General features: G+C 31.6%; 54 protein-coding genes, 1 tRNA gene and 1 pseudogene (2 of these 56 only partly in view). 34 read left to right on the top strand and 22 right to left on the bottom strand.

Annotated elements, in window-relative coordinates:
• The 8 genes from uxuA to ACFQ1R_RS02030 all read left to right on the top strand — a co-directional run.
• Nucleotides 1-811 carry the 3' portion of a mannonate dehydratase gene (gene uxuA, locus ACFQ1R_RS02065; RefSeq protein WP_379924449.1) on the top strand. 353 nt of this gene lie to the left of the window's left edge, so 811 of the gene's 1,164 nt are visible here — the last part of the coding sequence; its start codon lies beyond the left edge, outside the window; the stop codon is at nucleotides 809-811.
• A 9-nt stretch (nucleotides 812-820) separates the two neighbouring features.
• Nucleotides 821-1,558 carry a (Fe-S)-binding protein gene (locus ACFQ1R_RS02060; protein ID WP_379924448.1) on the top strand — a complete coding sequence of 246 codons (738 nt, stop codon included), beginning with the start codon at nucleotides 821-823 and terminating at the stop codon, nucleotides 1,556-1,558.
• Nucleotides 1,559-1,561: 3 nt separating this feature from the next.
• Nucleotides 1,562-2,926 (top strand): lactate utilization protein B, encoded by a 1,365-nt coding sequence (locus ACFQ1R_RS02055; RefSeq protein ID WP_379924447.1) that lies wholly within the window; start codon nucleotides 1,562-1,564, stop codon nucleotides 2,924-2,926.
• A complete protein-coding gene (locus tag ACFQ1R_RS02050; RefSeq protein ID WP_379924446.1) occupies nucleotides 2,923-3,504 on the top strand; it encodes a LutC/YkgG family protein in 582 nt (193 codons plus the stop codon). The genes ACFQ1R_RS02055 and ACFQ1R_RS02050 overlap by 4 nt, the downstream gene beginning before the upstream one ends.
• A 44-nt stretch (nucleotides 3,505-3,548) precedes the next feature.
• Nucleotides 3,549-4,391 carry a 5-dehydro-4-deoxy-D-glucuronate isomerase gene (gene kduI, locus ACFQ1R_RS02045; RefSeq protein ID WP_379924445.1) on the top strand — a complete coding sequence of 281 codons (843 nt, stop codon included), beginning with the start codon at nucleotides 3,549-3,551 and terminating at the stop codon, nucleotides 4,389-4,391.
• Nucleotides 4,392-4,554: 163 nt separating this feature from the next.
• On the top strand, nucleotides 4,555-5,121 hold the full coding sequence (locus ACFQ1R_RS02040) for a GDSL-type esterase/lipase family protein (protein ID WP_379924444.1): 567 nt from the start codon (nucleotides 4,555-4,557) through the stop codon (nucleotides 5,119-5,121).
• Between the two features lie 494 nt (nucleotides 5,122-5,615).
• A complete protein-coding gene (locus ACFQ1R_RS02035; protein ID WP_379924443.1) occupies nucleotides 5,616-5,855 on the top strand; it encodes a hypothetical protein in 240 nt (79 codons plus the stop codon).
• A gap of 88 nt (nucleotides 5,856-5,943) precedes the next feature.
• The gene (locus ACFQ1R_RS02030) at nucleotides 5,944-6,138 is read left to right on the top strand and encodes a hypothetical protein (protein WP_379924442.1); all 195 of its coding nucleotides are present in this window, start codon (nucleotides 5,944-5,946) and stop codon (nucleotides 6,136-6,138) included.
• A 442-nt stretch (nucleotides 6,139-6,580) separates the two neighbouring features.
• On the opposite strand, the gene ACFQ1R_RS02025 is transcribed toward ACFQ1R_RS02030, so the two are convergent.
• The 3 genes from ACFQ1R_RS02025 to ACFQ1R_RS02015 form a co-directional block, all read right to left on the bottom strand.
• Nucleotides 6,581-7,348: an SDR family NAD(P)-dependent oxidoreductase gene (locus ACFQ1R_RS02025; protein WP_379924441.1), complete on the bottom strand. Its 768-nt coding sequence runs from the start codon at nucleotides 7,346-7,348 to the stop codon at nucleotides 6,581-6,583.
• 92 nt (nucleotides 7,349-7,440) lie between these two features.
• On the bottom strand, nucleotides 7,441-8,367 hold the full coding sequence (locus tag ACFQ1R_RS02020; protein WP_379924440.1) for a helix-turn-helix domain-containing protein: 927 nt from the start codon (nucleotides 8,365-8,367) through the stop codon (nucleotides 7,441-7,443).
• A gap of 195 nt (nucleotides 8,368-8,562) precedes the next feature.
• Nucleotides 8,563-8,647 (bottom strand) — tRNA-Ser (locus tag ACFQ1R_RS02015).
• 190 nt (nucleotides 8,648-8,837) lie between these two features.
• On the opposite strand from ACFQ1R_RS02015, the gene ACFQ1R_RS02010 reads away from it, so the two are divergent.
• The 3 genes from ACFQ1R_RS02010 (at nucleotide 8,838) to ACFQ1R_RS02000 (ending at nucleotide 12,218) form a co-directional block, all read left to right on the top strand.
• On the top strand, nucleotides 8,838-9,467 hold the full coding sequence (locus tag ACFQ1R_RS02010) for an NAD(P)H-dependent oxidoreductase (RefSeq protein WP_379924439.1): 630 nt from the start codon (nucleotides 8,838-8,840) through the stop codon (nucleotides 9,465-9,467).
• A gap of 150 nt (nucleotides 9,468-9,617) precedes the next feature.
• Nucleotides 9,618-10,811: a DegT/DnrJ/EryC1/StrS family aminotransferase gene (locus ACFQ1R_RS02005; protein ID WP_379924438.1), complete on the top strand. Its 1,194-nt coding sequence runs from the start codon at nucleotides 9,618-9,620 to the stop codon at nucleotides 10,809-10,811.
• 291 nt (nucleotides 10,812-11,102) lie between these two features.
• Nucleotides 11,103-12,218: a T9SS type A sorting domain-containing protein gene (locus ACFQ1R_RS02000; protein ID WP_379924437.1), complete on the top strand. Its 1,116-nt coding sequence runs from the start codon at nucleotides 11,103-11,105 to the stop codon at nucleotides 12,216-12,218.
• A gap of 53 nt (nucleotides 12,219-12,271) precedes the next feature.
• Here the strand turns inward: ACFQ1R_RS02000 and ribB are convergent, their stop codons facing one another.
• The 6 genes from ribB to tpx form a co-directional block, all read right to left on the bottom strand.
• Nucleotides 12,272-13,417, bottom strand: a complete 1,146-nt coding sequence (ribB, locus tag ACFQ1R_RS01995) for a 3,4-dihydroxy-2-butanone-4-phosphate synthase (protein WP_379924436.1) — start codon at nucleotides 13,415-13,417, stop codon at nucleotides 12,272-12,274.
• Nucleotides 13,418-13,448: 31 nt separating this feature from the next.
• Nucleotides 13,449-15,419 (bottom strand): LptF/LptG family permease, encoded by a 1,971-nt coding sequence (locus ACFQ1R_RS01990; protein ID WP_379924435.1) that lies wholly within the window; start codon nucleotides 15,417-15,419, stop codon nucleotides 13,449-13,451.
• 89 nt (nucleotides 15,420-15,508) lie between these two features.
• Entirely contained in the window at nucleotides 15,509-16,150 is a 642-nt protein-coding gene (locus ACFQ1R_RS01985) for a LolA family protein (RefSeq protein WP_379924434.1), read from the bottom strand.
• A gap of 10 nt (nucleotides 16,151-16,160) precedes the next feature.
• Complete coding sequence (locus tag ACFQ1R_RS01980) at nucleotides 16,161-18,572, bottom strand: DNA translocase FtsK (RefSeq protein ID WP_379924433.1); 2,412 nt, start codon at nucleotides 18,570-18,572, stop codon at nucleotides 16,161-16,163.
• Between the two features lie 111 nt (nucleotides 18,573-18,683).
• Nucleotides 18,684-19,052 (bottom strand): diacylglycerol kinase family protein, encoded by a 369-nt coding sequence (locus tag ACFQ1R_RS01975; RefSeq protein WP_379924432.1) that lies wholly within the window; start codon nucleotides 19,050-19,052, stop codon nucleotides 18,684-18,686.
• 16 nt (nucleotides 19,053-19,068) lie between these two features.
• The gene (gene tpx / locus ACFQ1R_RS01970) at nucleotides 19,069-19,572 is read right to left on the bottom strand and encodes a thiol peroxidase (protein WP_379924431.1); all 504 of its coding nucleotides are present in this window, start codon (nucleotides 19,570-19,572) and stop codon (nucleotides 19,069-19,071) included.
• Nucleotides 19,573-19,742: 170 nt separating this feature from the next.
• On the opposite strand from tpx, the gene ACFQ1R_RS01965 reads away from it, so the two are divergent.
• Together ACFQ1R_RS01965 and katG are read left to right on the top strand one after the other, a co-directional pair.
• Nucleotides 19,743-20,321: a fasciclin domain-containing protein gene (locus ACFQ1R_RS01965; protein ID WP_379924430.1), complete on the top strand. Its 579-nt coding sequence runs from the start codon at nucleotides 19,743-19,745 to the stop codon at nucleotides 20,319-20,321.
• Between the two features lie 215 nt (nucleotides 20,322-20,536).
• A complete protein-coding gene (gene katG / locus ACFQ1R_RS01960; protein ID WP_379924429.1) occupies nucleotides 20,537-22,702 on the top strand; it encodes a catalase/peroxidase HPI in 2,166 nt (721 codons plus the stop codon).
• Between the two features lie 119 nt (nucleotides 22,703-22,821).
• On the opposite strand, the gene ACFQ1R_RS01955 is transcribed toward katG, so the two are convergent.
• The 5 genes from ACFQ1R_RS01955 to ACFQ1R_RS01935 form a co-directional block, all read right to left on the bottom strand.
• Nucleotides 22,822-23,079 (bottom strand): DUF6952 family protein, encoded by a 258-nt coding sequence (locus ACFQ1R_RS01955; protein ID WP_379924428.1) that lies wholly within the window; start codon nucleotides 23,077-23,079, stop codon nucleotides 22,822-22,824.
• Nucleotides 23,060-23,374, bottom strand: coding sequence for a thioredoxin family protein (locus tag ACFQ1R_RS01950; protein ID WP_379924427.1), 315 nt, complete (start codon nucleotides 23,372-23,374; stop codon nucleotides 23,060-23,062). The genes ACFQ1R_RS01955 and ACFQ1R_RS01950 overlap by 20 nt, the downstream gene beginning before the upstream one ends.
• A 3-nt stretch (nucleotides 23,375-23,377) precedes the next feature.
• Nucleotides 23,378-24,022: a peroxiredoxin gene (locus ACFQ1R_RS01945; protein WP_379924426.1), complete on the bottom strand. Its 645-nt coding sequence runs from the start codon at nucleotides 24,020-24,022 to the stop codon at nucleotides 23,378-23,380.
• A 211-nt stretch (nucleotides 24,023-24,233) separates the two neighbouring features.
• Entirely contained in the window at nucleotides 24,234-25,703 is a 1,470-nt protein-coding gene (nhaC, locus tag ACFQ1R_RS01940) for a Na+/H+ antiporter NhaC (RefSeq protein WP_379924425.1), read from the bottom strand.
• 107 nt (nucleotides 25,704-25,810) lie between these two features.
• Nucleotides 25,811-27,013, bottom strand: coding sequence for an aminotransferase class I/II-fold pyridoxal phosphate-dependent enzyme (locus ACFQ1R_RS01935; protein ID WP_379924424.1), 1,203 nt, complete (start codon nucleotides 27,011-27,013; stop codon nucleotides 25,811-25,813).
• Between the two features lie 161 nt (nucleotides 27,014-27,174).
• On the opposite strand from ACFQ1R_RS01935, the gene ACFQ1R_RS01930 reads away from it, so the two are divergent.
• Genes ACFQ1R_RS01930 through ACFQ1R_RS01915 form a run of 4 tightly spaced genes read left to right on the top strand, consistent with a single transcriptional unit; the run spans nucleotide 27,175 to nucleotide 29,739 of the window.
• The gene (locus ACFQ1R_RS01930) at nucleotides 27,175-27,633 is read left to right on the top strand and encodes an Lrp/AsnC family transcriptional regulator (protein WP_379924423.1); all 459 of its coding nucleotides are present in this window, start codon (nucleotides 27,175-27,177) and stop codon (nucleotides 27,631-27,633) included.
• Between the two features lie 55 nt (nucleotides 27,634-27,688).
• The gene (locus ACFQ1R_RS01925) at nucleotides 27,689-28,198 is read left to right on the top strand and encodes a hypothetical protein (RefSeq protein WP_379924422.1); all 510 of its coding nucleotides are present in this window, start codon (nucleotides 27,689-27,691) and stop codon (nucleotides 28,196-28,198) included.
• Nucleotides 28,199-28,203: 5 nt separating this feature from the next.
• A complete protein-coding gene (locus ACFQ1R_RS01920; RefSeq protein ID WP_379924421.1) occupies nucleotides 28,204-28,920 on the top strand; it encodes a hypothetical protein in 717 nt (238 codons plus the stop codon).
• 3 nt (nucleotides 28,921-28,923) lie between these two features.
• Complete coding sequence (locus tag ACFQ1R_RS01915; protein ID WP_379924420.1) at nucleotides 28,924-29,739, top strand: sensor histidine kinase; 816 nt, start codon at nucleotides 28,924-28,926, stop codon at nucleotides 29,737-29,739.
• Between the two features lie 3 nt (nucleotides 29,740-29,742).
• Here the strand turns inward: ACFQ1R_RS01915 and ACFQ1R_RS01910 are convergent, their stop codons facing one another.
• The 4 genes from ACFQ1R_RS01910 to ACFQ1R_RS01895 form a co-directional block, all read right to left on the bottom strand.
• Nucleotides 29,743-31,113: an aldehyde dehydrogenase gene (locus ACFQ1R_RS01910; protein ID WP_379926293.1), complete on the bottom strand. Its 1,371-nt coding sequence runs from the start codon at nucleotides 31,111-31,113 to the stop codon at nucleotides 29,743-29,745.
• A 34-nt stretch (nucleotides 31,114-31,147) separates the two neighbouring features.
• Nucleotides 31,148-31,849, bottom strand: a complete 702-nt coding sequence (locus ACFQ1R_RS01905) for an RluA family pseudouridine synthase (RefSeq protein WP_379924419.1) — start codon at nucleotides 31,847-31,849, stop codon at nucleotides 31,148-31,150.
• Between the two features lie 63 nt (nucleotides 31,850-31,912).
• Nucleotides 31,913-32,731, bottom strand: coding sequence for a 3-methyl-2-oxobutanoate hydroxymethyltransferase (gene panB / locus ACFQ1R_RS01900; protein WP_379924418.1), 819 nt, complete (start codon nucleotides 32,729-32,731; stop codon nucleotides 31,913-31,915).
• 152 nt (nucleotides 32,732-32,883) lie between these two features.
• On the bottom strand, nucleotides 32,884-34,308 hold the full coding sequence (locus tag ACFQ1R_RS01895; RefSeq protein ID WP_379924417.1) for an L-serine ammonia-lyase: 1,425 nt from the start codon (nucleotides 34,306-34,308) through the stop codon (nucleotides 32,884-32,886).
• A 170-nt stretch (nucleotides 34,309-34,478) separates the two neighbouring features.
• On the opposite strand from ACFQ1R_RS01895, the gene dnaK reads away from it, so the two are divergent.
• Nucleotides 34,479-36,380: a molecular chaperone DnaK gene (gene dnaK / locus ACFQ1R_RS01890; protein WP_379924416.1), complete on the top strand. Its 1,902-nt coding sequence runs from the start codon at nucleotides 34,479-34,481 to the stop codon at nucleotides 36,378-36,380.
• Nucleotides 36,381-36,468: 88 nt separating this feature from the next.
• Here the strand turns inward: dnaK and ACFQ1R_RS01885 are convergent, their stop codons facing one another.
• Complete coding sequence (locus ACFQ1R_RS01885) at nucleotides 36,469-36,966, bottom strand: nicotinate-nucleotide adenylyltransferase (RefSeq protein ID WP_379924415.1); 498 nt, start codon at nucleotides 36,964-36,966, stop codon at nucleotides 36,469-36,471.
• 158 nt (nucleotides 36,967-37,124) lie between these two features.
• Here ACFQ1R_RS01885 and ACFQ1R_RS01880 point away from each other — a divergent pair, with 158 nt between their 5' ends.
• Nucleotides 37,125-38,087 carry an NAD(P)H-dependent flavin oxidoreductase gene (locus tag ACFQ1R_RS01880; RefSeq protein ID WP_379926292.1) on the top strand — a complete coding sequence of 321 codons (963 nt, stop codon included), beginning with the start codon at nucleotides 37,125-37,127 and terminating at the stop codon, nucleotides 38,085-38,087.
• Here ACFQ1R_RS01880 and ACFQ1R_RS01875 read toward each other — a convergent pair.
• Nucleotides 38,084-38,446, bottom strand: coding sequence for a hypothetical protein (locus tag ACFQ1R_RS01875; protein ID WP_379924414.1), 363 nt, complete (start codon nucleotides 38,444-38,446; stop codon nucleotides 38,084-38,086). The two genes, ACFQ1R_RS01880 and ACFQ1R_RS01875, sit on opposite strands and share 4 nt — an antisense overlap.
• A 129-nt stretch (nucleotides 38,447-38,575) precedes the next feature.
• Between ACFQ1R_RS01875 and ACFQ1R_RS01870 the strand changes: the two genes are divergently transcribed.
• The 3 genes from ACFQ1R_RS01870 to ACFQ1R_RS01860 are packed head-to-tail and all read left to right on the top strand — an operon-like array spanning nucleotide 38,576 to nucleotide 40,953.
• Nucleotides 38,576-39,562 (top strand): aldo/keto reductase, encoded by a 987-nt coding sequence (locus ACFQ1R_RS01870; protein WP_379924413.1) that lies wholly within the window; start codon nucleotides 38,576-38,578, stop codon nucleotides 39,560-39,562.
• 11 nt (nucleotides 39,563-39,573) lie between these two features.
• Nucleotides 39,574-40,512, top strand: a complete 939-nt coding sequence (locus tag ACFQ1R_RS01865) for a family 43 glycosylhydrolase (RefSeq protein ID WP_379924412.1) — start codon at nucleotides 39,574-39,576, stop codon at nucleotides 40,510-40,512.
• A 45-nt stretch (nucleotides 40,513-40,557) separates the two neighbouring features.
• The gene (locus ACFQ1R_RS01860) at nucleotides 40,558-40,953 is read left to right on the top strand and encodes a DUF1801 domain-containing protein (RefSeq protein WP_379924411.1); all 396 of its coding nucleotides are present in this window, start codon (nucleotides 40,558-40,560) and stop codon (nucleotides 40,951-40,953) included.
• A 15-nt stretch (nucleotides 40,954-40,968) separates the two neighbouring features.
• On the opposite strand, the gene ACFQ1R_RS01855 is transcribed toward ACFQ1R_RS01860, so the two are convergent.
• The gene (locus tag ACFQ1R_RS01855; protein ID WP_379924410.1) at nucleotides 40,969-41,541 is read right to left on the bottom strand and encodes a GNAT family N-acetyltransferase; all 573 of its coding nucleotides are present in this window, start codon (nucleotides 41,539-41,541) and stop codon (nucleotides 40,969-40,971) included.
• Between the two features lie 108 nt (nucleotides 41,542-41,649).
• Here ACFQ1R_RS01855 and ACFQ1R_RS01850 point away from each other — a divergent pair, with 108 nt between their 5' ends.
• The 5 genes from ACFQ1R_RS01850 (at nucleotide 41,650) to ACFQ1R_RS01830 (ending at nucleotide 46,481) form a co-directional block, all read left to right on the top strand.
• The gene (locus ACFQ1R_RS01850) at nucleotides 41,650-42,075 is read left to right on the top strand and encodes a PaaI family thioesterase (protein ID WP_379924409.1); all 426 of its coding nucleotides are present in this window, start codon (nucleotides 41,650-41,652) and stop codon (nucleotides 42,073-42,075) included.
• A gap of 3 nt (nucleotides 42,076-42,078) precedes the next feature.
• Nucleotides 42,079-43,200, top strand: coding sequence for a chorismate-binding protein (locus tag ACFQ1R_RS01845; RefSeq protein WP_379924408.1), 1,122 nt, complete (start codon nucleotides 42,079-42,081; stop codon nucleotides 43,198-43,200).
• A 50-nt stretch (nucleotides 43,201-43,250) separates the two neighbouring features.
• Nucleotides 43,251-45,011 (top strand): 2-succinyl-5-enolpyruvyl-6-hydroxy-3-cyclohexene-1-carboxylate synthase, encoded by a 1,761-nt coding sequence (gene menD, locus ACFQ1R_RS01840; protein WP_379924407.1) that lies wholly within the window; start codon nucleotides 43,251-43,253, stop codon nucleotides 45,009-45,011.
• Between the two features lie 101 nt (nucleotides 45,012-45,112).
• The gene (locus ACFQ1R_RS01835; protein WP_379924406.1) at nucleotides 45,113-45,451 is read left to right on the top strand and encodes a DUF2853 family protein; all 339 of its coding nucleotides are present in this window, start codon (nucleotides 45,113-45,115) and stop codon (nucleotides 45,449-45,451) included.
• A 199-nt stretch (nucleotides 45,452-45,650) separates the two neighbouring features.
• The gene (locus ACFQ1R_RS01830; RefSeq protein WP_379924405.1) at nucleotides 45,651-46,481 is read left to right on the top strand and encodes a CvfB family protein; all 831 of its coding nucleotides are present in this window, start codon (nucleotides 45,651-45,653) and stop codon (nucleotides 46,479-46,481) included.
• Here the strand turns inward: ACFQ1R_RS01830 and ACFQ1R_RS01825 are convergent.
• The gene (locus tag ACFQ1R_RS01825) at nucleotides 46,473-46,892 is read right to left on the bottom strand and encodes a hypothetical protein (protein ID WP_379924404.1); all 420 of its coding nucleotides are present in this window, start codon (nucleotides 46,890-46,892) and stop codon (nucleotides 46,473-46,475) included. The two genes, ACFQ1R_RS01830 and ACFQ1R_RS01825, sit on opposite strands and share 9 nt — an antisense overlap.
• Before the next feature lie 340 nt (nucleotides 46,893-47,232).
• Between ACFQ1R_RS01825 and mnmE the strand changes: the two genes are divergently transcribed.
• The 7 genes and pseudogenes from mnmE to ACFQ1R_RS01785 all read left to right on the top strand — a co-directional run.
• Nucleotides 47,233-48,648, top strand: a complete 1,416-nt coding sequence (mnmE, locus tag ACFQ1R_RS01820; RefSeq protein WP_379924403.1) for a tRNA uridine-5-carboxymethylaminomethyl(34) synthesis GTPase MnmE — start codon at nucleotides 47,233-47,235, stop codon at nucleotides 48,646-48,648.
• Between the two features lie 103 nt (nucleotides 48,649-48,751).
• Nucleotides 48,752-49,687 (top strand): annotated as a pseudogene (locus ACFQ1R_RS15845) (Fic family protein).
• Nucleotides 49,688-50,002: 315 nt separating this feature from the next.
• Nucleotides 50,003-50,449 (top strand): hypothetical protein, encoded by a 447-nt coding sequence (locus ACFQ1R_RS01805; protein ID WP_379924400.1) that lies wholly within the window; start codon nucleotides 50,003-50,005, stop codon nucleotides 50,447-50,449.
• Nucleotides 50,450-50,759: 310 nt separating this feature from the next.
• Nucleotides 50,760-52,097 carry a hypothetical protein gene (locus tag ACFQ1R_RS01800; protein WP_379924399.1) on the top strand — a complete coding sequence of 446 codons (1,338 nt, stop codon included), beginning with the start codon at nucleotides 50,760-50,762 and terminating at the stop codon, nucleotides 52,095-52,097.
• A gap of 161 nt (nucleotides 52,098-52,258) precedes the next feature.
• A complete protein-coding gene (locus ACFQ1R_RS01795) occupies nucleotides 52,259-53,695 on the top strand; it encodes a T9SS type B sorting domain-containing protein (protein WP_379924398.1) in 1,437 nt (478 codons plus the stop codon).
• A gap of 1 nt (nucleotide 53,696) precedes the next feature.
• Nucleotides 53,697-55,979, top strand: coding sequence for a PorP/SprF family type IX secretion system membrane protein (locus ACFQ1R_RS01790; RefSeq protein ID WP_379924397.1), 2,283 nt, complete (start codon nucleotides 53,697-53,699; stop codon nucleotides 55,977-55,979).
• A 394-nt stretch (nucleotides 55,980-56,373) separates the two neighbouring features.
• Nucleotides 56,374-57,671 carry the 5' end (the start) of a T9SS type B sorting domain-containing protein gene (locus tag ACFQ1R_RS01785; protein ID WP_379924396.1) on the top strand. The gene runs 6,937 nt beyond the window's last position, so only the first 1,298 of its 8,235 coding nucleotides appear in the window; its start codon is at nucleotides 56,374-56,376; its stop codon lies off the right edge, out of view.

Genomic DNA, 57,671 nt, shown 5'->3' with positions numbered 1-57,671 from the left:
GCTACCCGATGGCAGTACTGCATTACGTTTTGATAAAGTAGATATGGCTGTTTTTGAAAAATTCATCATGCAGCGCGAAGGTGTTGAAACTTCCTATACTCAAGAAATTTTAGAACAAGCTGAAGTGCGTTTTTCTAAAATGACCTCAGATGAAAAACAAGCCTTAGAAAATAACGTTTTAAAAGGACTTCCAGGAACGGTTGATGATTTAACCATACCTGTTTTTAAAGAAATGATTGCGCAATACGATAACTTATCGCATGCCGATTTAAAAGCTAATCTGTCTTATTTTTTAAATGAAGTTATTCCTGTTTGTGAAGAACATGGTATTGTGATGGCCATTCACCCAGACGATCCGCCAATGGATATTATGGGATTACCTAGAATTATAAAATCTGAAAAAGATTTAGAAGATTTGGTTGGTTTTATTGATAGTCCATCAAACGGTATCACATTTTGTACTGGTTCTTTAGGAGCAAATCCAGATAACGATTTACCTAAAATGATTCGAAAATTTGCAGATCGTATTCACTTTCTTCATTTACGAAATGTAAAACGTGAAGCTGATGGTAGTTTTTTTGAAGATAATCATTTAGAAGGCTCATCAGATATGTATGAAGTGGTAAAAGCAGTTCTAGAAGTTGAAAAGCAACGAAATATACAATTGCCAATGCGTCCAGATCATGGGCATCAAATGTTACACGATTTAGAACCAAACAAAGCATACCCGGGTTATACATCCATTGGGCGATTAAGAGGTTTAGCCGAATTACGAGGTTTAGCACTTGGTATTTCAAGAAGTTTAAAATAAAAATACAAAATGAAGGTCGGTTTATTCATACCATGTTACGTTAATCAATTATATCCACAAGTAGGGATTGCAACTTTAGAACTCTTAGAAAAATTAGGCGTTGAAGTGGTTTATCCCATGGGGCAAACCTGTTGTGGGCAGCCATTAGGTAACTCAGGTTACGAGCAAGATTCAAAAGGCATCTGTCAATTATTTGTTGAAAATTTTAAAGAATTCGATTATATCGTTGGTCCTTCAGGCAGTTGTGTGTATCATGTAAAAAAACATTTTGATATTTTAGAGCAAACCGATGCTGTAAAACGTGTTCGAAAAAACACCTACGAGTTATGTCAATTCATTACAGAGGTTTTAGGAAAAACCGATTTAGGTGCATCATTTCCGCACAAAGTGGGTATTCATAAAAGTTGTCACGGACTTCGTGGATTACGATTAGGTTCTTGCTCAGAACGCATGGATGCACATTATTCAACCGAAGAAAGTCTATTAAAAGCAGTGAAAGGGTTAGAATTAAAAACCTTGAATAGAGCAGATGAATGTTGTGGTTTTGGCGGTACCTTTTCAGTTTTTGAAGAAGCTATTTCGGTAAAAATGGGAAAAGATAGAATAAAAGACCATTTAGATAGCGATGTAGAAGTGATTACAGGCGCAGACCATTCATGCTTAATGCATTTGGAAGGCTTGATAAATAGAAATAAACAACCTTTAAAGGTGATGCACATAGCAGAAATTTTAAATAGTAGTATCTAAATTATGGCACACGCAGACGAAGCAGCAATATTTAATAAAAACGAAGCAAAAGTAGATTGGCATGATAAAGCCTTATGGTTTGTTAGACAAAAACGCGATAAATCGGCGCACAAAGTAAAAGGTTGGGAAGAACTCCGAAATTATGCATCGGCTATAAAAGCAAATGTACTTTCTAATTTAGATACATATCTTATTCAGTTTGAAGAAAATGCTCAAAAAAACGGTGTTACTGTACATTGGGCTGCCGATGCCGAGGAACATAATAAAATTGTGCACAGCATTTTAGTAAAACATGATGTAAAGAAAGTGGTGAAAAGTAAGTCGATGTTAACTGAAGAATGTCACTTAAACCCCTATTTAGAAGCGCACAATATTGAAGTTATTGATACCGATTTGGGTGAGCGCATTGTTCAATTAGCACAAGAACCACCAAGCCATATTGTTTTACCAGCTATTCACAAAACTAAAGAAGAAGTTGATGTGCTTTTTCAAGAACACTTAGGAACAAAACCAAGCAATGGTGATCCACAATATTTAACAGCCGAAGCCAGAAAACATTTGCGAGATAAATTTTTAAAAGCAGATGCAGCTATAACCGGTGTTAATTTTGCAGTTGCAAATACTGGTGGTGTAGTAGTTTGTACCAACGAAGGAAATGCCGATATGGGCGCACATCTTGCCAAAGTACATATTGCCTGTATGGGTATGGAAAAATTAATTCCTGAAGAAAAACATTTAGGAATCTTTCTTCGTTTATTAGCAAGAAGTGCTACAGGGCAACCTATTACTACCTATTCTTCGCATTTCAATAAACCCGCTGAAGGTACTGAAATGCATATTGTTATTGTTGATAATGGCAGAACAGAGCAACTAAGTCGTGAAGATTTTAGAGCTTCGCTACATTGTATCCGTTGTGGGGCTTGTATGAATACGTGCCCAATTTACAGACGAAGTGGCGGGCATAGTTATAATGCAACTATTCCAGGACCTATTGGTTCTATTTTATCACCTGGAAAAGATTTAACAAAACACAGTTCATTACCGTTCGCATCTACTTTATGTGGTTCGTGTTCAGATGTTTGCCCTGTTAAAATCAACATACATGAACAGTTGTATAAATGGCGACAAATAGTAACTAAAGATGTGCCACAACCTGTTGTTAAAAAAAATGTTTTAAAAATGTCAGGTAATGTATTAGCAAATTCTAAATTGTATGGGTTTGTTGGTAAATCATCACGATTTATGTTGAAACACACACCTAAATTTTTAATTTATTCTAAATTAAATGCTTGGGGTAAAGCCAGAGATTTGCCTGAAGTAAAAGGTGATAATTTTGAAGAATGGTATAAAAAAAGACAAAAGAAATGAGTAGAGAATCTATTTTAAATGCTGTAAAAAATAATAAACCAGAAGCATTGCCTTTACCTAAAATTGATTTGAATCTTTTTGAAGAAGATATTGATTTAGTTAAAACGTTTATAGAAAACGTTGAATTTGTAGGAGGTAGAGTTGTTCAGTTAAATGGTATGGATAATTTAGATACTGAAATTAAAAAGCTTTATACCAACGCTTCAAAAATAGTATCTTGTGTAAAAGAATCTAATTTAGGTACAGTTTCAATTTCAAAAGATACCGAACCTCATGGATTGGAAGATATCGACTTAGCTATAATAAAAGGCGAATTGGCAGTAGCTGAAAACGGTGCGGTTTGGATTGTTGAAAATGACGTAACTATTCGTGTATTACCATTTATAACTAACGATTTAGTTCTACTTATAAATAAAGAAAATATTCATTTGCACATGCATAGTGCTTATGAATCTATTTCTAAACGAGACAGAACTTTTGGTTTCTTTTTATCAGGTCCGTCAAAAACAGCCGATATTGAACAGTGTTTGGTTATTGGTGCACAAGGAGCTGTTAGTTTAACCGTTTTAATTTTGTAAATTGCAGTTCTTATTAAAAACATTAAAAATTAAATTATAAAATTATGTCAATTAGTTATGAATCGCGTTATGCATCAAGCCCAAAAGGTGTTAAAAGTTATGATACAGCGCAGTTAAGAAATGAATTTTTAATAGAAAGTCTTTTCGAATCTGATAAAATAAATCTAGTGTATTCACATTACGACCGTTTTATTTCGGGTGGTGTATTGCCAGTAAATAAATCACTTACTTTAGAAACCATCGATCCATTAAAAGCACCTTATTTTTTAGAAAGAAGAGAACTTGGTATTATTAATATAGGTGAAAGTGGTACAGTTACAGTTGATGGTACTGCTTATGAAATAAACCATAAGGAAGCTTTATATGTTGGTCAAGGAAATAAAGAAGTTGTGTTTTCAAGTAAGTCTAGTAGCAAACCAGCAATGTTTTACATTAATTCTACACCTGCTCACAAAACATTTCCAACAAAAAAAATTGGTACTAATGATGTTGAAGTAATTGAATTAGGTACACCAGAAACAGCTAACGCACGTACTTTAAGAAAATATATTGTAAACAGTGTTGTTGATGTTTGCCAATTACAAATGGGAATGACCTCTATAAAAGTTGGAAGTAGCTGGAATACTATGCCAGCTCACGTACATGATAGAAGAATGGAAGTTTATTTCTATTTTGAGATTCCAGAAGGGCAATCAGTATGTCATTTTATGGGCGAACCTCAAGAAACCCGTCATATTTGGATGCAAAACAATCAAGCAGTTATTTCGCCACCTTGGTCTATTCATTCAGGTTCAGGAACCAGTAATTACTCATTTATTTGGGGAATGGCAGGCGAGAACCTAGATTATGGCGATATGGATGTTTGTAAAATTCCGGATTTAAGATAATTAACTTGTCATATTTAAAGCTCTAAATATTAATATTTAGGGCTTTTTTATTCTAAAATATTTTAAATAGTAAAAAGCTTTATAAATGAGATTTATTTATTTTATATTTTTTTTGATATCATTTTTTTGTCAATCACAAAATAGTATTCGTTTTAAAAATGAAGTGGACTTAATAAATAAAAAATACGATAGTATTTGGGATGCTTCAAAAGAAACCATTGTTTTTACAGGAAGTTCCAGCATTAGATTATGGTCAGATATTCAAGACCTTTTTCCTGAAAAACAAGTTATAAATTCTGCATTTGGTGGCTCAGAAACTATTGATTTATTGTTTTTCTCTGATGATGTTATTTTGAAATACAAACCTAAAAAAGTTTTTATTTATGAAGGCGACAATGATATTTCTCACAAAAAAAAGATAAAAGAAATTTTAAATTCATTTTCAGAAATTATTTCTAAAATAAAAAATCAAGATACAACGACTCACATTGTAATTATCTCACCCAAGCCAAGTATTTCAAGGTGGCATTTAAGAAGGAAATATAGTAGACTTAATAAGAGTTTAAGAAAAATATGCAATGAAAACGATAATTTAGAATTTGCAAATGTTTGGGATATTATGATTGAAAATAAAAAATTAAAAAAGGAATTATTTATAAATGACGGTTTACATATGAATAAAGATGGTTATGAACTTTGGTATACTGTTATTAAAAACTACGTAAACTAATAATTATTTCATTTACATTAGTATTGTGCCTATTGTAGAATTACTATAAAATAATAAAGATTAAGTAAAAGGTGTTAATAAATTTGTTAACAATATAGTATATAATTAGCATAACTATGGTGTTTTACAATTAATTGGAGTGACAATGCCGTTAATGAGGATGATTATATTTTAGCACGATCAGAACATGGTAGTAACTTCGTTGTAATTCCAACTTTGGCGGTAAATACAGTAAGTTGCCAAGATAAAGGTTTATATGCTCGATAAATTATTATTTATAGGACCCTTCAAAAACTAAAGGTAGCCCCACAGGAAATGTATGGATGATTAGAACTATTGCAAATATAACGCAAGTTATGGTAGGCTATAGATCATTTAATAAGTTTTCTTTTGATGGCGGACAAATTAGCGATAATTCAACCTGCCAAACTCATGGAGTTCTTGATATAAATTAACAATTCAAATATTAGAGTGTTTTGGGTAAAACAAATAATGTGATAAGTTTTTCACCAGCGCATAATAATTTATTTATTGTAAATATACCTAATCAAGATCAATTATACCTAGATAAATCATTCTTTACTATATCTTTTTGGATGAAAGCAGCATCAAATTTGTTGCCTACCAATGCAACAAGTTCATATGTATTCTGTAAAGGTTCTTTCACTGTAAATACATCTACAGGTGCTACAGGTAAACATTATAATGTAGAATTTAAAAGTAGCCAATTTTGAATTGCTATTGATGATAACATAGCCGAAAAAGAACTTTCAACAAGCGGAACACCTTTTTTTTACTGCTAATTAGGGATATGTTGTAATTATGAGAGATGTTATGGCGCATCGATTACGATTATATTTAAATGGTGTTCTTATAACAGAACTAGACGAAACTGGTGTGATAGGAATATCTGAAGTTAGCGATTTAATTATTGGTAATATTGGTGAATTAGAATTGCAAAATGGTACAGCACCAGCACCATATAAGGGTATGTTAGATGAACTTGAATTTTTTTAATTATGCTTTACCGCTATTGAAGTATCAGACTTGTATCAAAATGTATTACTGAGTAATCATGTATTTGATGATATTAAAAATGAGATTAAACGGTTTCATAACCCAACAAATAATCAAATCAACATTAAAACTCCAAGCTATAAAACCAATGAAATTACGGCTAGTATATTTGATGTGGCAGGTAGATTGGTTTTAAAAAACAAATAACATCTAATACAAAAAACGAAGTATTTACGCTATATATTTCAAATAGAAAGTTATCAGGGGTTTATATACTTAATATTTCAGGATATAACTTAAACACGAATTTAAAAATTGTAGTTAAGTAAATATTATTAAAACCCTTGTAATAATATGTTTACAAGGGTTTTTTAATAAAATAAGAATCTTGTTGTGTGTAAATAGATAGATTTAAATAGAACGATATTTTATTAACTAAGCTTTAAATTTTAAATCCACCTGAAACTTCAATTCTTTGAGCGTTTATCCATTTTGATTCTTCCGAGCACAGAAAAGCAACTACCGAACCAATATCATCTGGTAATCCAACTCTGCCAAGTGCTGTTTGCGATGCAATCATTTTATTCATATCTTCATTGTCACGTACAAAACCATCACCAAAATCGGTTTCAATAGCTCCTGGCGCAACCGAATTAACTCTTATTTTTCTGTAACCCAATTCGAGTGCCTGATATCTTGTTAAAGAATCAACAGCAGCTTTCATTGCGCCATATGCTGAATAACCAGAAAATGAAAATCTAGCCAAACCCGATGATGTATTAACAATACTACTGCTGTCATTTAACAATGGTAATAATTTTTGGGTTAAGAAATAGGGGCCTTTAAAATGAATATTGGTCATGGCATCTAAACTTTCTTCAGTAGTTAACTCAAATGAAGAGTTAATTCCAGTACCCGCATTGTTTACTAAAGCATCTAGTTTTTTACCATTAAAATGTGTATTGAGTATAGCGTCAATTTCTTGTTTGAAAGTTTCAAATCCTTTGGTAGAAGCTATATCTAATTGAACTGAAAACGCCAACTTGTTATACTTTCTAATGTCATTTAAAACATTTTCAGCGTCTTGCTTTTTTGTTTTATAAGTAATGATAACATCAAAACCTCTTTTAGCGAGTTGAATTGAGGTGTCTTTTCCCAATCCACGGCTACCGCCAGTAACCAAAGCTATTTTATTTACATCTTTTTGCATTTTTTATTGATTTAAATTACATTACAAAAGTGCAACCTAACCCCGTTACCATATTTGTATTTATCAAACTAAAATTTGTAAATATCAAATAATTACTTCCTAAAAACTAAAGGAGATTGTTTGTTGTGTTTTTTAAAAAAATTTGAAAAATGTGCTACTTCATCAAAACCTAAGGAATAAGCAATTTCTGAAACATTCCAATCAGTTTGTTTTAGTAAAATTTTGGCTTCTTGATTAATTCTACTAGATAAAATATCACTGGTGGTTTTCCCTATGGTGTCTTTAAGCACTTTATTTAAATGATTAATATGGATATTTAAAGCATTAGCATATTCATTAGGTTTTTTTAGTTGTAATAGTTGTGTTGCGTTTTCAATAGGAAATTGTCTTTCTAAAAGTTCAATAAATAAACCTGTAATTCTTGTGGCTGCTGTTTTATTTTCGTTAGGTGTAAAAGGGGTTAATTTTTGACCATAATGTATAAGTTCCATTAGGTAATTTCTAAGCAAATCATATTTAAGCTCATAATTAGAATTTATTTCGTGATGCATTTTTTCAAAAACATGTTTTATTTGTAGATATTGCTCTTTAGAAATTTGAAAAACAAAATCACTTTGATTTGAAAAAATTTGAAGATTGTCAATATCAAAGCCTGTTTTGTTTAAGGGTACAAAATCTTTTGTAAAAACACAAAAATGCCCAGATTGATTGTTGTCTTTTGGAGTGTATCTATAAGGTGTTTTAGGAGTTGCAAACAGAATAGCATGCTTTGTTATTTCTATGGTTTTATCTGCATATTCCACAATGTTTTTTCCTGAAATTAAACTTACTTTATAGTAAGTTCTTCTGTTATAAGGCATTTCAGGTTTTGTTTTACAAGTGGCGTACATACTTTCTATGTTAAAAACATTGAAATGCCCAAGGTCTTTATTTAAATTGTTATTTAAAAACTGATCTAAATCAGGGCATGTTTCTTTAAAAACATCTTGGTAAAATTCTTTTATGGTAGTAGTATTCATAAGATTTGTAAAATTCAAATGTACGTTACTTTTTCTAAAAATTAACTTTTTGATATTCTGTGCTAAAATAATAATATTAAGAAGTAGTATTTAATGGTATTACTACTGTGAAATAAGAACTGTTATTGTAAAAAATAAAAAACCCTGTGAATCTTATGATTTACAGGGTTTTGATACCGTTTAGGATTTTTTCAGCGGAGAAAGAGGGATTCGAACCCCCGGAGGTGTGACCCTCAACAGTTTTCAAGACTGCCGCATTCGACCACTCTGCCATTTCTCCAGTTTTGGTCTCATCAAGTTTTTATCCCTGATTGCGGGTGCAAATATAGAACCCTTTTTCAATACTTTCAAATATAAATCTATTTTTTTTTAAATAAATTTTAACTCGCTAAATGTTAACTTCTTTTGTGTTATATTTTTTGTAAAAAGACAATTTCAAAGCGTATTTTTGCAGAAATTAAAATGAAATAATGAGTATTATAAAGCAGCTAGAGTGGCGCTATGCAACTAAAAAATTCGATAGTAATAAAAAATTATCTAACAAAAAACTTGATACTTTAAAGCAGGCTTTTAACCTAACAGCAACATCGTTTGGCTTGCAAACCATCAAATTGGTTGTTATTGAAAACGAAAAACTAAGAGCATCTTTAGTTGAGCATTCATTCAATCAAAAACAAGTTTTACAAGCATCGCACTTATTAATCATCTGTATTCAAAATGATATTAGCGAACACGATGTTATTTCATATTACAACAACATAAAAACAATTCGAGACACTTCAGAAACCATTTTAAAACCCTACAGAGAAGGATTAATTAGTATGATGCAAAAAATGACGGTTTTAGAACGCCAACAATGGTCAAAAAACCAAGCATACATAGCACTAGGCAATTTAATGACGGTTTGCGCAATAGAAGGTATCGATTCTTGTCCCATGGAAGGCTTCATGCCAGCAAAGTACGACGAACTTTTAGGCTTACAAGCAAAAGGGCTAAAATCAATTTTACTATTACCAGTAGGCTATAGGGCAAACGACGACATGTTTTCAGCATTCCAAAAAGTAAGAATGCCTATAAATGAATCTGTAATAGAATTATAAATAAGTACAAGGGCGTTACCACAAGGGTCGGGCTTTTCGCTACAAGTCCTCGCACCCACGCTCAAGCGCGGTTGCTGTGGGCTTTCCGCTTCAATCCCTAACGCAAAACCAAAAAGAAGAAAAATAAAGAACAACAATAAAAAATACAAAATGCCAGGATTTGAATTATTTGGAGATTTAGAGCGAAACGAATTAAACGATGTTTTAAATACCGGCGTGCTAATGCGCTACGGGTTTGATGGCATGCGCCAAGGCCATTGGAAAGCAAAAGAACTAGAAACAACCCTAGAAAACACGTTTCAAGTAAATCATGCACAATTAGTATCAAGTGGCACAGCAGCTATATCAGTAGCTTTAGCAGTAGCAGGTGTAGGAGCAGGTGATGAAGTTATTTTACCAACCTTCACCTTTGTAGCAAGCTTTGAAGCAGTAATGATGCTTGGTGCCATACCAGTTTTAGTAGATATTGATGATACGTTAACCCTATGCCCAAATGCAGTTGAAAATGCTATAACACCAAAAACAAAAGCCATTATGGTAGTGCACATGTGCGGAAGTATGGGTAATATGGATGCACTTAAAACCATAAGTAATAAACACAATTTAGTATTGCTAGAAGATGCTTGTCAAGCTATAGGCGCAACTTACAAAGGAAAACCGCTAGGTAGTATTGGAAATTTAGGTTGTTTTTCATTCGATTTTGTAAAAACCATAACCTGTGGCGAAGGAGGTGCAGTAATAACAAACAACAAACAATATTATATAAATTCAGATCAGTTTAGCGACCACGGTCATGATCACATAGGTAGTGATAGAGGTTCAGAAACACACCCATATTTAGGATATAATTTCAGAATTTCAGAGCTTCATGCCGCTGTTGGTTTAGCACAAATTAAACGTTTACCAGAATTTTTAGAAATTCAAAAGAAAAACTACAACATACTTCGCGATGCCTTGTCGCAAATTCCAGAAGTAACTTTTAGAACCGTTCCTGAAGGTGGTGAAGAAAATTATAGTTTCTTAAATTTCTTTCTGCCTAGTTTAGAAATAACTACAAAAGTGTCAGAAAAATTCAAACAAAATGGTGTAGATGCTTGCTTTCATTATTACAATAATAACTGGCACTACATTCGTAAATGGAATCATTTAAAAGACTTAAAATCTCTTTTCCCTATTTCTACCGAAGTTAAAGAAGGTTTAGAATATTTAAAAACTAAAACATTTCAAAAATCTGATGATTATATAGCAAGAAATTTATCATGTTTAATAAAATTATCTTGGACTGATGAAGATGTTAATGCTAGAGCAAATAAAATGGTTGAAGCAATAAAACTAGCTTTATAAAAGCGAGTTGTTTTTAAGTAATTATTTGTTAAACAGTTAAATTACAATTTGTTAAAGCTAATTTAAATTAGCTAAACATGTTTTGTGTTAAAATATTTATTACTTTTAATAAACTTAAGCCTTCCCTAAGTTTATAGATAATAACTAGTTTTTTAAATTCAGACTATTTGTTTTTATGTCTGTATAAATTAATAGCAAAAATTAATAAAAGTTCATTTTTAAAAGTTTGTGATGCTCACATTTCAAATTTTTTTCGATGTAATTATATACTAACCTTTAAAGCTATTAATTATGAAAACAAAACTACTTTTTCCAACATTAACAATGCTCTTTTTAGTTGCTATTTCCAGTTATTCTCAAACTGTATATAAACTAGATCAACTAAAAACGTATGATTGGAATTCTGCATGGGAACAACAATTTACACATAATTACACGTATGCAAATGGCGGTAATAAAGAGACTAATGTTGTTGTTTTAACGTATCCTGAAGGAGATGTTGTATATCAAAGCAATTCAACTTACAATAGTAATAATGATATTTCAATTAATATAACACAGTATTGGAATGATGTTACATCTCAATGGGAAAACTCATATAAAGAAATTTACACCTATGATGGTTCTAATAATTTAATTGAAGAAGTTTCGCAAACATATAATCCTGTTTCTATGACTTTTGTTAATAGTTACAGATATTTACAAACATTTTCAGGTTCTAATTTAATGTCTGAAGTTAGTCAATCTTGGAATGCTGGTTCTAGTAGTTGGGTAAATGTAGATAAATACGACTATACCTATTCCGGTAATTTACCAATTCAAGCAATAAACAGTGTTTGGGATAGTGGATCTAATTCTTGGTTACCAGATGAACGTGATACAGCAACATATACCGGGAATTTGATAACGAGTTTAGATGTAGATAAATATAATGTTGGCATTTGGGAAGATTACCAAAGAATATTTTATACCTATAATGGTCAAGGTTTAGAAACTGAATATTTAAGTCAAGATTGGGATGGCGTAAATTGGGTTAATTTAGATAGAGACACAAGTACTTATAATGTTAATGGAAATAGAACGGTACTAGTATATGAAAGTTGGGTTGCTTCAGCTTGGGAACCATATTATAAAGAAGAAGCTTCTTATTCTGTAGCAGCACCATTAAGTACCGAAGCTTTTCAAAATACGCATCTTAAAATATTTCCAAATCCAGCTTCAGATTTAATTCATATATCAACGTTTGCATTGATTGATAAAATTGAAATGTTTGATGCTTTAGGTAAAAATGTATTAACAACATTTGGTACAAAACAAATAGATGTAAAAAACTATAAATCTGGTGTTTATTTGTTGAAAGTATACAGCAACAACTTAACAACCAGTAAAAAAATAGTTATCAAATAAATTAATAATCAGAATAAAAAAGGGAACTATTAAAAAATTGTTCCCTTTTTTATTTAGTAGTTTACGTACTCTACAATTTCCAAGCCGTAACCAATTAAACCAACGCGTTTGGTTTGTTCAGTATTAGAAATTAAGCGTAGTTTATGTATGTTTAAATCGTGTAATATTTGAGCACCAATACCAAAATCGCGCGTATCCATATCAATTTTAGGTGCCTTATAAACGGTGTTTGCTTGCTGATTTTCTTTTATAATCGATAATCTATTTAATATGTTCATAGATTGTGATTCTTGGTTTATAAAAATAATAGCACCTTTACCTTCATTGTTTATTACGTTAAACATGTTTTCTAATTGTGTGTCAACGTTATTGGTAAGTGTACCTAAAATATCATTATTAATAAGGGTAGAATTAATTCTAGTTAGTACTTCTTCGTTATCTTTCCAAGTACCTTTTGTTAAGGCAATGTGTATTTGATTATTAGTGGTTTGCTTATAAGCTCTTAATCTAAAACTTCCAAAGCGAGTTTCAATTTGAAAATCTTCTTTTTTCTCAATTAACGAGTCGTGTTGCATTCTGTAAGCTACTAAATCTTCAATAGAAACTATTTTAAGATCTAGTTTTTTCGCAACTTTCATTAACTCTGGAAGACGCGCCATAGTACCATCTTCATTCATAATTTCAACAATTACACCAGCGGGTTTTAAACCTGCAAGTCTTGCAAAATCGATGGCAGCTTCCGTGTGTCCAGTACGTCTTAAAACACCACCTTCTTTTGCTACTAAAGGAAAAATATGTCCAGGTCTTGCTAAATCGAATGGTTTTGTGGTTTGGTCTGTAAGCGATTTTACTGTTGCAGCTCTATCACTTGCAGAAATGCCAGTAGTTACACCTTTGCCTCTTAAATCTACCGATACGGTAAAGGCGGTTTCCATGTGGTCTGTATTATTGCTTACCATCATGCCTAATTCTAGCTCTTTACAACGATTTTCGGTAAGTGGAGCACAAATTAAACCACGACCTTCTGTTGCCATAAAGTTTATCATTTCTGGTGTTACTTTATCGGCAGCAGCCACAAAATCACCTTCGTTTTCGCGGTTAGCATCATCTACAACTATTATTACTTTACCATTTCTAATAGCTTCAATAGCATCGTGTATGGTATCAAGTTTAAACTTAGAATCTGTATTTATTGTCATCGTTTCATTAATCATGGTGCAAAGATATTGCTTATTTTAAAGATTCTAAACAATTTTGCTTTAAGTCTTCTTTCATTTTATCATTTAAGAATAAATAGGTGATAAAATATAATGGGATTCCTATAATTAAAAGAAACAGGTAAGGTTTCTTTTCTTTTTTGTTAATGTGATTATAGAATTTAGTTGTATTTAATAATGATTTAGCATAATAAATTAAATATAAAAAGAGTGAAACTAAACTAAGTTGAATAGATGCTGAAGCTAGTGATGGTAGTTTATTATTTTTAAACACAAAGTGAAGTATTAGTAAGATAACACCAGTACAATACAGCACAATTGCAAATTTTGAGTGGTCTTTATAATCTTTGGCAATGCTTTCTGAAGTATCATAATCTGTATTGATTTTCAATCCTTCGTCACGTAATTGTGGAATTGTAATACCGCGTTCATTTAAAACTTTTAAGGCCTCAAAACGACTTTCCTCTAAATGCCCTAAAGCTTCATAGTTGTTGATAATGTTAACTAGTTCATCATGTTTACAAGAAGATAAAAACTTATAATCAACACTATTATTTCCTTTTATTTTAAAAACTTTTTTGATTGGTTCGGTTATGCTGTCGAACTCAAATAAACCTTTATCTGCAGTAGCGCGTCTTGTTAAAAATACACCTAAAGGCAACATTATAAGTGTAGAAAACCAACTTGCTACAACAGGATTGAAACTTCCGTTTTTTGCACTATTTGTGGCAAACATACCTATAAAATGATAGGTTAAAAATAAAACAATGGCAATAACCATAGGTAATCCAATACCGCCTTTTCGAATTAAAGCACCTAATGGTGCACCAACAAAAAATAAGATGATACAGGCAAAACCCAATGCAAATTTTTCATGTAAAGAAATGATGTGTTTGTTTAACCATTCTTTAGATATTTTACTTGTAACTTGACTTGTGGAAATTGTTTGTTTTACGCTGGATATGGTTCTTAATGAGACATCAACCATTTCATATTTTTCTTTTGTTGTGAAAATATCTAGAATAGAAGCTAGGTATGTTGAATCTTTAGTTTTATTTTCAGTGATTGCATTTATTGGAACAACACTAGAGCGTTGAAATAAATTTGTTGCTACTGTTTGATGCGCTATTGCTTCTTTTTTACTTAATGAGTCTATGGTTTTATTAAGTCCAACAACATCAAGCATGTTGTATTTGTCGGTTTGGTTTTGTTCGTCAAAATCAACATTATTCATTTGGGATAAATCGATATTGATAATGTATTTTTCAAAGGTACTTTTAGCAAAAGGCTTTTTGTTTCTAGATTTTATGCTGTTTGTTGAAAGATCGCTGTAATAGTTACCGTCTTGTAATATAAGTTTTAAAACGTTAGAATCTTTTTCATTTACTAATTCTCCAGTTTTTGATTTTATTGTTGTAGCATTTGTTCTGCCATCATTACCTCTTACATGTATGGTTACATTATCTAAAAACTGATCATTATCACCATGTTTTTTTTCAAATTTAATGTTGTACGGTGTGCCTTCAATAGGATTAAATTGTCCAACACCAAGTAACATAGCGGGTTTCGACTTTGCAATATTTGTTCGTAGATTAAATGATTTTAACTCAGCCCAAGGAATTACGTTATTTGAAAAGAAAAAGGTAACAATACCAAGAATAACTATAAATATGCTAAGCCCAGACATAGCGCGTTGCAATGAAATACCTGTAGATTTCATTGCTGCAAACTCATAATTTTCAGCAAAACTACCAAATACCATAATAGAAGCTAAAAGAATGGTAAGTGGTAATACCAACGGTATTAGTTTAGGTGTGAAATAGAATAAGAACTTGAAAATAACTACAATATCTAAATCTTTACCAGATAATTCTCTTATATATAACCAAATGGTTTGTAAAACAAAAATCAGCATGAGTATGATAAACACGCTGAAAAAAGTTTTTAGGTATGTGGTTAGTATGTAACGGTCTAGTATTTTCACGCGTTTAATTTCTTCTAAATGTCTTTTTTAAAAAATATTAAAAAAACTTAGATGGTATTTAATAAGAAACTTCGTTTAAAATGAATTTCTTAATTAAGTTTATTAATATAATAGCCTTTGTATTTATTGGCATCAAAGGTAAATAAGCTTTTTGATAATGGCTCATTTGTTTTAAAAGAATTAACGGTAAGTGTTGTTTTTGTACCGTTTTTACCAATTTGCATTAAATTGTAAATGTGTTTAGTTTGTGTATCAATACCTAATAAGATGTATTTTATTTCAGATTTTGAATCTATAGGTGTTAGTTTTACTAGTTGAATTTTTCTACCATTAATATTTTGTTCAATATCCATTGCGTAGGTATATCCATCTTCATAAAATGAAAGCATTTTACTTGGGGTTATGGCGCCTTCATCATTGTCTTTATCTGAAGAAATGGTAACTTCTTCATCTTCAGTGCTAATGCTGTAAAGTTTTTTTCCGTCAAATAAACGTGTTACACCAAGAATGTTTAGTTTGTATTTTTCGCCTTCCATAATAACATCACCTTTGGTTTCTTGTTTTATTTTTTCGGCAGTATTTTCTAATACATATTTAAATTCTATTGAAACATTTTTGTAGCTTTTTGCTTTTTGAGATACTTGATTTAAAAGTGCTTTCGCTTTGTTTTGAGCAAGGGCATTAAATGATACTGTTATTAATATTGATAATATGATACTTTTAATTTTCATTTTGTTTTTGTTATAAAATTTCATTTTCTAAATGTCTGTCTAATGCTGTTAGGTCAGTAATAAGTACTTGTCTGGCTTTACTGCCTTCAAAAGGGCCAACAATACCTGCGGCTTCTAGTTGGTCTATTAATCTGCCAGAACGATTGTAACCTAATTTTAATTTACGTTGCAATAAAGATGCCGAACCTTGTTGCGCTGTTACAATAACTTCAGCAGCTTCTCTAAACAATTTATCGCGGTCTGCTATATCTATATCAAGACTTGTGCCACTTTCTTCACCAACAAATTCGGGTAATAAATAGGCTTCAGGATAGGCTTTTTGCGAGCCAATATAATCGGTTATTTTTTCAACTTCAGGTGTATCAACAAAGGCGCATTGTACACGAATTAAATCGTTGCCTTGTGTAAAAAGCATATCACCACGTCCAATAAGTTGGTCGGCACCAGAGCCATCTAAAATGGTTCTTGAATCTATTTTTGAAGTTACTCTAAATGCAATTCTAGCAGGGAAATTAGCTTTGATAATACCTGTAATTACGTTTACAGATGGACGTTGTGTAGCAATAATTAAGTGAATACCTATGGCACGTGCTAATTGTGCTAAACGGGCAATAGGTGTTTCTACTTCTTTGCCTGCTGTCATAATTAAATCGGCAAACTCATCAACTACCAAAACAATATATGGTAAAAATTGATGACCATCATTTGGGTTTAATTTACGTTCTTTAAACTTTACATTGTATTCGGCAATATTTCTGCATAAAGCATTTTTTAATAACTCGTAGCGGTTATCCATTTCAATACATAGTGAATTTAATGTATTGATTACCTTTGTGTTATCTGTTATTATAGCATCTTCGCTGTCTGGTAATTTTGCTAAATAGTGGCGTTCAATTTTATTAAAAAGCGTTAACTCTACCTTTTTTGGGTCTACTAAAACAAATTTAACTTCTGCAGGATGTTTTTTGTAAAGTAAGGATGTTAAAACGGCATTAAGTCCAACAGATTTACCTTGACCAGTAGCACCAGCCATAAGTAAGTGTGGCATTTTAGCTAAATCTACCACAAATGTTTCATTACTAATGGTTTTACCTAAAGCAATAGGTAGTTGCATATCAGATGTTTGGAACTTTTTTGAAGCAATTACCGAACGCATAGAAACTATAGTTGCGTTTTTGTTTGGCACTTCAATACCAATAGTTCCTTTACCAGGAATTGGAGCAATAATACGAATACCAAGTGCTGAAAGTGATAATGCAATATCGTCCTCTAAATTTTTAATTTTTGAAATTCTAATACCTGCATCGGGTACTATTTCATAAAGCGTTACAGTTGGTCCAATGGTTGCTTTAATACTTGCGATACCAATATTGTAGTTTTTTAGGGTTTCTACAATTTTGTTTTTATTTTCCTCTAATTCTTCCTGATTTATTGTAATACCTTCTGAATCGTATTTCTTCAAAAGGTCTAAGGGTGGAAATTGGTATTTTGAAAGCTCTAAGGTTGGATCAAATTGTCCAAAATCTGCAACTAATTTATCTGATAAATTGTTGGATTCTGAAAGTTCTTCGGCTACTTTTTTGACTTCAATTTTAATATCTTCATCATCTTCATCATCTTCATCAAAAACAGGTGTTTTTACAACCAAAGGAGCAACTTCAGCAACGGGTTTTGGTGTTTCCTTTTTAACTAAAACAGGTTCGTCTGTTTCTAAAGGAATATCGAAAGCCGATTTTATAGCGGCAGCTTCTTCCGATAGGTTATTATCCAATGCAATAACGGGCTCTTCGGTATTATCATTAGTATTTGAAAAATCGTCTTTTATTTTGCTTTTAGCTGAATTAAAAATGTTTGTAAAACTTTCAAAAGTCACTTTAAAACGCACTGCAAGGTATACAATAAGTCCAAAAACTAGTAAAAGAACGGTTCCTAATATGCCTAAGTAATCTTGTAAATAGGTGTTAACTTCAAAGCCAATTGTGCCACCAAGAATATCATACGAGTTGCCAAAGAAACCAAATAAAACTGATAACCAAATAACCGAAAGCATACCCCAAAACCAATGCGAAACTAGCTTGGTTTTATTTAAATTTAGTAATACATATACACCTGATAATACAATTAGAATGGCAATGATAAACGATGCTATACCAAAACCACGTTGTATAAAAAAATCGCTTAACCAAGCTCCTGATTTACTTAACCAATTTTCGGTTTTTACTTCGCGTGAAGCAAAATCTGACAAACTACTTTGGTCTGCATTACCAGTAAAAATAAAAGAAAGAAACGCCATAAAAAGTATGGTGCCAAATATGATTAAAAAGCTTCCAAAAATAAGTTTTTGTTGGCTTGATAATTTTAAACTTGGTAGTTTAAATGGTTTTTTTTGTGTTTTATTGATGTCGTTTTTTTTCTTCGCCATTAATGCTTTACAGTTTCAAATTGATATCCTAAAACCAGTTTAGGAGTGAATCGTTAAAAACGATTCGACAAAAATACAAATTACTAACGTTTAATCTACAGGTTATAGTATTTAAAAAACCTTTGGTAAATAGATTATAAATCCAATGATAATAGCAAAAATAGAAGCAAAAAATACAGCGCCAGCAGCTATGTCTTTAATTAATCCTATTTTATTATGATGTTCTGGATGTATAAAATTTGCTATTTCTTCAACAGCAGTATTAATACCCTCCATACTCATTACCAATCCAATAGCTAAAAGTTGTGTAATCCATTCTGTTGAAGAAATATTAAAAAAGAATCCTGCAGCCGTAACTAATAAAGCTATGCAGAATTGCACTTTTACACTTGCTTCTTTTTTTAAAAGTATTACAGCACCTTTAAATGCATAACCCACACTTCGTATTCTGTTGGCTAAGAAGGATTCTTTTTTAGTCATTTAGTAATTCAGGTAATTAGGCTTTTAAAGTGTTTAACGCAGCTTTGTAATTTGGTTCGTCAACAATTTCTGCAACTTGTTCTGTGTGTAATACAATTCCAGTTTCATCTAAAACAATAACACAACGTGAGTGTAAAGCGTCTAATGGACCATCAATAAAGTTTAATCCATAAGTTTTTCCAAAGCTACCATCTTTAAAATCTGATAAGCTAATAACATTGCTTAAGCCTTCAGCACCACAAAAACGTGCGTGAGCAAATGGTAAATCGTGAGATATGCAAAGTACTTTTGTATTGGTTAATTCGCTAGCTTCTTTGTTAAATTGTCTAACAGATTGTGCACATGTGCCAGTATCAACACTTGGAAAAATGTTTAAAACTACTTTGCTTCCAGCAAAATCGCTTAAGCTTTTTGAAGACAAATCGTTTGCTGTTAATGTAAAATTAGGTGCTTTTGTTCCAACTTTTGGTAGTTCACCAGATGTATTAATGGGGTTTCCTTTTAATGTTACTGTAGCCATTTTAATGTTTTTAAATTTTCGATAAAAATACTAATAATTAGCAGTTAAGTAGATAATGCGTTTATATTTTTTCAACCAAATTGTTAATATTTTGTTAAAGGAATGTTTTTTAAAAACCGCGACTCTTTTACTTTCGTTTGTAGGGTATAAACAAATAAAAAAATATTATCATGAAAAAATCAAATGTATTTACCACTACTGTTTTTGCAATTACACTTTTTATTGGTCAAGGTTTAACAGCCCAAAATAAAATGATGAAAGAAGACACTAAAATGGTTGGTGGTGCCGCAATGTACCCAAGTAAAAATATTGTTGAAAATGCTGTAAACTCTAAAGATCACACAACACTAGTAGCAGCAGTAAAAGCTGCTGAATTAGTTGAAGTTTTAATGAGTGATGGTCCATTTACTGTATTTGCCCCAACAAATGTTGCTTTTGATAAATTACCTACAGGAACTATAGATAATTTAATAAAACCAGAGAATAAAAAAATGTTACAAACAATTTTAACATACCATGTTGTTTCAGGAAAATGGAACGCTAAAGATGTTGTAAAAATGATAAAAGATGGTAATGGAAAAGCTGAAATTAAAACCGTAAGTGGTGGTACTATTACAGCTTGGTTAAAAGCTAAGGATGTGTATATTACAGATGAAAATGGCAATTCTGCAAAAGTTACTATTGCAGATGTAAATCAGTCAAACGGTGTTATTCATGTAATTGATACAGTTTTGTTGCCAAAGTCTTAAAAATTCATAATTATTTGGTTTAGGTTAGTTCTAAAAGACTGCTTCAATTTGAAGCAGTCTTTTTTTATTGCCAAAAACTATAATAATTTAAAATAAAATAGATTTTATCGATTAATATATAATTTATAAAAATAGTTAAATGTGGTTTTTTAGCGTACTTATTATTAAATTTACAATTAAAGTTTAAATTAATTAAAAACTTAATAATAAATAGTATGGATAGTTCAAAAACAGGAAAATGCCCCTTTATGCATGGTGCCAATACAGCCAGCGAAAAATCGGTTATAGATTGGTGGCCAAATTCGTTAAATCTTGATATTTTACATCAGCATGACACTAAAACTAACCCTTTAGGAAACGATTTTAATTATCAAGAGGAATTAAAAAAATTAGATGTTGAAGCACTTAAAAAAGATCTTCACAATTTAATGACTGATAGTCAAGATTGGTGGCCAGCAGATTGGGGACATTATGGTGGTTTAATGATTCGTATGGCGTGGCATGCTGCGGGTTCTTATAGAATAGCAGATGGCCGTGGTGGTGGTGGAACTGGAAACCAACGTTTTGCGCCGCTTAATTCCTGGCCCGATAATGTGAGTTTAGATAAAGCTAGACGTTTGCTTTGGCCAATTAAAAAGAAATATGGCAATAAAGTAAGTTGGGCAGATTTAATTATTTTGGCTGGAACTATTGCTTATGAAAGCATGGGCTTAAAAACATATGGTTTTGCTTTTGGTCGTGAAGATATTTGGGGTCCAGAAAAAGATACGTATTGGGGAGCTGAAAAAGAATGGTTAGCACCAAGTGATGGACGTTATGGCGATGTAAATAAACCATCAACTATGGAAAATCCACTAGCTGCAGTTCAAATGGGATTAATTTATGTAAACCCTGAAGGTGTTAATGGTAAACCAGATCCACTTAAAACAGGTGCTCAAGTTCGTGAAACATTTAAAAGAATGGCAATGAATGATGAGGAAACTGTTGCCTTAACTGCTGGAGGTCATACCGTTGGAAAAACACATGGCAATGGTGACGCTAGTGTTTTAGGTCCAGATCCTGAAACTGCTGCTGTAGAAGAACAAGGTTTTGGATGGTCTAACCCAACCAGAACAGGTATAGGGCGTGATACCGTAACGAGTGGTTTAGAAGGCGCATGGACAACGCATCCAACAAAATGGGATAATGGTTTTTTTGAAATGTTATTCAATCATGAATGGGAATTACGTAAAAGTCCTGCAGGTGCATGGCAATGGGAGCCAATAAATATTAAGGAAGAAGATAAGCCTGTTGATGTTGAGGATATGACAACAAGACATAACCCGATGATGACAGATGCAGATATGGCTATGAAAATGGATCCTATTTACAAAGAAATCTCATTAAAATTCAAAAATGATTTTAATTACTTTTCTGATACTTTTGCCCGAGCATGGTTTAAATTAACACATCGTGATATGGGACCAAAAGACCGCTGGTTTGGACCCGATGTTCCAAAAGAAGATTTAATTTGGCAAGACCCTATTCCAAAGGGTAAAAAAGATTATAATGTAAACGCAGCAAAAGCAAAAATTGCAGCATCTGGACTTTCTATTTCCGACATGGTTGCAACAGCATGGGATAGTGCACGAACTTATAGAGGGTCAGATTTTAGAGGTGGCGCTAATGGTGCCAGAATTCGTCTTGCTCCACAAAAAGATTGGGAAGGTAACGAACCAACACGTTTAGCACATGTTTTATCTGTTTTAGAGCCTATTGCAGCAGAATTTGGTATTAGTGTTGCAGATACTATTGTTCTAGCTGGTACTTTAGGTGTTGAAAACGCAGTAAAAAATGCAGGTTTTAATATTAATGTACCTTTTACTCCTGGTAGAGGAGATGCCACAGATGAAATGACAGATGCAGAATCTTTTGAATATTTAGAACCGCTTGCTGATGGATATCGTAACTGGTTGAAAAAAGATTATGTAGTAAGTCCTGAAGAATTGTTACTTGACCGTACACAGTTAATGGGTTTAACTGCTCCTGAAATGACTGTTTTAATTGGTGGTATGCGTGTAATTGGAACTAATTATGCAGGTACAAAACATGGCGTATTCACGAATAATGTTGGTGTATTAACAAATGATTTTTTTGTTAATTTAACCGATATGGCTAATTACTGGAAACCAATAGGAAATGGTGTTTACGAAATTTGCGACCGTAAAACTGGTAAATGTAAATTTACAGCTACTAAAATAGATCTTGTATTTGGCTCTAATTCTATTTTACGTGCTTACGCTGAAGTTTATGCGCAAGATGATAGCAAAGAAAAATTTGTAAATGATTTTGTTAATGCTTGGGTAAAAGTAATGAACCTGGGTAGATTTGATTTAGCTTAAAATTTATAACCTACAAGAAGCTTCATTTGAAGCTTCTTCTTTATAGTATTTAATAAAAGCAAAAAACCACTTCAATTTGAAGTGGTTTTTTTAATGTACTAATTTTTCTTTTTCAATTTCTATTTGTCGATAGAACCAAGTACACGAGACATAAAATTATTTAAAGCCTCTTTTTTTGGAGTACCTGCTTTTACCATATTGTTCACTTCTATAGCACCATACATATTGGAAATAAGTTCTCCAATAACATCAAGTTCTTCATCTTTTAATGATGGAACTTCAGTTAAAGCTTCTAAAGTTTCAATAGTTTCAATAACGAAATCTTCGTCGTTTTCTTCAATAAATTGCGTTAAATGCTTAATTACTGGTAACTTCATTTAATAAATCTTTTAAAACTTCGAATTTATTTGTTTGAACTTGATTTACAAAAGTTCCGTTTTTAAAAGTAGCAAAGGTTGGTAAATTATCAACAGTTGCTAGTTTTCTAGATTCAGGAAATTTTTCAGCATCAGCAATTATAAATGTGATGTTTTCATTTTCTGAAGCTAATTTTTTAACTTTTGGTTTCATAATTCTGCAATTACCACACCAAGTAGCCGAATATTGTACAACAACAGTATTGTTACTTGAAATGATTTCTTGCAAATTATCTTGTTCTAATTCTTGTAGCATAATTTAGTTTGCTAAAGTTGATAAATATTCTGCAGTAGAATTTCTGTCTGCTTTCATAGCGCCTTTACCTTCTTCCCAGTTTGCAGGACATACTTCGCCTTTTTCTTGAACATGTGTTAAAGCATCAACTAGACGTAAATATTCATTCACATTTCTACCTAATGGCATGTTGTTAATGCTTTCGTGTTGTACAGTACCTTCTTCATCAATAATATATGTAGCACGGTAAGTTACATTGTCACCTTCAACAGTTACTACACCAGTTTCTTCATTGTATTGTTCGTTTGAGATATCTAAAATTCCAAGTGTTGAAGCTAAATTTCTGTTAGAATCTGCTAAAATTGGGTAAGTTACACCTTCAATACCACCATTATCTTTAGCTGTATTTAACCATGCAAAGTGAACTTCAGCAGTATCGCAAGAAGCTCCAATTACTAGTGTGTTTCTTTTTTCAAATTCATCTAGAGCAGCTTGAAATGCGTGTAATTCTGTTGGACAAACAAAAGTAAAATCTTTTGGATACCAGAATAACAGTACTTTTTTGTTATTGTTAATTGCTTCTTCAAGAACGTTTACTTTAAAAGTATCGCCCATATCGTTCATTGCGTTAACGCTTAAGTTTGGGAATTTTTTTCCTACGAATGCCATATTGAAATTTTTAATATTAATAATTTATTTTGATACAAACTTACAAGCAGAAATTGTACATACAATAGATTATCAATTATAAAAACTTATGGAGTAATAGCTTAAAAAAATGGGTTTAAAAATGTGGGGTGTTTTTTGTTAATATGATAAAATAGTTTAACTGAAATTATCAACTTATCAAATTATTAAGAAAAACGAGGTATTTCAATAATTACTTTTTTGCTAATTCTTTTATTTTTATTTGAAAAGCAGCGAATAATAAGGTCATAAACGGACTTAACCAATTAAAAACAGCATAACCAGCATAGTGAAGCGTATCAACACCTAAAACGCCACTTTGGTATGCGCCACAGGTGTTCCAAGGTATTAAGACTGATGTAACGGTGCCAGAATCTTCTAAAGTTCTACTTAAATTTTCGGGCGCTAAACCACGATCTTCATAAGCTTTTTTAAACATTTTTCCTGGTATTACAATTGCCAAATATTGATCGGATGCAATAGCATTTAATCCTAAACAGCTAATTACGGTACTAGTAAATAACCCAAAAATAGTATGGGCTAGTTTTAATAATTCTTTAGTAATTCTAGCCAATGCACCAATACCATCCATAATACCACCAAATATCATGGCACATATAATCAGGAATATGGTCCATAGCATACCTTCCATTCCGCCAGCAGAAAAAAGGTCGTTTAACTTTTCGTTGTCGGTTGTGATTTGTGTTTCAGTAAAAATGGATGTTGTAATTGCAGACAATTTTGAGTTAGATAAATGCATCAAAACATCTGGCTGAAAAATAAAAGCAAAAATAGCAGCAAGAATAACACCTGTACTTAATGCTATTAATGGTTTAGTTTTTAAAAGAATTAACGCAATTACAACCACAGGTACAATAAATAACCATGGAGAAATATTGAAAGTTGTACTTATTGTTGATAGTAAACTACTTAAATCGGCAGTTCCAGAGGTTTCAATGGAGGCACTAATTATTCCAAAAACTATAAGTGTAATAACTAGCGTAGGTACTGTTGTAAGCGTCATGTAGCGAATATGCGTAAATAAATCGGTTCCAGCCATAGCAGGCGCTAGGTTTGTAGTATCACTTAATGGCGACATTTTATCACCAAAATAAGCACCAGAAATAACGGCACCAGCTATCATGCCTGTTTCAATTCCTAGAGCAGTTCCAATACCAACTAACGCAATACCAACTGTGGCAGAAGTTGTCCAAGAACTACCCGTTGCAATGGAGATAACAGCACAAATTACTACTGAAGCTGGTAAAAATATAGACGGACTTAACACTTGCAAACCATAGTAAACCATAGCTGGTATAACGCCACTAATTAGCCATGTTCCGGCTAAAGCACCAACTAAAAATAAAATTAATATGGGTATAAAAACACTTTTTAAATTTTCCCAAATTTCTTTAAGCATGCGTTCTATGGTTACTTTATTAAAAAAACCAACAAGTGCAGCAACTACGCCACCAAGTAATAAAATAATTTGATTTGTATAAGTACCAAACCACTCTTGTCCTTCAACAAAAAATATGTTGTAAGCTAACATACCCATTAAGATAACCACAGGAATTATGGCTTCCCAAATGTTAAGTTCTGTGTTTTCAATAATGTTTTGGTTTTCTATTTCTATTTTGGAAATATTCTTATCGTCTTGCATTATTTGGAATTTGAAATGTAATGTTACGATTTTATAAAAAGGTATGCAAATAGAAAAAAAGCCAAAAGTTTAATTTTGGCTTTGTGCTTTGGGTGTTTAAGTTGTTTTTAATTAAGAATTTTTAGTTCTTTCATACATTTATTCATCATTTGATAGGTGCGTTCTATATCATCATCCAATCCTATTGAAAACCGAATTAAGCCGTCACTTAATCCCATAGATTTTTGTTCCTCTAAAGGAATTTCAGAAGATGTAGATGTTCCTGGTGCGCTAAACAATGTTTTATAAAAGCCTAAACTTACAGCTAAATAGCCTAAATTTCTGTTTTGCATAAGTTCCATAAGTTGGTTGGCTTTGTCTAACGAACCAACATCAATTGTAAGCATACCTCCAAAACCATATTTTGTATTCATCATACTTTTAAATAGCTCATGTGATGGATGTGATTTCAAACCAGGATAAACAGTTTTTAAACCATCTGCTTCAAATTTTTCGGCTAAAAACAAGCCGTTTTTGCTGTGTTGTTGCATTCTAATATGCAAGGTTCTTAAGTTTTTTAAAATAGAAGCAGCTCGTAAACTATCCATTGTAGCTCCCAAAAGCATAGAAGCACCATGGTTTACATTTCGTAAATCATTTATAAATTCTTGAGTTCCGCAAACCACACCGCCAACTGTATCACTAGAACCATTAATAAATTTTGTTAAACTATGTATTACCACATCGGCACCTAAAATAGCAGGTGAAATAGATAATGGCGAAAATGTATTATCTACTACCAATTTTAGATTGTGTTTTTTGGCAATTGCCGCTAAACCTTTAATATCTGCAACTTCTAAAAGCGGATTGCTAACCGATTCGCAATATAAAACCTTAGTATTTTTTGTAATTGCAGCTTCAATAGTTTCTAGTTTAGTAATATCAACAAATGTGGTATCGATATGTAAACCAGGTAAAAAGTTTTTCAAAAACGCATAAGTTCCTCCATAAATTGTTCGACTAGATACTATGTGGTTTCCAGCTTCACAAAGTTGAAGTAAAACAGGAGTGATGGCACCCATGCCAGATGCCGAAACATTTGCAGTTTCAGTACCTTCCATAGCTGCTAAAGCTTCTCCTAGATATAAATTTGAAGGTGATGAATGGCGTGAATACAGGTAGCAACCATCGGCATTTCCTTCAAAAGTATCAAACATGGTTTTTGCTGATAGAAATGTATATGTTGATGAATCTGAAATAGAAGGATTTACACCTCCAAATTCGCCAAAGTATTGTAAATCTTGTATGTTATTTGCAGGTTTAAAATCCATAATTTATTTATATTAAGTTATATAACAAATTTCGATAATTACAGATTTATAAACAATGAATGTGTTATTATTTAGAAAATAAAACTATATAAATTATATTTGTTAGAAAATATAATTATGAGTTTCTGTAAAATATAAGTTTTAATGAAAATATTTCTATTATGACATTTGATAACATTGATAAAAAGTTGCTAGAATATTTGCAAGCAGACAGCAAGCAAACAAATAAAGAATTGTCTAATAAACTAAATCTTTCAGTCACAGCAGTTTACGAACGTATTAAAAAGCTTGAAAAAGAAGGTTTTATTGATAAGTATGTAGCACTAGTTAATAAAGATCTTGTTGAAAAATCCTTTGTTGCATTTTGTCATATAAAATTGATACAGCATTCGCAAAATTTTGTTATGGAATTTGAAAAAGAGGTTAAAGATTTAAGCGAAGTATTGGAATGTTATCATATAAGTGGCGATTATGATTATCTATTGAAAATTTTGGTGAAAGATATAGCTGCTTTTAGAGAATTTCTGGTAAAAAAGCTAACCTCAATAAGTCATATTGGTAGTACGCACAGTATGTTTGTAATTAATGAAGTTAAACACACAACGACAATAAGTTTTTAATTACTTATTTTTTATTACTTTTAAGCAGCTATTATTAACTAACTAAATTTATTGTATGAAAAACCTAAGTTATATTATTTTAGGAGTTATTTTAGGTGCATTGGCCACCTATTTTTTTTGTCCAAGACAAATTGAAGAAAGTTCAATAAAAATAGTAAAGCCTAAAGGTGTTATTTCTACTGAAAATGCAAAAGAATTAAATGCAAATTGGACATTACATAGAAAAGCTGCAGTAGATTCTGCAGCACAACAACAAGGAAGAAAAGAAGATGATCGGTCGGTATGGTGGTCTTTAAGTGACATAGAAAATTATTTGGTTTATGCTAAAAATCAATCGGATAGTTTAGGATATAACATGACTGGTATTCGTGTTTATTTAGGAGTTTATGGTAAAAATGCAGGACAAACAAAAAAAGATTTAAGCACCATGTTTATTGTGCCTACAGGAAGTCCAAACAAATCAAAAGCATCAAGTATTAATTTGAATTTCCGTGGAGGAAAAGGCGATATTCCTGCACCGCCTTTAAATGATGGTGCTGGTGGTGATGGTGGTTATCCACAATAATTTTAATGAATGATTTTTTATTAGAATATAAAAACATACTAACCAATAGTGTGGAAATTTTAGCAGCTGTTACAGGTTTATCGCTTTATAAAAGGTATAAACTTACAGCTGCTAAATATTTCGTATTTTTTTTAGTATATCTGTCTGTTTGTGATTTTATTGGCAATTATGTAAATTATATAAAAGATGGTTTTTTAAGTTTTTTAAAAGGCACTGTTTTTATTAGAAACTTTTGGTGGTCAACACTATACTGGAAAATTGGAGCGATTGTATTTTTTTGTTTTTATTACCATAAAATATTAAGTACCGAATTGTTTAAAACTATTATAAAGTATAGTGGTTTAAGTTTTTTTGTTTTTTCAATAGGATATGTTCTTCTTAATTGGAATGATTATTTTGTGCGATTTTTTCCAGTTATAAGTGTTTTAGGAGCTATTATCATATTTAAGTGTACTGTTTTTTATTTCTTTGAAATTTTACAAAGCGAAAAAATATTAAGCTTCTATAAGTCGCTTAATTTTTATATTAGTGCAGCTATTTTTATTTGGTGGCTTATTATATCTCCATTGGTGTTTTATGATATTTATAATAGTAATTACGACTGGAATTTTATATTCTTGAAATGGCAAATCTATTTATTTGCAAATATCGTCATGTATTCAACTTTTACCTTTGCTTTAATATATTGCAAACCTGATGAAAAGCCAACAAAACCTTATTAATTAATGCGCTATTTTCTTAATATTTTACTTCAAAGCAAAACGGCATCTACTGCTGCAGAACGTTATTTATTAGTGTATATGATTGCCGTTTTGGTAATAGTAACTTCTTTGGTAATTATATTTTTTATAGTTTTTCAAAAAAGAAAAAACAAATTATTGCTTGATAGAATTGAACAACAACAAGCTTTTGAAGCTGAAATTGCACAAGCACAAACCGAAACCCAAGAACAAACCTTGAAAAATATTGGTTGGGAGTTGCACGATAATATTGGACAGCTACTATCATTCGCCAGCATGCAGTTAAGTATTTTAAAAATGCAAATGCCAAATGAAGTAAAAGATAAATTTAAAGACACAACTGAAGCTTTAAAAGATAGTTTGGCAGAAGTACGATTACTTTCAAAAACATTAAATAATGAAGTTGTACTAAATATAGGTTTTGAAAAATCGATAACAAATGAGTTAAACCGATTAAAAAAGATGAAATTCGACACCGCTGAACTTGAAATTATTGGTGAGAAAATAGATTTTAAAGACAGAAAACACGAAATAATTATTTTTAGAATACTTCAAGAATTTTTATCAAATTCAGTTAAATATTCTGAAGCTAAAAACTTGAATATCATATTAAACTACCAAAAAATTAATTTAGTTATCACCGCAACAGATGATGGAAAAGGGTTTAATATAAATGAAACTGAAAAAGGTTCTGGTTTGATTAATATGAAAAGTAGAGCAGCATTAATTCAAGCGGTATTAGAACTAACTTCGCAACCCAATAAAGGCACAAAATTAATAGTGAATTATCCGTTACAATAGTCACTAAGCAAACAGTTTAAATAGTTTTTTTATAAGGTTTAACTTTTTTGTGTAAGGTGTATATCTTAATGATGGGTCAAGCCAATTTCCTCGTTTTATAATAGATTTAGCATGCGAAAATGTATCAAACCCATATTTTCCGTGGTAAGCACCCATACCACTAGCACCAACACCACCAAACGGCAGTTTGTGGTTTCCAAAATGAATTAAAGTATCATTAATTACGCCACCTCCAAAACTGTATTTAATAAGTGTTTCCTTTACAAAGTTTTTGTTATTTGAAAACACATAGCAGGCTAGTGGTTTTTCAAAATTTGAAATAATATGTTCAATATCTTCGTTCGTTTTATAGGTTAGAATAGGTAAAATAGGTCCGAATATTTCATGCTTCATAACTTCACTTTCTAAACTAGGTTCATCAATAAGGGTAGGAGATACATAGTTTTCACTTTCGTCAAAATCACCACCAAAAATAACATCTATGTCTTCAAGAAGTTTGATTAAACGAACTGTGTTTTTGGTATTTATTATTCTAGGAAAATCGGCTGATTCTTTTGGGTTTTCACCATAGGCTTTTAATATTTCTATTTTTAAAAGTTTAATAAAATCGTTTTTAATTTTAGCTTTTATGATGATGTAATCTGGTGCAATACATGTTTGTCCTGCATTAAAAAATTTACCCCAAACCAATCGTTTGGCAACTAATTTTAAATTTACAGTGTCATCGATGATGCAAGGTGATTTACCTCCCAATTCTAAAGTTACAGGTGTTACATGTTTAGCTGCTGCTTGTGCTATAATTTTCCCTACGGGCACGCTTCCTGTAAAAAAAATATAATCCCATTTTTGGGCGAGTAATTCTGTTGAAGTTTCAATGCCACCTTCAATAGAAACCGCATAATTATCAGGAAACACATTTTTTATAATATCTGTTAAAAGTTGCGATGTGTTTTTTGTTAATTCACTAGGTTTTAAAACCACAGTATTTCCTGCGGCAATTGCCATAATTAAAGGTTCTAATGCAAGAAGAAAAGGGTAATTCCAAGGTGCAATTATTAGCACTGTTCCGTAAGGTTCTTTGTAAATATAATCGGTTGATGGAAATGATAAAATAGACGGTGTAATACGTTTTGGTTTACTCCACTTTTTTAAGTTTTTAATAGCTAAATTAAGTTGAGAAATAACCAGCCCAAATTCACTTATAAAAGTTTCAAATTCCGATTTTTTAAAATCGTGTTGTAATGCATCATAAACAGCTTGTTCTTTTAAAAGAATTTCATTTTTTAACGCTTTTAAATACTGCAACCTAAAAGTAATAGTTTTAGTTTTTTGAGAATTAAAAAAGGTTTTTTGTTCGGAAATAATGTTTGAGATGCTGTTCACAACTGTTTTTTATAAAGATATAAAATTAAGTGTTACAAGCATTCCAAATAGCATCATCTGGTAACGGTGCAGTAATAGAAATAGTTTCATTTTTTACAGGATGCGTAAATGTAATGTGTCTTGCATGTAAATGAATACTGCCATCAGGATTACTTCGGTCAAAACCATATTTTAAATCGCCTTTAATAGGGCAACCAATACTTGATAGTTGCGAACGAATTTGATGATGCCTACCCGTTTCTAAATTTACTTCAAGTAGAAAATAATTATCTAATTTTTGTACTAATTTATAGTGAAGAATGGCTTTTTTGCTGTCTTTTACTTCTTTAATAAACGCTGAAGATTTGTTGTTTTTTTGGTTTTTTTTAAGCCAGTGAATTAATGAATCTGCAATTTTAGGTGGTTCATTTTTAACAATTGCCCAATAGGTTTTAGCAATATCTTTTGAAACAAATAACGCATTTAAACGCGGTAATACTTTGCTGGTTTTTGCAAAAATAACCAAGCCTGTTGTTGGTCTGTCTAACCTGTGTACAACACCCAAATACACATTTCCTGGTTTGTTGTATTTATCTTTAATATAGCTTTTTACAACCTCGCTAAGTGGTTTATCTCCAGTTTTATCGCCTTGAACTATATCACCAGCACGCTTATTAACTATGATAATATGATTATCTTCAAAAAGGATTTGAAGGTTGTTTTTATTAGAAAATATTTTTTCTGCCACGAATTATTAAAATTATATTTCTCGCAAAGTTTGGAGACTGAAAACTGCGACTGCGACTAAAAACTAGTACTGTTCAGAATCATTAGGAAAATCAACAGTTTTTACGTCATCAACATATTTAGAAATGGCATTAGTCATATCTTCATACAAATTTAAATAACGTCTTAAAAAACGCGGATTAAATTCATGTGTCATTCCTAACATATCGTGTAATACTAAAACTTGTCCATCTACACCATTGCCAGCGCCAATACCAATAATAGGAATACTTACACTTTCAGCAACTTGTTTCGCTAATGAAGCAGGTATTTTTTCAAGAACAATAGCAAAACAACCTAAACGTTCTAACATTTTAGCATCTTCAAGTAATTGCTCAGCTTCTTCTTCTTCCTTTGCCCGAACCGTATAAGTTCCAAATTTATAGATGGATTGTGGTGTTAAACCTAAATGCCCCATCACAGGAATTCCTGCATTTAAAATACGTTTTATAGATTCTTTAATTTCTTTACCACCTTCTAGTTTTACTGCATGTCCGCCACTTTCTTTCATAATTCTAATAGCTGAACGAAGTGCTTCTTTTGGGTCGCTTTGGTAACTTCCAAAAGGTAAATCGACTACCACCAATGCACGATCAATTGCTCGAACTACAGATGATGCATGATAAATCATTTGATCTAAAGTAATAGGAAGTGTAGTTTCATGTCCTGCCATAACATTACTGGCAGAATCACCTACCAAGATAACATCTACACCAGCGCCATCAACAATTTTTGCCATAGTATAATCGTAGGCAGTAAGCATTGATATTTTTTCGCCATTGGCTTTCATATCTACTAATGTTTTAACAGTGATGCGTTTGTATTCTTTTTTGGCTACGGACATTTTTTTGTTTTTAAAAATAGAATGTAAAAGTAATGAATTAAGTAGATATGTTAGGTTTTTAAGCTGTAGAGTTTAAGTGTTTTTTGAGTTTTAAATATGTTTTGCCTTAGTATCTTTCTAACTTAGAAACTTTGCCTTTGTAACTAAAAAAACTAACAATCGGTTAAATTAACACCAATAGCTAACCCGCCTTTGGATGTTTCTTTATATTTTTTGTTCATATCTTTTGCGGTTTCCCACATGGTTGCAACCACTTTATCTAGCGGTACTATTACGTTTTTTGGGTCGGTATCCAAAGCCATTTCTGCTGCGTTTATTGCTTTTATAGCACCCATAGCATTACGTTCTATACAAGGTATTTGTACTAAACCACCAATAGGGTCGCAGGTTAGTCCTAAATGGTGTTCCATAGCTATTTCGGCAGCTACCAATACTTGTTCTGGTGTACCACCCATAAGTTCGCATAGTGCAGCGGCAGCCATGGCAGATGATACGCCAATTTCAGCTTGACAACCACCCATAGCGGCACTAATGGTGGCGCCTTTTTTGAAAATACTTCCAATTTCACCAGCTACTAACAAGAATTGTTTGATATGTTTAAAACTGGCATTATGATTTTCAATAACCATGTAATACATTAAAACAGATGGAATTACACCTGCGCTACCATTAGTTGGTGCAGTAACAACACGACCTAAAGAGGCATTTACTTCATTAACCGATAAAGCAAAACAGCTTACCCATTTTAGTATTTGCCGGAATTTAACTTCGGTTTTTCTAATAGTTTCTAACCATTCTTGAGGATTGTTGTATACAATATCTCCTTTTAGGGTTTGGTAGGTGTCAAAAGCACGACGACGTACATTTAAACCACCGGGTAAATTGCCTTCGGTGTGGCAACCAATGTACATACATTCCAACATAGTGTTCCAAATGCGTAGCAATTCGAAATCGATAGTTTCAATTGAACGTATTGATTTTTCATTTTCTAAAACAACTTCGGCAATGGATTTATTTAATTGGTTGCAAAATTTTAAGAGATCATTTCCTGTTTCAATAGGGTAAGGAAACGTGCACTGAAAAATGATTTTTTTAGCTTCGGCATTTTTTCGTTCTTCTTGAACTACAAAACCACCACCAATGGAATAATATGTAGATTGCTGTTTTTCACCATTTATAATAGCTGTAAATTGAAGTGCATTTGCATGAAAAGGCAAAAACTTTTTATTAAAAACAATCTGTTTTTCTGGATTAAAGGCAAGTTCTTTTTCGTTATTAAAAAGTAAGGTATTGGTGGTTTTTACTTTTAAAACAATGTCGTTTATATTTTCAACAGGAATGGTTTCTGGGTTTGCGCCGCTTAAACCTAGCATAATGGCATAATCGGTGGCATGACCTTTTCCTGTTAAAGATAAGGAACCGTACAAATCTATCGAAATGCTTTCAATGGTATCAAATTTATTAGCTTCTTTTAGCTCTTTTATCCAGCGTTCTGCTGCTCGCCATGGTCCTAAAGTGTGTGAACTTGAAGGTCCAACACCAATTTTAAGCATATCGAAAACTGAAATACATTCCATAAAATAGACTTTATTGAAAACAAATTAAGTGATTTGTTTTATTTTGAATATAAAAATTAACTAAGAATTATAAAATAAGTGACAAGGTGTCAGTATTTGTTAGTTGGCATAATCATTGACTTTAACAAACCGAATTTAAAAATGAATTTTCAACACAAATAAAACATATTATGAGTAAAATTATTGGAATCGATTTAGGAACAACCAACTCTTGCGTTTCGGTGATGGAAGGAAATGAGCCTGTTGTTATCCCAAACGCAGAAGGTAAACGTACTACGCCATCGGTAATCGCATTTGTTGAAGGCGGCGAAATTAAAGTTGGTGATCCAGCTAAGCGTCAAGCGGTAACTAACCCAACAAAAACGGTTTATTCTATTAAACGTTTTATGGGTAATAAATATTCTGAGTCTAGCAAAGAAGCAGATCGTGTACCTTACAAAGTAGTAAAAGGAGATAACGACACACCAAGAGTTGATATTGATGGACGTTTATATACGCCACAAGAATTATCGGCTATGATTCTTCAAAAAATGAAGAAAACAGCTGAAGATTATTTAGGAACAACAGTTAGTGAAGCAGTTATTACTGTGCCTGCTTACTTTAATGACAGTCAACGTCAAGCTACTAAAGAAGCTGGTGAAATTGCTGGTTTAAAAGTACGTAGAATTATAAACGAACCTACTGCAGCTGCACTAGCTTACGGTTTAGATAAAAAAGGAAAAGACCAAAAAATTGTAGTTTTTGACTTTGGTGGCGGAACACATGACGTATCAATTTTAGAATTAGGTGATGGTGTATTTGAAGTACTGTCAACTGATGGTGATACACATTTAGGTGGTGATGATGTTGATGAAAAAATCATTAACTGGTTAGCAGATGAATTTAATGCAGAGGAAGGTATGGATTTAAGAAAAGATCCAATGTCTTTACAACGTTTAAAAGAAGCTGCTGAAAAAGCGAAGATTGAATTATCATCTTCAGCTTCAACAGAAATAAACTTACCTTATATTACTGCTACTGCTAGTGGACCAAAACACTTAGTGCGTACATTAACTAAAGCTAAATTTGAACAATTAATTGACGATTTAGTAAAACGTACCATTGCACCTTGTGAATCTGCTTTAAAAGCAGCAGGATTAAGCAAAAATGATATTGATGAAGTTATTTTAGTAGGTGGTTCTACACGTATTCCTGCGGTACAAGCTGCTGTTGAGAAATTCTTCGGAAAAGCACCAAGCAAAGGTGTAAATCCAGATGAAGTTGTTTCTTTAGGTGCTGGTATTCAAGGTGGTGTATTATCTGGTGATGTAAAAGATGTATTGTTATTAGACGTTACACCGTTATCATTAGGTATTGAAACTATGGGTAATGTAATGACGAAGCTTATTGAAGCAAATACTACGATTCCTACCAAGAAATCGCAAGTATTCTCAACAGCTGCTGATAATCAACCATCTGTAGAAATCCATGTATTACAAGGTGAAAGAGCCATGGCTGCTGATAACAAAACTATTGGACGTTTCCACTTAGATGGTATTCCACCAGCACGTCGTGGTACACCTCAAATTGAAGTAACATTTGATATTGATGCCAATGGTATTATACACGTAACAGCTGGAGATAAAGCTACAGGTAAAACACAAGATATTCGTATTGAAGCATCTTCTGGTTTAACTGAAGAAGAAATTCAAAAAATGAAAGCAGATGCAGAAGCAAATGCAGAAGCTGATAAAGTAGCAAAAGAAAAAGCTGAAAAATTAAATGCTGCTGATGCGATGATTTTCCAAACTGAAAGTCAATTAGCTGAATTTGGTGATAAATTATCTGCTGATAAAAAACAACCAATAGAAGATGCATTAGCTGAACTTAAAACAGCGTTTGAAACTAAAGATTTAGCGGTTATAGACCCAGCTTTAGAGAAAATAAACGAAGCTTGGAAAGTTGCAAGTGAAGAAATGTACAAAGCACAAGCAGAAGCTCAAGGTGGCGCACAACCAGGACCAGATGCAAGCCAAAATGGGCAAGCTGAAGGTAGTGATGTTGAAGACGTAGACTTTGAAGAAGTGAAATAAAAAATGTTTCATGTGTCGGAAGGCACAAGACTAAAGCAAAAACGCAACCAAATTGGTTGCGTTTTTTTATTATTGAGTTAATATTTAGCTATAAGAAATTACCATTTTCATCAGTTTTAATGTCTAAACTTTTGGCATCATTAACCAACTTAATTTTGTAAAGTCTTTTAGTTATTCCTTTGTTTGTGTGGTAGTTAACATAGTAAGTGTTGTTTGTTATCGACCAATTTGGGTATTGTTCAAGTATTGCATAAATAACTTCTAATGGTAATCTAACATTAGTATATTTTTCAGTAGTACTAATTATTTTTCCTTCATTGTTAAAGTCAGCAACAATACTTCCTTCTGGTATTTTAAAAGTAATACTATAAATTTCACCTTTATCATATTCAGCACTAGATTTTTCCATTTTATAATCTAAAACTGAAGCTTCTAATTTTTTAACAGGTTTTGCTAGCATATCTGTAGTGCTAGCTGTTAAATAATTATAGTTTGATACTAATTCAACTTCTGCCAAGGCTATTTCTTGCGCAATTATTTGAGTATTAATTCCAAAAACCAATAAAATAAAAACAAATTTTTTCATAATAATCATATTTTAATTTTATCAAAAATAACTATGCACGCATAATAAAAATATGATAAATGTCATGTTGTCAATCAGTTATGCTTATTCGATGATAAAATTTTTATAACTTATTGATAATTAGGTGTTATGCATGCATAATATTTTTGCTATATTTGATAAAAAAAATAAATATGTCTTCAAAACTAACACAGCTTTTAAATATAAAGCACCCAATTATTCAAGCGCCTATGTTTTTGGTATCTAATACGGCTATGGTTATTGAAGCAATGAAAAGTGGTATAGCAGGTTGTATTCCTGCATTAAATTACAGAACGCTTGAAGAATTAAAAAATGCAATTCAAGAATTAAAAGCGGCTAAAGTTGAAGGCGGTTCTTTTGGTTTTAACTTGATAGTAAATAAATCTAATATAAAGTATAAAGAACAATTACATGTACTGTGTGAAGAAGGTTGCGATTTTATTATTACATCATTAGGAAGTCCAGAAGAAACCATTAATCAAGCTCATAAAGTAGGTATTAAAGTATTTTGTGATGTAGTTGATTTAAAATTTGCACAAAAAGTTGAAGCTTTAGGAGCCGATGCCATAATAGCTGTAAACAATCAAGCTGGTGGCCATAGAGGTGATATTTCACCAGAAACATTAATTAAAGACCTTGTTTTAAATTGTAATATTCCAGTAATTTCAGCAGGTGGTGTTGGTTGTAAAGCAGATGTTGATGAAATGTTAAGTTATGGCGCATCTGGAGTTTCAGTAGGAAGTCCGTTTATAGCATCCGTTGAAGCCAATGTAACAGATGAATACAAACAAGCTTGTATTGAGTACGGTTCAAAAGATATTGTAATGACCGAGCGTATTTCTGGAACTCCTTGTACCGTAATAAACACACCTTACGTAAAAAAAATTGGCACTAAAACCACATGGTTAGAATCTGTTTTAAACAAACACAAAAAGCTCAAAAAATGGGTTAAATTGATTCGGTTTTCAATTGGTATGAAAGCTACCGAAAAAGCAGCTACAAAAGCAACTTATAAAACGGTTTGGGTTGCTGGCCCAAGTATTGAATACACTAAGGAGGTTTTGCATGTAAAAGAAATTGTAAATCGATTAGTAAACTAATTTACTAAAGCACTAGTTTTTGCTCTATTTCGTTTTTTATTTCCAACAAATAAACTTAAAGTAACACATGCTGTTAAACCACCAACAACAGTAGCAGCTACATCTGGCGTATCAAAATGATTGTCTGGTTTTGTACTGTCGTAAACTTCTTTTGCAATACCTGCAAGCGCAGAAGCACCTAAACCATACCAGAAAGCTTTGTTTTTATCTTTAGTTTTAGAATAAACAAAGGCATAGGTAGTGCCAGAAATCAATGCACCTGCAGCTACATGGTATTCGCCATCATCTGAAATAAACTGCGCATAACCATAATAAGTTAAAGAAAAGAAGAAGATTAAAAATAGCGCAAGAGCTTTCATTTGCTTAAATAAAATGTTTGGTTAATTAAAACTAGGGATTTAAAATTTAAAATTGTTATATATTCGATTTTGATAATTATTTTTACGATTAAAAGTAACAGAATCTATTTAAGTTAAAAAAAAATTATAATGAATTACAGAGAGTTAGGAAGTAAAGGATTAGCAGTTAGTGAAGTAGGATTAGGATGTTGGCAATTAGGAGCCGATTGGGGACAAGACATTTCAAAAGAAAACGCATTCAATATTTTAAATGAAGCAGTAAAAAACGGCATCACCTTTTTTGATACTGCCGATGTTTATGGAAATGGGAAAAGTGAAACTTTAATAGGCGAATTTCTAAAAACTTGTGATACACCTGTAAAAATAGCCACAAAATTTGGTAGGGCAGGAGATGCATATCCAGATAAATATTCAAAAGATGTTTTACAAAAATCGGTTGAAGCTTCTTTAAAACGTTTAGGTGTAGAATCAATCGATTTATTACAGTTACATTGCATTCCAACGCATTATTTGAAAGAAGGAAGCATTTTTAATTGGCTGCGCGAATTAAAGCAAGAAGGACTTATCAAGCATTTTGGTGCCAGTGTTGAAACTGTTGAAGAAGGTTTAATTTGCATGCAGCAAGAAGGCTTATTGTCTTTGCAGGTTATATTCAACATTTTTCGTCAAAAATTAATAACCGAATTATTTCCGCAAGCGGAAGAAAAAGGTATTGGAATTATTGTGCGTTTACCATTGGCAAGTGGATTACTTTCAGGAAAGTTTAACTCAAATACTACTTTTCAAGAGAATGACCATAGAAATTACAACAAAAATGGAGAAGCTTTTAATGTAGGCGAAACATTTGCTGGTTTACCTTTTGAAAAGGGTTTAGAATTTGTTGATGCCATTAAGAAGGATGTACTGCCAAACAATTTAACCATGGTACAACTCGCATTACGTTGGATTTTAGACCATAAAGCAGTAAGTACTATTATACCAGGAGCAAGTAATACTAAACAAGTACTTTCAAATGCCGAAGTTTCAAACCTTGAAGCTTTATCAATAGAAACTCATGAAGCTCTAGTTAAGTTATATAAAACTAAAGTACATAGTGAAATTCGTGGAGGCTATTAATTAATTTATAAATGAAAACAATCCAACTTACATTCATATTGGTTTTAATGGTGTGTATTGGTTTTGCTCAAAACCCATTCATAACACACATGTATACTGCCGATCCTTCCGCTAGGGTTTTTAATGATACGCTATATGTATATCCGTCACATGACAAAGATGATGCTGTTAAATTCACAATGGACGATTGGCATGTGTTTTCTACCACCGATATGAAAACATGGACAGACCATGGTGTCGCGTTGTCATTAACCGATTTAAGTTGGGCAAGTTTTCAAGCATGGGCGCCAGATTGTATTTATAGAAATGGTAAATACTATTTTTATTATCCTGTTGAACACAGTAAAATTGGTGTTGCCATAGGCGATAAACCCACAGGACCTTTTGTAGATCCGTTAAACAAACCATTAATTCACACAAATTCAGAAGGCGTTGTTTGCAATCGTGATTTTATAGATCCCGCGGTTTTTATTGATGATGATGGGCAAGCCTATTTATATATGGGACAATTAGTTGTAAATGCCATTAAGTTGAATGAAGATATGATTTCTTATGATGGAAACGTATATTTACTAGAAGGAACAGACGATTTTTTTGAAGCTGTTTGGATGCACAAATACAAAGGCAATTATTATTTATCATATGTAGGCGAAAGTGGCGAAATTAAATATGGAATGAGTAAAAATCCGCTTGGACCATTTGAGTATAAAGGTGTTATTTTTCCAAAAATGAATAGTGGTACCAATCATCATTCTATAGTTGAATATAAAGGCGAATGGTACATGTTTTATCATAATTCAGATTTGTACTATAAAAATAATCCAGACATAGAAGAAAAATTTGGTTGGGGACATAAAGATAGTCCTCACCCATACCGCAGGTCTATTTGTTTTGATAAGTTGTTTTATAATGCAGATGGCACTATTCAGATGGTTGTGCCTACTAAATAAAAAATAAGACATTAAAAAAAACAAGCCTAAGTAAATTTATAATGTATGAATAATAAAAATAATGCAGTAACCATATTTCTTGATGCATTAAATCATCCATTTAGAACAGAAATAGAATTGTTAAGACAAATTATTTTAAACTCTATTAACGGTTTATCTGAAAATATAAAATGGAATGGTCCAAATTATTATTATGATGATGCTGATAGAATTACGATGAAAATTCATCCGCCAAAGCATGTTCAATTAATTTTTCATCGTGGAGCAAAAACATTAAACCAACCAAAAAATAAAATAATAAACACAGACTCTAGCGTTATAGTTTGGAAGGAGAATGATAGAGCTGTAGTTACTTTTAAAAATTTAGCTGAAATTGAAAAAGGAAAAACGGATTTAACAGATATTGTAAAAAAGTGGATAATAGCAACAAAAAACCTTTAAATTAAACTATTAAAGTTACCAACCACTAAAAACTTCACTTTTAATACCATCCCATTCTTCCTTCAACATACCATAACAGCAGGTGCTGCGTTTAAAACCATCAAGCATCAAGGTGTCTTTTCGTAAAATACCCTCAAGTTTAGCCCCTATTTTTTCAACAGCTTTTCTAGATTTTATATTGCGTTCATCAACTCTAAATTCAACTTTATCAAATTTCAAAGTTTCAAAAGCGTATTGAAGCATTAAAAACTTCATATTCATATTAAGACCACTTCCTTGAAATTCAGTTCCAATCCAAGTCCAACCAATATGCAACACCTTGTTGTGCCAATTAATAAGTCCGAAACGCGTGCAACCAGCATAGGTTTCTGTTAGCTTATCAAAAACAACAAACGGTATGGATGTTTTATGGTAATAATCATCAATGGCTGTTTGTACATAAGTTTTTAAAGCTTCAGGCGTATCAATTTTACTAGGCGAGTAGTATACCAAATTTGGTTGTTGTGCTATAGCAATAAGGTGTTTGTAGTTACTCATACCTAAAAGCGTCAATTTTACTCGGTTATTTTCTAGGGTTGGTATGGTCATGTTTATGGTTTTGGAAGCAGAAATCGAATTAATTAAAGTTTGTTTTTTGTTTTCAATCGCTTGTCATTTTTGTACTTTTACAACTGCGATTAAAAATACACCATTTCTATGAAATTTACCAAAGAAGACATTATAGCTAAATGTAATTTAGCAAGTAAAAATACCCTAATGGAAACCTTGAATATAGAAGTTGTAGATTTTGGCGACGATTTTTTAGTAGCACGCATGCCAGTAACTGCTAGGGTACATCAACCAGATGGCGTATTGCATGGTGGTGCTACAGCAGCTTTAGCCGAAAGTGTTGGTAGTTTTGCATCACATATTTTTATTGATACCGATAAATTTTTTGTACGCGGTATAGAAATTACAGCAAACCATTTAAAAAGTGTTACAGAAGGATTTATTTATGCTAAGGCGACGTTTATTCATAAAGGTAGAACAACACAATTACTTGATATTAAGGTTATAGATGAAACTAATAACTTAATATCAGTTTGTAAATTATCAACTATTTCATTACCCAAAAAGAGCTAGTTAATGATTTTTGAAGATTTTTTTACCCGTATTGAAACGCAATACACCCATCAATTACCATTTGTTGTTTACAGAAAACCAAGAGAAACAAGCGTAAATGCGTTGTTACAAACCACTAATGATTTGTATGAAATAAACGATTTTACTGAAAAAGGCTTTGTTTTTTCACCGTTTGATGATACAGAACCATCGGTTTTGATACCAGAAAACCAATCTGAAACATTAATAACTACCAATGTTCCGTTAAGCACAGTCGAGACGTTTAAAACGAATGACAGTTTTCATGCTTTAGAAGAAGAAAAAACCTTTCATACAAACTTAGTAAACAAAGGCATTGAAGCTATAAATAATAATCAATTTAAAAAAGTAGTGCTTTCTAGACAAGAAACGGTAAACCTTTCCGAAGCATCGTTTCTTTCAATTTTTAAAAATCTGTTAAATACATATCCGTTAGCATTTGTATATTGTTGGTACCATCCAAAAGTAGGGTTGTGGTTAGGTGCAACACCAGAAACACTTATAAAAATTGAAGGCAATCAATTTTCTATTATGGCTTTGGCTGGTACACAAGTTTACAATGATACTTTAGATGTGACTTGGGGAACAAAAGAATACAACGAACAACAATTTGTAACCGATTTTATAGTAGATAGTTTAAAACCTTTGGTTGAAAGTGTTACCGTATCAAACACAGAAACTGTTAAAGCAGGCAATTTGCTGCATCTAAAAACAATGATTTCTGCAAAATTAAAATCCAATGCAACTTTACAAACCCTTATTTCGGCAATTCATCCAACGCCAGCAGTTTGTGGTTTGCCAAAACACGAAGCAAAACAATTTATTTTAAAAAATGAAAATTATAATAGGTCGTTTTACACCGGTTTTTTAGGTGAATTAAATTTGGAAACTATAAAAGCACCAAGGTCTGGAAAGCGAAATATAGAAAATAGAGCGTATGCCATAACCAAAAAGCACACACAACTTTACGTTAATTTACGTTGCATGCAACTGGTTGATAAAAATGCAATTATTTATGTAGGTGGCGGCATAACTTCAGGTTCTAAGGCAGATAAGGAATGGGAAGAAACCGTTTCAAAATCTTTAATTATTAAAAATATCCTGTAAATAGTTAATATTAAGCCCTATTTATTACTTTTACATATTATTTCTATTATATGATTTATCCAAAAATTCCTCTCGCACAAACGGTTATCGAGCTTTTTAAAGCCAAAGGAATAAAACATATTATTATTTCTCCAGGTAGCAGAAATGCACCATTAACTATTGGTTTTACTAACAATCCGTTTTTCACATGTTACAGTATTGTAGACGAGCGTAGTGCTGCCTTTTTTGCATTAGGAATAGCACAACAACTAAAAGTGCCTACGGCAGTAGTATGTACATCGGGTAGCGCATTAGTAAATTACTATCCAGCAGTTACCGAGGCTTATTATAGTAACATACCTTTAGTAGTAGTATCTGCCGATAGACCAAAACATTTAATTGGTATTGGTGATGGACAAACTATAAATCAAAAAAATATTTTTGAAAACCATATTCTATATTCTGTAAATTTAAAGCTAGATGTTAAGGACGAAAATAATATTCCTGAAAATGAAGATTTACCTATTTTAAAAAACTTAGAAGGAAAATTAGAACGGTTTTTAGGTTTGCAAAAAGATATACAAACACATAATGAAGAAGAAATTAATGAAGCTTTAAACTTTGCTTTAGTAAAAAAAGGTCCTGTACATATTAATATTCCTTTTGATGAACCGCTTTATGAAACCGTTGAAAAACTGCGTGTAAACCCAAAATCAACAAAACCAACCATAAAACCAAAAGTTATTGAAGACTATGTGTTGAATGAATGTTTGGAAGATTGGAATTCTGCAGCAAAAAAAATGATACTTGTAGGTGTTAATGGACCAAATGAAATAGAACAAAAATGGTTAAATGAACTAGCAGAAGATGATAGTGTGGTTGTATTTACTGAAACAACTTCGAATTTGCATAATGATAGTTTTTTTCCGTCTATAGATCAAATTATTGAACCATTAACAGAAGAAGAAAAAAAAGCACTCCAACCAGAAATACTATTAACTTTTGGAGGCTTAATAGTTTCAAAAAAAATAAAAACCTTACTACGTAAATTTCAACCAAAATACCATTGGCATATTGATGAAAAAATGGCAAACGACACATTTTTTTGTTTAAGTAATCATATAGACGTATCACCAAACCAGTTTTTTTCAACCTTTTTACCTAAAATAACACATTATGTAAAAAGTAATTATAATGCCACATGGAAAGCAGTAAAAGAACAACGTTTGCAAAAGCATGACGTTTATTTGAAAACCATTCCGTTTTCCGATTTTAAGGTTTTCGATATGTTGTTTAAACACATTCCAAACAATCAAATATTACAAATAGGAAACAGTTCGGCTATTCGATATTCGCAACTTTTCAATGTAAATAAAACTTTAGAGGTGTTTTGTAATAGAGGCACTAGTGGTATAGATGGTTGTACATCTACAGCCATAGGCTGTGCTGTGGTAAATAGCAAACCAACTACTTTAATTACAGGCGATTTAAGTTTTCTATACGATAGTAATGCTTTATGGAATAACTACATTCCTAAAAACTTCAGAATTATTGTCGTGAATAACCAAGGCGGCGGTATTTTTAGAATTTTACCAGGGCATAAAAACAGTAATAATTTTGAAACTTACTTTGAAACTACGCATAATTTAGATGCCAGACATTTATGTAGAATGTATGGTATAACATATAAAAGTGTTTCAAAAGAAAAACCTTTGGAATATTTTTTAAAAGAGTTTTTTGAAGAAGGCGACCGACCTAAATTATTAGAAATTTTTACTCCAAAAAATATTAACGACGAAGTTTTATTACAATATTTTGAATATTTGAAGTAAATTCTTGTGACTTTATTTTTTAATTGTGTCTAAAATTTAGTTATCTTTAGTACAGTTATCAATTTAAGTAATTTATTAACATATAAAAACAAGTATTTATTATGAGTAAACGTGATGAACTTATTGCAAAGTATGCTGCAGATTTAAAGGAAAAATGTGGTGTAACAGCAGACATGGATTTATTAACCAAAGTAACTATTGGTTGTGGGCCATCAATTTATAATGCCGATGCTTCAACAGTTTCAGGATCGGATGAAGCTGAATTAGCAACCGTTAAAAACAATTTTTTAATTAAGAAATTAGGATTAAAAGATAGTCCAGATTTAGATAAAGGTATTAATGCAGTTATAGAGCAATATGGTAAATCTAACCGTAATAAATACAGAGCGGTTGTTTATTATTTATTGACAAAACATTTCAAAAAAGAATCTGTTTATTAATTTAAAGAGTTTTTTATTTTAAATATACTCAAAAAACTTAGTTTGTGTACTTTAAAAGCAAGTATGCCCGCGTTAGGGAGTGAACTGGAAAGCCCACAGCGACGCAGGAGCGCGGACTTGTAAGGAAACGCCCGACCCGATAGGGTAACGCCCTAATACATTTGTTTAAAAATAAGAAGAATAGTGTTACATTTGTAGCATGATAAAAATTGGGCAAGTTAATACGCTAGAAATACTACGCGAAACCGATCACGGTGCGTATTTGGTAGATACTGAAGATAATGAAGTTTTACTACCAAACCGCTATGTGCCTGAATCGTTTAAAATTTGGGATAAATTAGACGTTTTTGTTTATTTAGATAATGAAGAACGCCCTGTAGCTACTACCGATATGCCATACATTATGGTAGGAGAATTTGCGTTACTAAGGTGTAATGCGGTTACTGAATATGGCGCATTTTTAGATTGGGGTTTGGTTAAAGAATTGTTTTGCCCCTTTAAAGAACAAGCTTTTGCCATGAAACCTAAAGGGTGGTATTTGGTGTATTGTTATTTAGATGAAAAAACTGGAAGACTTGCAGCATCAAGTAAAACCAATAGTTTTTTAGATAATAAAGTACTTACTGTGAATCAGTTTGATGAGGTTGATTTAATTGTGTCGCACCCATCAGACATTGGTATGAATGTGATAGTTAATAAAAAGCATACTGGTTTAATTTACAAAGACCAAATTTTTACAGAGATAAGTGTAGGCGATAGGCTAAAAGGTATTGTTAAAAAAATACGACCAGGAAATAAATTAGATATTTCGCTTGGACAAATAGGCTACAGAAATATTGAACCAAATGCAGAACGCATTTTACACGAATTGCATGATAATAGTGGTTTTTTGAATCTTACCGATAAGTCTGATCCTGAAGCAATTAAGAATGTGCTTCAAATGAGTAAAAAGAACTTTAAAAAAGCAATTGGAACACTATACAAACAACGCCAAATTGAAATAAAACCAGATGGTATTTATTTAGTTTAGTACGTTTTGTTCTGAGTTTAATGTGTTTTGAACCCAAAATTCTGCTTCATTTAAAGAGGAAAAGTTTTGTTTGTTGAAATTAAAAAAGTAGCTTTCAACATTAAATACTTTTTCGGCAAATAGCGTATAAGTTACTGTTGCATAAGCTTTAAGTGATTTGCATGTGTTAAATAATGGTGCATCTGTTATTACTATTGAATAAGAATTTATTCTATGACTTATCAAACCAAAATCATTTTCTCCAAAATACGTTTTTATGTATTCTCTAACAACTTCAAAATTGTTATAATTTATTTCTACACCTTCTTTAAATTCTGTTATTAGGTAGTTTTCAAAAAAATATAAATCACCTAAATCAATAGTTATATGTTTTTTAGCTTTTTTATATATAGGCAATTCTTTAATTGACATGTTTATTTTTTTTTACAAATGCGAGTGCAAATATACTATGCTTGCATAATATATTTGAAGTTAAAATAATTATTATTGATAATTTATGTTATTGACAATTAACCTATTAATAAAATATTAATTATGCTGTTATTTTAATATTTATTTATAAAAAGCACTTTTTTTAGAATAATTATTAATTTAGATTTAGTGTTTAACTGGTTGTTTATCAATTGAAAAGAATTGTAAAAGCGCGTTTGGAAGTTTTAAACATATTTTTTTGTGCCTTTATTACAATGTAAAAGCATGTAAGTTTACATAAGATAGTATGTTGCGGAAACAATTTTCATATTTTTGTTTTATGATACATCAAGATACTATAGTTGCTTTAGCAACACCATCTGGCGCAGGTGCCATTGCGATTATACGTTTGTCTGGAAAAGAGGCAATTACTATTACAGATGGTTGTTTTAAATCTGTTTTAAATAAAAAAACACTAAGTAGCCAGAAAACGCATACTATCCATTTAGGGCACATTGTTGATGGTATAAAAACTATTGATGAAGTATTGGTGTCTGTATTTAAGAATCCAAATTCATACACTGGTGAAGATGTGGTTGAAGTATCATGTCATGGATCAAATTACATTCAACAAGAAATTATACAATTGTTTTTAAGAAAAGGTTGTAGAATGGCAACCGCTGGTGAATTTACATTACGAGCCTTTTTAAACGGTAAATTAGATTTAAGTCAAGCAGAAGCAGTAGCCGATTTAATTTCTTCCGATAACGAAGCCTCTCATCAAATAGCTATGCAGCAAATGCGAGGAGGTTTTTCATCTGAAATTGCAAAATTGCGTGAAGAACTTTTAAATTTTGCCTCGTTAATAGAGTTAGAACTAGACTTTGCAGAAGAAGATGTCGAGTTTGCCGACCGTACCCAATTTAAAACTTTGGTAGATCGTATTATTTTGGTTTTAAAACGTTTAATAGATTCGTTTTCGGTTGGTAATGTTATTAAAAATGGCATTCCAGTAGCCATTGTTGGCGAGCCTAATGTTGGTAAATCAACCTTATTAAATGCGTTATTAAATGAAGAACGTGCCATTGTTTCAGACATTGCAGGAACTACACGCGACACTATTGAAGATGAATTATCTATTGGTGGTATTGGGTTTCGATTTATAGATACCGCAGGTATACGCGACACCAAAGATGTGGTTGAAAGCATAGGCATCAAAAAAACCTTTGAGAAAATAGAACAGGCACAAGTGGTTTTATTTTTAGTTGACGGTTGTCAGTTGGCAGTTGATGGTAAGCTAGATTTCTTATTAGTTGAAATAAACAAAACACAAAATCAATATCCTCAAAAAGCTCTAATTGTTATCATCAACAAGAAAGATTTGCTTTCTGGAGAAACTATAAATACCATCAATACCAAATTAACAACCAACAACCAACAACCAACAACTATATTTATTTCTGCTAAAAACAATGATGGTGTTGATGATTTAAAAAATGTATTATTATCATTTGTAAATACAGGTGCTTTGCGTAACAACGATACTATTGTTACCAATTCTAGGCATTACGACTCCTTATTAAAAGCCTTAGAAGACATAGATAAAGTAAAAATAGGTTTAGAAACCAACCTTTCAGGCGATTTACTAGCTATTGATATTAGGCAAGCACTATATCATTTTGGCGAGATTACTGGTCAAGTAACGAATGATGAGTTACTAGGTAATATTTTTGCAAACTTCTGTATCGGGAAGTAATGTAATTCCCCACCTTTGTGATAATATCAAATGATACTATCATAAATAAAATCGAGTTTACGAGATTGCATCCGACAGTATTATAAAAAATATTAAATAGCGGATGAAACCACCTTATAACATCACAGAAAAAATTGTAGCGTTAGTGGCTTCTATTTCAGAAAAAATAGGAGAAATTAACGCTACTCATTTATTTAAACCCGCTACTGAATTACGAAAGAAAAATAGAATCAAAACCATTCAATCTTCTTTAGAAATTGAAGGCAATGCACTGACTGAAGAACAAATCACGGCTTTATTGGAAAACAAAAGAGTTTTAGCACCTCAAAAAGATATTTTAGAAGTTCAGAATGCCATAAAAGTATATGAACAACTCAATACATTTAATCCTTTCCAATTAAAAGATTTAGAAAAAGTGCACACTATTTTAATGAGTGGATTAATTGAAAATGCAGGAAAATTAAGAACTACCAAGGTTGGGATTGTTAAAGAATCAAAAGTAGAACATATGGCACCAAGTGGAGCCATGGTAAAGGGTTTGATAAAAGCCCTTTTTGAATATTTAAAAAAAGACAACGATTTAATCCTCATCAAAAGTTGTGTATTTCATTATGAATTTGAATTTATACACCCATTTTTAGACTGAAATGGAAGAATGGGCAGATTGTGGCAAACCTTAATTTTAATGCAACAATATCCAGTTTTTGAATACTTACCTGTTGAATCACTCATAAAGCAAAAACAAAGCGATTATTACAATAAATTATCCGAATCTAATAAAAAAGGAAATTCGACACCTTTTATCGAATTTATGTTGGAAATTATTTTAGAGTCATTAGACGGAACACTTCATACAGAAGACAAAATACGTTTATTTAAAGAGAAAATAGGCAAAAACACGTTTAGTAGAAAAGATTATATGCAGAGTTTTAAAAACATATCTGCACCAACAGCCAGTAGGGATTTAAAATGGGCAGTTGAACAAAATCTTTTAGCTAAATTTGGAGCATTACGATTAACAGAATATCAGTCTAAGTAATTTATTTATTGACCAATATTTTCGCCTATTTTCAAAGCTTTTAACAATCATTTGGCACAAGTACCCTTATAATGCTGAAAATTGCAAAATAATTAAAAATTTTATTTCAGGAATAAAATTTTGTTAAATTAACTGATACATAATTAATTACGATAGTTAATATCAAATTTTAATAATTATGAAAAAAGCTTTTATTGTGATTTATATCTTACATAAAAGAAAAATATCGGATGTATGTTTAAAAAAATTCGATAAAACGATTGTTTTTAACGATAAATTACATAGATTTGTGTTTTAAATCCCTAAATCGTACATATGAAAACAAGAATTATTCTTTTTAGTGTTGTGCTATTTTTAGTAGCAGGTGTAAGTTTTGCTCAAAAAAAGAGTGAAGCAAAAAGCATTATTAGTGAAAAAGTAGCTATTAAAAAGTACCATAAAAAGGAAGAATTGGAACGCATGCAAAAAGGAGAGCTTTTAACGCTTTATTCAGAGCGTATTGAAGTTTTAATTAAAACATTACCTTACATTGCTTTTGCTACAAAGCCTGGCATTACTATGGAAACTCTAGGAATTCCTAATGATAATGATAATAGAAAAGTGCTAGATAACCAGTTTGAAGCAACTGATGATTATTTAAAAGCAACCAATGAGTTTCACGCTAGAATATTACCATATTCTGACACAAGTAAGTTAATTTCTGCAATCATATTTTATGAAGAAATAATGAAATCATTGCATGAATATAGTGCGTATCATTAAAAAAACACCAACTAACCAAGTATACTTTAAATTGATATAGTATTATATAAAATCAATCTTAATCAATAAGATTGATTTTTTTTATTCCACATATTAATAATAACAAGTAATACATTGTATGCTGTATTTTGTAAGAAAACGTGTTTTTTAACTTTTGAATATGTATTTCATCGATGATTACAAGTGAAAATTTTATATATTTTATGTATTTTGTCGAAATATTTGGTATTTCATGGAATATTTTAATAGATTTGAGCATTAATTCGTCGAAAAATCGTATTTAGCTTTTAACAAGAAAAAATATTTAACTATGAAAATCTTTACTAAACTGGCATTTATATACTTATTGGTAATAGGGCATGTTAATGCGCAACAAGAAAAAGGAATTATAGGATCCAATAATTGGTTGTATAACTGGACAGAGTTTAAACCAAACCAAAAACAATATGACGAACCAACCCAAATATTAACAGGTAACATAGATAAAGATACCAAGTTATCTAAAAGAGAAACATATATGCTTTTAGGTAATGTATTTGTAACTAATAATGCCACTTTAACTATTGAACCAGGAACTGTTATTTTAGGTGATTATGCATCTAAAGCATCATTAACAATTTCTAAAGGTTCTAAAATAATTGCAGATGGTTTAGAAACAGATCCAATAATATTTACCTCTAATAGAGGTGTTAAACGCTCTGGAGACTGGGGTGGTTTAATACTATTAGGAGATGCACCTACTAATAAATTTGGAAACGGTTCTGTAGCTTCTTTTTATGACGATTTACAGCAAACAGCTTATACAAACACAAATTATGGTGGTACAAATGTAGAGAGCAACTCGGGTATTTTAAAATTTGTTAGAATTGAGTTTGCTGGTAAAAGAGTTAAAAACGACGATTATTTTAATGGATTATTATTAGCCTGCGTTGGTAGCAAAACAATTATAGAAAATATTATGGTTAGCTATTCAGCAGGTAACTCTTTCGAGGTTTGGGGTGGTGAAGTTTGTTTAAATAAACTCGTATCTTTTAGGTCGAATAGTAACGATTTTAAGTTTAACTATGGTACACAATGTAAAATAGATAATTCATTAGCAATACGTTCACCTTATATTTCTAGTAGTTCTGCAGCTAGATGTTTACAAGTAGCATCATACAATAATAAACAAGAAGTAGATTTTTCTAAAAAAGTAACAAAAGTAGAAGCAAAAAATCTAACATTTTTAAATGATAGTGAAAACTTAAAATCTGATATAGAAAAAGGATTAGTAAAGGAAGCTGTTTATGTTGGTCAAAACGCGAAACTAGATATCAATAAAAGCGTTATTTCTGGTTTTAATCCTGCAGTAGTATTGCAAAGTTCTATTGCTATCAATCAAGAAAATTTAGAAAAAATAAAGTTTGTTAACATGTATTTTAATAACTGTAAAGGAAACATTTTTGTAGAAAACGATTCTAATAATGAAGATTTAGAAAACTGGTATGGAAATACATCGTTTTTTAATGTGTACTCTAAAAGTAATAATGCTGAAACGTTTATTGATTTTTCAAATGAAAAACGACCAGATTTTAGGTTACGAATTAATAAAATAATTGCCTCAAAAAGTGGGGTATATGCTAAAGAAGATTTAGGCGTTAATAATTAAAAAGTTGTATAAATTGTAATAATGAGCTTAATAAAACGTATAATATTTATATTTTGACGGATTTCAATCTTATAATTTTAAGAAGTTCCTTTTCTAGTGCTTGCACAAATCCATACAGTTTCTAGACGTTTTATTTACAAGAAAAATATAAAGCCGTACGTATGAGAAACTTTGTTTTTAGTTACTTTACTATCCTATTTTTTTCTTTAACACATACCGTTAAAGCGCAACTTGTTATAGGTAAACCTAGTTTAGGATTTAGTCAAGCTTGTGCAAGTCCATCTTTCAACACCTATAATGCCACGTTTACATTTTCGCCAGAAACGGCATTAAGTGCTACCAATCAATTTATTATAGAGCTTTCTGATGCTACAGGTAGTTTTACAAGTGCAACAACAATTTATACGTCGGCACAAGGTGCTGTTACAGTTTCACCAGCAACCTTAAGCTTTTCATTGCCTAATACAACTGCTGGAGAAGCTTATAAAATTAGAATTAAAAGTACTGCACCAGTAGCAACTAGTGTGCCTTCAAACGCATTTGCAGCCTACTATAAAATTCAAGACAAACCTTTTTCAATAAACAATTTAATTTCAACAGGCGCATATTGTTCTGGAGGAAGTTATGTGTTAACTATTGATAACCCTGGAACTGCTGATAACGATTCACCTTTAAAATATCCTTCATTAACTTTTAATTGGTATAAAGAAACAAGTCCTACAACATCAGTTTTTGTTGCTTCAGGTGAAACTTTAGCGGTTAATGCACCAGGCACTTATTTTGTAAGGACCAATTATGGCACGTGTACGTCCGATTCATATTCAAATCGTGTAACGGTAAGTGAAGCTACATCGGCAACCACATCGTCTATAAGTTCTAGTTTGGGCAATCCATACTGTTCTAGTGAAGGCGCAACCACATTAAGTGCTATAAAAGGTAATACTTACCAGTGGTTTAAAGATGGTAAAGCTATTTCCGGTGCAACAAATCAAATGTATGTAACCAATGAAGCTGGCGCATATTCCGTTGCAGTAAATTTAGGAAGTTGTACTACAAACGCATCCATTAATTTAGAAAATAGTGGTTTTACAAGTAGTATAGATGTGCCTGAATTTAACACAATAAACGATGGTGAAACACTAGTAGCAACTGTAACTACAGATGCTTCTAATCCGCAATTTGAATGGTTTTTAAATGAAAATCTTATAGCATCAGCAACTAGCAATAGTTATGAGGCAACCCAAATGGGCAGTTATAAAGTAGTTATTACGCAAACAGATGGTTGTGCAGCTTCAAGTGAACATACATTTTCTATAACCGAACCGTTTCCAGATGTGGCAAACATACCTAATTTAATAAGTCCTAATGGTGATGGTATAAATGACACTTGGGTTATTCCGCAACTCTATGTGGCAGGCACAAATACCGAAGTTATTATTTTAAGCGCTCAAGGAAAAGTAGAACTTCAAACAACCAATTATCAAAATGATTGGCCTCAAAATCAAATAAACTTTAAAGATATTAATCCTGTTTATTATTACATCATAACCACTTCAAATAATAAAACAAAAAAAGGTTCCATTACGGTCGTAAAATAGCATGATTAAACAACTATTATATGTAGTTATATGTTTCTGTTTCGCACAGATGCTTTATTCTCAAGAAGATGGCGTTGTTGCGTTTTCTTTACCAGTATGTAATTCTTTTAAGTTTAATAAATACGCTATAAACCCTACTTTTAGCTTTGTAAGAGAGCAAAATAAGTACATAAGTTTTACAAATAAACGCCAATGGGTTCAGTTTGATAATGCACCACAAACCTATTTGTTTAGTTATTCTGGTAGGTTTGGAGAAAATACGGGTGCAGGAATTGGTTTATTTCAACAAAACTATGGTGTGTTAACTACTTTTGGAGGTGTTTTAAATTATGCCCAAAATGTGGTTTTAGACAGAGATAGTAACTTAACATTTGGTTTAAATTTAGGAGTTTATAAAAGTGGTATTAATGAAGGCAACGTAATAACTAATTTTCCAGATTCATCATTGGAAAATATACCTTCAAATATGTTGTTTACAATTGCCCCAGGTATAAATTATGGTACTACTTTTTTCGATTTTGGAGTATCATTAAATAACATTGTGTCATACAACTTAAAAACCTCAAAAATTATTGAAGATAACCCAGAACAAAGTATTCAAGCACATGTACTATACACGGGTTATGTAGAAAGTCGTGGTTTTTTTGATAGAAGTAAATTTTCTGGTTTAGTACGGTCAGAATTTAAAAAGGAACAAACTGTTATTTCGGGTATTATGATGCTTAATATTCCTAAAGGATTGTGGGCACAAGCGGGTTATAATACATTATATGGTTTATCAGCAGGAATTGGTTTAAATATTACAAACCAAATTGCTATTGAATATAATTTTGAAAAGGAAATGGGTGATATGGTTTCATTTGGAAATTCGCACGAAATAACATTAGCCTATAAATTCAGGAAAAACCAACGCTATAACTATAATGACGATGATGATGAGGAAGCACTATTTTCATCATCTGGAGGATCTAAAAAAGTTTTGGCTAAAACAGGAAGCACGTCTACAAAAGTTGATAGAGCAGCTATTGCCGAAGCTAAAGCACAAGCCAAAGCAGATGCACTAGCAAAATTAGAAGCTAAAAAACAAGAAAGGCTTAAATCATTAGGAGCGTCGAAGGCAAATCAAGTTATTGAAAATCAATCAAAAGAAGCAGAGGAGATTGTCAAGGCTAAGTTAGAACAAGAAGCAAAAGCCAAAGCAGAATCAGAGGAAGTTGCAAAAGCTAAAGCAGAAGCAGCGAGAATACAATTGGCTGCAGAAACAAAAGCTAAAGCGGAAGCAGAGGAAGTTGCCAAGGCTAAGTTAGAACAAGACGCTAAAGCGAAAACAGAAGAAGCTGCAAGAGTAAAATTAGAGCAAGAAGAGAAAATTAAACAAGAAGAATTAGATGCAGCTTTAATTTTAAAACCTACAAATCCTACTGAAATTGCTATTAATAATTTAACAAAATTAGCAACAGATTCTAAACTTGAACAAGATGCATTATTATTAAAACTTAATGAAACCGTTTCAAATAGAGAAAAAGATTTAAAAGATTTAAAACAGGAAAACGATTTAAGTGAGCAAGGAATTTTTACTGAACCTAAGCCATTTAAAAGTGTATCGGCTGAAAATGCAGAATTGGAAAGTTTAAAAGTTCAAATTGATGATGTAATTAAATCACAAGACGCACAAATTATTAATTTAGAAAACTTGTATAAAGAAAGACTTAAAGCAGTACCAAATGCACAGGATTCAATAAATACAATATATCTAAATGAAATTTTAATACTTAAAGAAGCTCAAGCAAAGGCAAAACGTTCAAAAGAAAGTTTAGTATCAGAATTAGAAACCATTAAAATTGCAACTGAAATTGAGCGTAAACGTCGCATAAAACGTGCAGAATATGATAATGAACAAGATCGATATAATAAAGATAGAGCTGTATTAAATTCAATAAAACAATTTACAGAAGAAAGTACAGTTCCTCTTAAAAAAGAAGATTTTGATTTTGGTGAAGAACAGACTGAAAATATTCAAATTATAAAAGATGTTAGCAATGTTGAAAGCGGCTATTACCTCGTAATTGCGGTACATAGTGATACAGCAAAACGAGACGAATTTTTAAGAAAATCTGTAGCTGCTGGTCAAAAAAATATAGATTTCTTCTTTGATGTGGCGACCAATAAATATTACATTTATTATGAGAAATTTGAGGACATAAATGGTGCTACAAATGCCATACAAGCCAAAGGAAGTACACCTTACAATGGTAAAATGTCTTTAATAAAAATAGAAAACTAAAATTCTTTTTATCAAAAAAAGTAAACACTAAAACACATGGGATAATAATTCTATACTATGTGTTTTAGTGCTTTCCAAAAATACTTACATCAATTCTATTTTTTTTTTAGACTTAAAATATTCTTTTGCATTTCAACGATTTAAATTGTATTTTAAGTACTACAAAATTTGTAAATATTAAAGCTTAAAGTATTATTTCATCGATAAATTGCTTTATTTGTTGATTTTATATAGTATTCTTCCAAATTAATTTACGATATTTATACCGTTTAAAAACATTTTTTTAAGACAAAATTTTGTTTACGTAAGAATAAAGCTTTGTTTTTTAATGTTTTTAAGCAATGATTAATATTTCTTTTGTCCCCCAAGAGAAGAAATAATAAAATAATCGTCTATGAAAAAAACTACTTTTACTAACCTACTTATTATTTTATTTTTTGCTTTATGTTCTGGTAGTGTAATGGGGCAAAATCTTGTTCCTTTTATACCAAGATATGATGAAGCTATTAAAGGCGATATGCTTTTAATTGGAAATAGCAATGTTGGAATACACGTTTCAAATCCATACAATGGTACAGATACTAATGACAGAATAAATGCTGCAGTACATGTAGATATTGATGGAGACAGCAGTACTTTTAATTCTAGTAGTGCAGATTTAGATGTACCTAATGATGTTAACTGTTACAAAATAGTTTATGCAGGACTTTATTGGAGTGCAGTTGTTAATGGTCCTACACCAATGGGCAATATTAAATTTAAAGTGCCTGGAGGCAGTTATGTTGATATTACGGGTACTCAAATTTATTTTCAAAACGCTTCAAATAATAATAATTCAAATAGTTACGCTTATTACCACGATGTTACTAGTTTACTTACAGCATTGCCAAATCCCGAAGGTACTTATGCAGTAGCAAATATTTCATCATTAGTTGGAGCTCGCCCAAATTCTGAAGGTCTATCGGCAGGTTGGTCACTTTTTGTGATTTATGAAGATCCATTGCTTCCTAGCAAATACATTACATCTTTTGATGGTTTTACCAAAATAACAAGTACAATTAATGAAACATTTCCTGTTTCTGGCTTCAGAACAATACCTGTAGGCCCAGTAAGAGCTAAGTTTGCTTTTAGTACCATTGAAGGTGATAGAAGCTATACAGGTGATTATTTAAGATTAAACGGCACAACTATTAGCGCTACAAATAATGCAGGTACTGTTATTAGACCAGGTAATAACTTTTTTAATAGTACCGTTTCAATTATAGATCCAATTACAAATACGCCAGAGCTTTTTACAGCAAGAGTACCAAATGGTTCTAATACTCTAGGTTTTGATGCAGGAATTATAAATATACCCAATGCGGGTAACACATTAATAGCTAATGGTGCAACATCAGCAACCATAAGTTTGGGTAGTAATTTAGATATTTACTATTATTATTTTAGTGCCTTTGCAATAGAAATTATAGCACCAAACATTGTACTTACAAAAATTGTTGAAGATGTTTTTGGGAATGATATTGGAGGACAAGTAGTTGATTTGGGTGATGAATTGTATTATACCATTGGTTTTCAAAACACAGGAAACGATGATGCAACCGATTTAACCATTCGAGATATTTTACCAACAAATGTGGTATTTAATTATCCTGCCGATATTGGAATTTTACCAGCAGGCGTTACAGTGCAAAG

Source organism: Mariniflexile jejuense, from assembly GCF_042675665.1.
In the GTDB taxonomy this organism is placed as follows: Bacteria; Bacteroidota; Bacteroidia; order Flavobacteriales; family Flavobacteriaceae; genus Mariniflexile; species Mariniflexile jejuense.
The sequence above is the reverse complement of the archived record's forward strand: the minus strand, read 5'-3'. Positions and strand labels throughout refer to the sequence as shown.

Bases quoted from the DNA above. Each gene is read 5' to 3' on its own strand.
- ACFQ1R_RS01980 (WP_379924433.1), bottom strand. From the start codon at position 18,572: ATGGCGAAGAAAAAAAACGACATCAATAAAACACAAAAAAAACCATTT.
- panB (WP_379924418.1), bottom strand. From the start codon at position 32,731: ATGTCCGTAGCCAAAAAAGAATACAAACGCATCACTGTTAAAACATTA.
- ACFQ1R_RS01855 (WP_379924410.1), bottom strand. From the start codon at position 41,541: ATGACCATACCAACCCTAGAAAATAACCGAGTAAAATTGACGCTTTTA.
- ACFQ1R_RS01965 (WP_379924430.1), top strand. From the start codon at position 19,743: ATGAAAAAATCAAATGTATTTACCACTACTGTTTTTGCAATTACACTT.
- kduI (WP_379924445.1), top strand. From the start codon at position 3,549: ATGTCAATTAGTTATGAATCGCGTTATGCATCAAGCCCAAAAGGTGTT.
- ACFQ1R_RS01805 (WP_379924400.1), top strand. From the start codon at position 50,003: ATGAAAACAAGAATTATTCTTTTTAGTGTTGTGCTATTTTTAGTAGCA.
- ACFQ1R_RS02020 (WP_379924440.1), bottom strand. From the start codon at position 8,367: ATGAATACTACTACCATAAAAGAATTTTACCAAGATGTTTTTAAAGAA.
- ACFQ1R_RS01790 (WP_379924397.1), top strand. From the start codon at position 53,697: ATGATTAAACAACTATTATATGTAGTTATATGTTTCTGTTTCGCACAG.
- ACFQ1R_RS01830 (WP_379924405.1), top strand. From the start codon at position 45,651: ATGATAAAAATTGGGCAAGTTAATACGCTAGAAATACTACGCGAAACC.
- ACFQ1R_RS02030 (WP_379924442.1), top strand. From the start codon at position 5,944: ATGAGAGATGTTATGGCGCATCGATTACGATTATATTTAAATGGTGTT.
- ACFQ1R_RS01930 (WP_379924423.1), top strand. From the start codon at position 27,175: ATGACATTTGATAACATTGATAAAAAGTTGCTAGAATATTTGCAAGCA.
- ACFQ1R_RS01925 (WP_379924422.1), top strand. From the start codon at position 27,689: ATGAAAAACCTAAGTTATATTATTTTAGGAGTTATTTTAGGTGCATTG.
- katG (WP_379924429.1), top strand. From the start codon at position 20,537: ATGGATAGTTCAAAAACAGGAAAATGCCCCTTTATGCATGGTGCCAAT.
- mnmE (WP_379924403.1), top strand. From the start codon at position 47,233: ATGATACATCAAGATACTATAGTTGCTTTAGCAACACCATCTGGCGCA.
- ACFQ1R_RS01860 (WP_379924411.1), top strand. From the start codon at position 40,558: ATGAATAATAAAAATAATGCAGTAACCATATTTCTTGATGCATTAAAT.
- ACFQ1R_RS01935 (WP_379924424.1), bottom strand. From the start codon at position 27,013: ATGGATTTTAAACCTGCAAATAACATACAAGATTTACAATACTTTGGC.
- ACFQ1R_RS02000 (WP_379924437.1), top strand. From the start codon at position 11,103: ATGAAAACAAAACTACTTTTTCCAACATTAACAATGCTCTTTTTAGTT.
- ACFQ1R_RS01950 (WP_379924427.1), bottom strand. From the start codon at position 23,374: ATGCTACAAGAATTAGAACAAGATAATTTGCAAGAAATCATTTCAAGT.
- ACFQ1R_RS01885 (WP_379924415.1), bottom strand. From the start codon at position 36,966: ATGAAAAAATTTGTTTTTATTTTATTGGTTTTTGGAATTAATACTCAA.
- ACFQ1R_RS01800 (WP_379924399.1), top strand. From the start codon at position 50,760: ATGAAAATCTTTACTAAACTGGCATTTATATACTTATTGGTAATAGGG.
- ACFQ1R_RS01985 (WP_379924434.1), bottom strand. From the start codon at position 16,150: ATGAAAATTAAAAGTATCATATTATCAATATTAATAACAGTATCATTT.
- ACFQ1R_RS01975 (WP_379924432.1), bottom strand. From the start codon at position 19,052: ATGACTAAAAAAGAATCCTTCTTAGCCAACAGAATACGAAGTGTGGGT.
- ACFQ1R_RS01825 (WP_379924404.1), bottom strand. From the start codon at position 46,892: ATGTCAATTAAAGAATTGCCTATATATAAAAAAGCTAAAAAACATATA.
- ACFQ1R_RS01955 (WP_379924428.1), bottom strand. From the start codon at position 23,079: ATGAAGTTACCAGTAATTAAGCATTTAACGCAATTTATTGAAGAAAAC.
- tpx (WP_379924431.1), bottom strand. From the start codon at position 19,572: ATGGCTACAGTAACATTAAAAGGAAACCCCATTAATACATCTGGTGAA.
- ACFQ1R_RS01795 (WP_379924398.1), top strand. From the start codon at position 52,259: ATGAGAAACTTTGTTTTTAGTTACTTTACTATCCTATTTTTTTCTTTA.
- menD (WP_379924407.1), top strand. From the start codon at position 43,251: ATGATTTATCCAAAAATTCCTCTCGCACAAACGGTTATCGAGCTTTTT.
- ACFQ1R_RS02055 (WP_379924447.1), top strand. From the start codon at position 1,562: ATGGCACACGCAGACGAAGCAGCAATATTTAATAAAAACGAAGCAAAA.
- nhaC (WP_379924425.1), bottom strand. From the start codon at position 25,703: ATGCAAGACGATAAGAATATTTCCAAAATAGAAATAGAAAACCAAAAC.
- ACFQ1R_RS01835 (WP_379924406.1), top strand. From the start codon at position 45,113: ATGAGTAAACGTGATGAACTTATTGCAAAGTATGCTGCAGATTTAAAG.
- ACFQ1R_RS01895 (WP_379924417.1), bottom strand. From the start codon at position 34,308: ATGGAATGTATTTCAGTTTTCGATATGCTTAAAATTGGTGTTGGACCT.
- ACFQ1R_RS02050 (WP_379924446.1), top strand. From the start codon at position 2,923: ATGAGTAGAGAATCTATTTTAAATGCTGTAAAAAATAATAAACCAGAA.
- ACFQ1R_RS01870 (WP_379924413.1), top strand. From the start codon at position 38,576: ATGAATTACAGAGAGTTAGGAAGTAAAGGATTAGCAGTTAGTGAAGTA.
- ACFQ1R_RS01915 (WP_379924420.1), top strand. From the start codon at position 28,924: ATGCGCTATTTTCTTAATATTTTACTTCAAAGCAAAACGGCATCTACT.
- ACFQ1R_RS02005 (WP_379924438.1), top strand. From the start codon at position 9,618: ATGCCAGGATTTGAATTATTTGGAGATTTAGAGCGAAACGAATTAAAC.
- ribB (WP_379924436.1), bottom strand. From the start codon at position 13,417: ATGACAATAAATACAGATTCTAAGTTTAAACTTGATACCATACACGAT.
- ACFQ1R_RS01875 (WP_379924414.1), bottom strand. From the start codon at position 38,446: ATGAAAGCTCTTGCGCTATTTTTAATCTTCTTCTTTTCTTTAACTTAT.
- ACFQ1R_RS02025 (WP_379924441.1), bottom strand. From the start codon at position 7,348: ATGCAAAAAGATGTAAATAAAATAGCTTTGGTTACTGGCGGTAGCCGT.
- ACFQ1R_RS01865 (WP_379924412.1), top strand. From the start codon at position 39,574: ATGAAAACAATCCAACTTACATTCATATTGGTTTTAATGGTGTGTATT.
- ACFQ1R_RS01945 (WP_379924426.1), bottom strand. From the start codon at position 24,022: ATGGCATTCGTAGGAAAAAAATTCCCAAACTTAAGCGTTAACGCAATG.
- ACFQ1R_RS02060 (WP_379924448.1), top strand. From the start codon at position 821: ATGAAGGTCGGTTTATTCATACCATGTTACGTTAATCAATTATATCCA.
- ACFQ1R_RS02010 (WP_379924439.1), top strand. From the start codon at position 8,838: ATGAGTATTATAAAGCAGCTAGAGTGGCGCTATGCAACTAAAAAATTC.
- ACFQ1R_RS01850 (WP_379924409.1), top strand. From the start codon at position 41,650: ATGAAATTTACCAAAGAAGACATTATAGCTAAATGTAATTTAGCAAGT.
- ACFQ1R_RS01845 (WP_379924408.1), top strand. From the start codon at position 42,079: ATGATTTTTGAAGATTTTTTTACCCGTATTGAAACGCAATACACCCAT.
- dnaK (WP_379924416.1), top strand. From the start codon at position 34,479: ATGAGTAAAATTATTGGAATCGATTTAGGAACAACCAACTCTTGCGTT.
- ACFQ1R_RS01920 (WP_379924421.1), top strand. From the start codon at position 28,204: ATGAATGATTTTTTATTAGAATATAAAAACATACTAACCAATAGTGTG.